56 protein-coding genes and 1 pseudogene are annotated in these 51,793 nt (G+C 69.5%); 24 read left to right on the top strand and 33 right to left on the bottom strand.

The genetic code is table 11. The annotated features are described in order from the left end of the window. The 4 genes and pseudogenes from ACK4S2_RS07530 to def (ACK4S2_RS07515) all read right to left on the bottom strand — a co-directional run. Positions 1–216: pseudogene (locus ACK4S2_RS07530) on the bottom strand (methionyl-tRNA formyltransferase); the annotation flags it as partial. Continuing rightward, entirely contained in the window at positions 216–713 is a 498-nt protein-coding gene (gene def, locus ACK4S2_RS07525; RefSeq protein ID WP_409622378.1) for a peptide deformylase, read from the bottom strand. The gene def (ACK4S2_RS07525) and the pseudogene ACK4S2_RS07530, both read right to left, overlap by 1 nt. Before the next feature lie 79 nt (positions 714–792). Then, positions 793–1,305: a peptide deformylase gene (gene def / locus ACK4S2_RS07520; protein ID WP_409622376.1), complete on the bottom strand. Its 513-nt coding sequence runs from the start codon at positions 1,303–1,305 to the stop codon at positions 793–795. After that, a complete protein-coding gene (gene def / locus ACK4S2_RS07515) occupies positions 1,305–1,826 on the bottom strand; it encodes a peptide deformylase (protein WP_409622373.1) in 522 nt (173 codons plus the stop codon). Before def (ACK4S2_RS07515) ends, def (ACK4S2_RS07520) begins: the two co-directional genes overlap by 1 nt. 202 nt (positions 1,827–2,028) lie before the next feature. Between def (ACK4S2_RS07515) and ACK4S2_RS07510 the strand changes: the two genes are divergently transcribed. After that, positions 2,029–3,201 carry a MalY/PatB family protein gene (locus tag ACK4S2_RS07510; protein ID WP_409622370.1) on the top strand — a complete coding sequence of 391 codons (1,173 nt, stop codon included), beginning with the start codon at positions 2,029–2,031 and terminating at the stop codon, positions 3,199–3,201. Between the two features lie 114 nt (positions 3,202–3,315). On the opposite strand, the gene ACK4S2_RS07505 is transcribed toward ACK4S2_RS07510, so the two are convergent. The 5 genes from ACK4S2_RS07505 to ACK4S2_RS07485 form a co-directional block, all read right to left on the bottom strand. Continuing rightward, a complete protein-coding gene (locus ACK4S2_RS07505) occupies positions 3,316–4,233 on the bottom strand; it encodes a glucokinase (protein ID WP_409622367.1) in 918 nt (305 codons plus the stop codon). A 175-nt stretch (positions 4,234–4,408) separates the two neighbouring features. Further along, positions 4,409–5,491, bottom strand: a complete 1,083-nt coding sequence (locus tag ACK4S2_RS07500; protein WP_409622364.1) for an ABC transporter ATP-binding protein — start codon at positions 5,489–5,491, stop codon at positions 4,409–4,411. Positions 5,492–5,495: 4 nt separating this feature from the next. Next, positions 5,496–6,386 (bottom strand): carbohydrate ABC transporter permease, encoded by an 891-nt coding sequence (locus ACK4S2_RS07495; RefSeq protein WP_409622361.1) that lies wholly within the window; start codon positions 6,384–6,386, stop codon positions 5,496–5,498. Next, positions 6,379–7,248 carry a carbohydrate ABC transporter permease gene (locus ACK4S2_RS07490; protein ID WP_409622358.1) on the bottom strand — a complete coding sequence of 290 codons (870 nt, stop codon included), beginning with the start codon at positions 7,246–7,248 and terminating at the stop codon, positions 6,379–6,381. Before ACK4S2_RS07490 ends, ACK4S2_RS07495 begins: the two co-directional genes overlap by 8 nt. A 91-nt stretch (positions 7,249–7,339) precedes the next feature. After that, on the bottom strand, positions 7,340–8,584 hold the full coding sequence (locus tag ACK4S2_RS07485) for an ABC transporter substrate-binding protein (protein WP_409622355.1): 1,245 nt from the start codon (positions 8,582–8,584) through the stop codon (positions 7,340–7,342). Positions 8,585–8,822: 238 nt separating this feature from the next. Here ACK4S2_RS07485 and ACK4S2_RS07480 point away from each other — a divergent pair, with 238 nt between their 5' ends. Then, a complete protein-coding gene (locus ACK4S2_RS07480) occupies positions 8,823–9,554 on the top strand; it encodes a response regulator transcription factor (protein ID WP_409622352.1) in 732 nt (243 codons plus the stop codon). Continuing rightward, a complete protein-coding gene (locus ACK4S2_RS07475) occupies positions 9,554–10,972 on the top strand; it encodes a sensor histidine kinase (RefSeq protein ID WP_409622350.1) in 1,419 nt (472 codons plus the stop codon). The genes ACK4S2_RS07480 and ACK4S2_RS07475 overlap by 1 nt, the downstream gene beginning before the upstream one ends. Here the strand turns inward: ACK4S2_RS07475 and ACK4S2_RS07470 are convergent. From ACK4S2_RS07470 to ACK4S2_RS07455, 4 genes are all read right to left on the bottom strand, one after another. After that, positions 10,969–12,585 (bottom strand): GMC family oxidoreductase, encoded by a 1,617-nt coding sequence (locus ACK4S2_RS07470; RefSeq protein ID WP_409622347.1) that lies wholly within the window; start codon positions 12,583–12,585, stop codon positions 10,969–10,971. The two genes, ACK4S2_RS07475 and ACK4S2_RS07470, sit on opposite strands and share 4 nt — an antisense overlap. A gap of 234 nt (positions 12,586–12,819) precedes the next feature. Next, entirely contained in the window at positions 12,820–13,926 is a 1,107-nt protein-coding gene (locus ACK4S2_RS07465; protein WP_409622345.1) for a site-specific DNA-methyltransferase, read from the bottom strand. 84 nt (positions 13,927–14,010) lie between these two features. Continuing rightward, a complete protein-coding gene (locus tag ACK4S2_RS07460) occupies positions 14,011–14,649 on the bottom strand; it encodes a ribonuclease HII (protein WP_409622342.1) in 639 nt (212 codons plus the stop codon). A 68-nt stretch (positions 14,650–14,717) separates the two neighbouring features. Then, on the bottom strand, positions 14,718–15,167 hold the full coding sequence (locus ACK4S2_RS07455; protein WP_409622339.1) for a hypothetical protein: 450 nt from the start codon (positions 15,165–15,167) through the stop codon (positions 14,718–14,720). A 237-nt stretch (positions 15,168–15,404) separates the two neighbouring features. Here ACK4S2_RS07455 and ACK4S2_RS07450 point away from each other — a divergent pair, with 237 nt between their 5' ends. Both ACK4S2_RS07450 and ACK4S2_RS07445 read left to right on the top strand, forming a co-directional pair. Next, on the top strand, positions 15,405–15,689 hold the full coding sequence (locus ACK4S2_RS07450; protein WP_409622336.1) for a hypothetical protein: 285 nt from the start codon (positions 15,405–15,407) through the stop codon (positions 15,687–15,689). After that, positions 15,661–16,365 (top strand): transcriptional regulator, encoded by a 705-nt coding sequence (locus ACK4S2_RS07445; RefSeq protein ID WP_409622334.1) that lies wholly within the window; start codon positions 15,661–15,663, stop codon positions 16,363–16,365. The genes ACK4S2_RS07450 and ACK4S2_RS07445 overlap by 29 nt, the downstream gene beginning before the upstream one ends. 16 nt (positions 16,366–16,381) lie before the next feature. Here ACK4S2_RS07445 and ACK4S2_RS07440 read toward each other — a convergent pair whose 3' ends face one another. The 4 genes from ACK4S2_RS07440 to ACK4S2_RS07425 all read right to left on the bottom strand — a co-directional run bounded on the left by ACK4S2_RS07440 (position 16,382) and on the right by ACK4S2_RS07425 (position 21,156). Further along, entirely contained in the window at positions 16,382–17,593 is a 1,212-nt protein-coding gene (locus ACK4S2_RS07440) for an SH3 domain-containing protein (protein WP_409622331.1), read from the bottom strand. A gap of 114 nt (positions 17,594–17,707) precedes the next feature. Next, positions 17,708–18,391, bottom strand: coding sequence for a fumarylacetoacetate hydrolase family protein (locus ACK4S2_RS07435; protein WP_409622328.1), 684 nt, complete (start codon positions 18,389–18,391; stop codon positions 17,708–17,710). Between the two features lie 30 nt (positions 18,392–18,421). After that, on the bottom strand, positions 18,422–20,176 hold the full coding sequence (locus ACK4S2_RS07430; RefSeq protein ID WP_409622325.1) for a D-alanyl-D-alanine carboxypeptidase family protein: 1,755 nt from the start codon (positions 20,174–20,176) through the stop codon (positions 18,422–18,424). A gap of 284 nt (positions 20,177–20,460) precedes the next feature. Further along, positions 20,461–21,156 carry an HAD family hydrolase gene (locus ACK4S2_RS07425; RefSeq protein ID WP_409622322.1) on the bottom strand — a complete coding sequence of 232 codons (696 nt, stop codon included), beginning with the start codon at positions 21,154–21,156 and terminating at the stop codon, positions 20,461–20,463. Positions 21,157–21,242: 86 nt separating this feature from the next. Between ACK4S2_RS07425 and ACK4S2_RS07420 the strand changes: the two genes are divergently transcribed. The 4 genes from ACK4S2_RS07420 to ACK4S2_RS07405 all read left to right on the top strand — a co-directional run bounded on the left by ACK4S2_RS07420 (position 21,243) and on the right by ACK4S2_RS07405 (position 25,061). Next, entirely contained in the window at positions 21,243–21,671 is a 429-nt protein-coding gene (locus tag ACK4S2_RS07420; protein WP_409622319.1) for a hypothetical protein, read from the top strand. Positions 21,672–21,740: 69 nt separating this feature from the next. After that, positions 21,741–22,367 (top strand): DUF1345 domain-containing protein, encoded by a 627-nt coding sequence (locus ACK4S2_RS07415; RefSeq protein ID WP_409622316.1) that lies wholly within the window; start codon positions 21,741–21,743, stop codon positions 22,365–22,367. 195 nt (positions 22,368–22,562) lie between these two features. Continuing rightward, positions 22,563–23,438, top strand: coding sequence for a tRNA 2-thiocytidine(32) synthetase TtcA (gene ttcA / locus ACK4S2_RS07410; RefSeq protein WP_409622313.1), 876 nt, complete (start codon positions 22,563–22,565; stop codon positions 23,436–23,438). Positions 23,439–23,507: 69 nt separating this feature from the next. Then, the gene (locus ACK4S2_RS07405) at positions 23,508–25,061 is read left to right on the top strand and encodes a putative bifunctional diguanylate cyclase/phosphodiesterase (RefSeq protein ID WP_409622310.1); all 1,554 of its coding nucleotides are present in this window, start codon (positions 23,508–23,510) and stop codon (positions 25,059–25,061) included. Positions 25,062–25,065: 4 nt separating this feature from the next. Here ACK4S2_RS07405 and ACK4S2_RS07400 read toward each other — a convergent pair whose 3' ends face one another. Then, positions 25,066–25,857, bottom strand: coding sequence for a tyrosine-protein phosphatase (locus ACK4S2_RS07400; protein ID WP_409622307.1), 792 nt, complete (start codon positions 25,855–25,857; stop codon positions 25,066–25,068). Positions 25,858–26,029: 172 nt separating this feature from the next. Here ACK4S2_RS07400 and map point away from each other — a divergent pair, with 172 nt between their 5' ends. Then, on the top strand, positions 26,030–26,875 hold the full coding sequence (gene map / locus ACK4S2_RS07395; RefSeq protein ID WP_409622304.1) for a type I methionyl aminopeptidase: 846 nt from the start codon (positions 26,030–26,032) through the stop codon (positions 26,873–26,875). On the opposite strand, the gene ACK4S2_RS07390 is transcribed toward map, so the two are convergent. Continuing rightward, positions 26,832–27,764 (bottom strand): DMT family transporter, encoded by a 933-nt coding sequence (locus ACK4S2_RS07390; protein ID WP_409622301.1) that lies wholly within the window; start codon positions 27,762–27,764, stop codon positions 26,832–26,834. The genes map and ACK4S2_RS07390 overlap by 44 nt on opposite strands. Beyond that, entirely contained in the window at positions 27,761–28,666 is a 906-nt protein-coding gene (locus ACK4S2_RS07385) for a LysR family transcriptional regulator (protein WP_409622298.1), read from the bottom strand. The genes ACK4S2_RS07390 and ACK4S2_RS07385 overlap by 4 nt, the downstream gene beginning before the upstream one ends. 128 nt (positions 28,667–28,794) lie before the next feature. Here ACK4S2_RS07385 and deoD point away from each other — a divergent pair, with 128 nt between their 5' ends. Then, positions 28,795–29,499, top strand: a complete 705-nt coding sequence (deoD, locus tag ACK4S2_RS07380) for a purine-nucleoside phosphorylase (protein ID WP_409622295.1) — start codon at positions 28,795–28,797, stop codon at positions 29,497–29,499. 79 nt (positions 29,500–29,578) lie between these two features. Here the strand turns inward: deoD and plsY are convergent, their stop codons facing one another. Genes plsY through ACK4S2_RS07355 form a run of 5 tightly spaced genes read right to left on the bottom strand, consistent with a single transcriptional unit; the run spans position 29,579 to position 33,006 of the window. Beyond that, positions 29,579–30,190 carry a glycerol-3-phosphate 1-O-acyltransferase PlsY gene (gene plsY / locus ACK4S2_RS07375; RefSeq protein ID WP_409622292.1) on the bottom strand — a complete coding sequence of 204 codons (612 nt, stop codon included), beginning with the start codon at positions 30,188–30,190 and terminating at the stop codon, positions 29,579–29,581. Further along, positions 30,183–31,466, bottom strand: coding sequence for a dihydroorotase (pyrC, locus tag ACK4S2_RS07370; protein ID WP_409622289.1), 1,284 nt, complete (start codon positions 31,464–31,466; stop codon positions 30,183–30,185). Before pyrC ends, plsY begins: the two co-directional genes overlap by 8 nt. A gap of 22 nt (positions 31,467–31,488) precedes the next feature. Further along, the gene (locus tag ACK4S2_RS07365; protein ID WP_409622286.1) at positions 31,489–31,611 is read right to left on the bottom strand and encodes a hypothetical protein; all 123 of its coding nucleotides are present in this window, start codon (positions 31,609–31,611) and stop codon (positions 31,489–31,491) included. After that, positions 31,608–32,048, bottom strand: a complete 441-nt coding sequence (locus ACK4S2_RS07360) for a hypothetical protein (RefSeq protein WP_409622283.1) — start codon at positions 32,046–32,048, stop codon at positions 31,608–31,610. The genes ACK4S2_RS07365 and ACK4S2_RS07360 overlap by 4 nt, the downstream gene beginning before the upstream one ends. Further along, positions 32,041–33,006 (bottom strand): aspartate carbamoyltransferase catalytic subunit, encoded by a 966-nt coding sequence (locus tag ACK4S2_RS07355; protein WP_409622280.1) that lies wholly within the window; start codon positions 33,004–33,006, stop codon positions 32,041–32,043. Before ACK4S2_RS07355 ends, ACK4S2_RS07360 begins: the two co-directional genes overlap by 8 nt. A 111-nt stretch (positions 33,007–33,117) precedes the next feature. Here ACK4S2_RS07355 and ACK4S2_RS07350 point away from each other — a divergent pair, with 111 nt between their 5' ends. The 4 genes from ACK4S2_RS07350 (at position 33,118) to ACK4S2_RS07335 (ending at position 39,362) form a co-directional block, all read left to right on the top strand. Next, positions 33,118–33,903, top strand: a complete 786-nt coding sequence (locus ACK4S2_RS07350; protein WP_409622277.1) for a uracil-DNA glycosylase — start codon at positions 33,118–33,120, stop codon at positions 33,901–33,903. Further along, positions 33,900–34,442, top strand: coding sequence for a molybdenum cofactor biosynthesis protein B (gene moaB / locus ACK4S2_RS07345; RefSeq protein WP_409622274.1), 543 nt, complete (start codon positions 33,900–33,902; stop codon positions 34,440–34,442). Before ACK4S2_RS07350 ends, moaB begins: the two co-directional genes overlap by 4 nt. A 75-nt stretch (positions 34,443–34,517) precedes the next feature. Next, the gene (locus ACK4S2_RS07340; protein WP_409622271.1) at positions 34,518–35,978 is read left to right on the top strand and encodes an efflux RND transporter periplasmic adaptor subunit; all 1,461 of its coding nucleotides are present in this window, start codon (positions 34,518–34,520) and stop codon (positions 35,976–35,978) included. 9 nt (positions 35,979–35,987) lie between these two features. Beyond that, positions 35,988–39,362 (top strand): efflux RND transporter permease subunit, encoded by a 3,375-nt coding sequence (locus tag ACK4S2_RS07335; RefSeq protein ID WP_409622268.1) that lies wholly within the window; start codon positions 35,988–35,990, stop codon positions 39,360–39,362. Here the strand turns inward: ACK4S2_RS07335 and ACK4S2_RS07330 are convergent. Then, complete coding sequence (locus ACK4S2_RS07330; protein WP_409622381.1) at positions 39,340–40,143, bottom strand: protein-disulfide reductase DsbD domain-containing protein; 804 nt, start codon at positions 40,141–40,143, stop codon at positions 39,340–39,342. The two genes, ACK4S2_RS07335 and ACK4S2_RS07330, sit on opposite strands and share 23 nt — an antisense overlap. 140 nt (positions 40,144–40,283) lie before the next feature. On the opposite strand from ACK4S2_RS07330, the gene ACK4S2_RS07325 reads away from it, so the two are divergent. Continuing rightward, positions 40,284–40,838 carry a YqgE/AlgH family protein gene (locus ACK4S2_RS07325; RefSeq protein ID WP_409622265.1) on the top strand — a complete coding sequence of 185 codons (555 nt, stop codon included), beginning with the start codon at positions 40,284–40,286 and terminating at the stop codon, positions 40,836–40,838. Here the strand turns inward: ACK4S2_RS07325 and ACK4S2_RS07320 are convergent. Continuing rightward, the gene (locus ACK4S2_RS07320; protein WP_409622262.1) at positions 40,807–41,562 is read right to left on the bottom strand and encodes a double zinc ribbon domain-containing protein; all 756 of its coding nucleotides are present in this window, start codon (positions 41,560–41,562) and stop codon (positions 40,807–40,809) included. The genes ACK4S2_RS07325 and ACK4S2_RS07320 overlap by 32 nt on opposite strands. Before the next feature lie 23 nt (positions 41,563–41,585). On the opposite strand from ACK4S2_RS07320, the gene ACK4S2_RS07315 reads away from it, so the two are divergent. Next, positions 41,586–42,410, top strand: coding sequence for a methyltransferase domain-containing protein (locus ACK4S2_RS07315; protein ID WP_409622260.1), 825 nt, complete (start codon positions 41,586–41,588; stop codon positions 42,408–42,410). An 82-nt stretch (positions 42,411–42,492) separates the two neighbouring features. Further along, the gene (hemH, locus tag ACK4S2_RS07310; protein WP_409622257.1) at positions 42,493–43,554 is read left to right on the top strand and encodes a ferrochelatase; all 1,062 of its coding nucleotides are present in this window, start codon (positions 42,493–42,495) and stop codon (positions 43,552–43,554) included. Between the two features lie 80 nt (positions 43,555–43,634). On the opposite strand, the gene ACK4S2_RS07305 is transcribed toward hemH, so the two are convergent. Then, complete coding sequence (locus ACK4S2_RS07305; RefSeq protein ID WP_409622254.1) at positions 43,635–43,811, bottom strand: hypothetical protein; 177 nt, start codon at positions 43,809–43,811, stop codon at positions 43,635–43,637. A 145-nt stretch (positions 43,812–43,956) separates the two neighbouring features. Continuing rightward, on the bottom strand, positions 43,957–44,550 hold the full coding sequence (locus ACK4S2_RS07300; protein WP_409622251.1) for a L,D-transpeptidase: 594 nt from the start codon (positions 44,548–44,550) through the stop codon (positions 43,957–43,959). Positions 44,551–44,740: 190 nt separating this feature from the next. Between ACK4S2_RS07300 and ACK4S2_RS07295 the strand changes: the two genes are divergently transcribed. After that, positions 44,741–45,256 carry a CAP domain-containing protein gene (locus ACK4S2_RS07295; protein ID WP_409622248.1) on the top strand — a complete coding sequence of 172 codons (516 nt, stop codon included), beginning with the start codon at positions 44,741–44,743 and terminating at the stop codon, positions 45,254–45,256. Between the two features lie 10 nt (positions 45,257–45,266). Here the strand turns inward: ACK4S2_RS07295 and ACK4S2_RS07290 are convergent, their stop codons facing one another. Together ACK4S2_RS07290 and rbfA are read right to left on the bottom strand one after the other, a co-directional pair. Further along, positions 45,267–46,004, bottom strand: coding sequence for a phosphodiester glycosidase family protein (locus ACK4S2_RS07290; protein ID WP_409622245.1), 738 nt, complete (start codon positions 46,002–46,004; stop codon positions 45,267–45,269). Further along, positions 45,988–46,410, bottom strand: a complete 423-nt coding sequence (gene rbfA / locus ACK4S2_RS07285; RefSeq protein WP_409622242.1) for a 30S ribosome-binding factor RbfA — start codon at positions 46,408–46,410, stop codon at positions 45,988–45,990. The genes ACK4S2_RS07290 and rbfA overlap by 17 nt, the downstream gene beginning before the upstream one ends. A gap of 162 nt (positions 46,411–46,572) precedes the next feature. On the opposite strand from rbfA, the gene dapB reads away from it, so the two are divergent. Genes dapB through ACK4S2_RS07270 form a run of 3 tightly spaced genes read left to right on the top strand, consistent with a single transcriptional unit; the run spans position 46,573 to position 48,646 of the window. Beyond that, a complete protein-coding gene (dapB, locus tag ACK4S2_RS07280) occupies positions 46,573–47,382 on the top strand; it encodes a 4-hydroxy-tetrahydrodipicolinate reductase (protein ID WP_409622239.1) in 810 nt (269 codons plus the stop codon). A 2-nt stretch (positions 47,383–47,384) separates the two neighbouring features. Then, positions 47,385–47,606: a WGR domain-containing protein gene (locus ACK4S2_RS07275; RefSeq protein ID WP_409622236.1), complete on the top strand. Its 222-nt coding sequence runs from the start codon at positions 47,385–47,387 to the stop codon at positions 47,604–47,606. After that, positions 47,603–48,646 (top strand): saccharopine dehydrogenase, encoded by a 1,044-nt coding sequence (locus ACK4S2_RS07270; RefSeq protein WP_409622233.1) that lies wholly within the window; start codon positions 47,603–47,605, stop codon positions 48,644–48,646. The genes ACK4S2_RS07275 and ACK4S2_RS07270 overlap by 4 nt, the downstream gene beginning before the upstream one ends. A gap of 54 nt (positions 48,647–48,700) precedes the next feature. Here ACK4S2_RS07270 and ACK4S2_RS07265 read toward each other — a convergent pair whose 3' ends face one another. Beyond that, positions 48,701–49,183, bottom strand: a complete 483-nt coding sequence (locus ACK4S2_RS07265; RefSeq protein ID WP_409622230.1) for a fasciclin domain-containing protein — start codon at positions 49,181–49,183, stop codon at positions 48,701–48,703. Positions 49,184–49,363: 180 nt separating this feature from the next. Beyond that, positions 49,364–49,801 carry a DUF302 domain-containing protein gene (locus ACK4S2_RS07260; protein ID WP_409622227.1) on the bottom strand — a complete coding sequence of 146 codons (438 nt, stop codon included), beginning with the start codon at positions 49,799–49,801 and terminating at the stop codon, positions 49,364–49,366. Positions 49,802–49,962: 161 nt separating this feature from the next. Here ACK4S2_RS07260 and msrP point away from each other — a divergent pair, with 161 nt between their 5' ends. Both msrP and msrQ read left to right on the top strand, forming a co-directional pair. After that, the gene (gene msrP, locus ACK4S2_RS07255; protein WP_409622224.1) at positions 49,963–50,874 is read left to right on the top strand and encodes a protein-methionine-sulfoxide reductase catalytic subunit MsrP; all 912 of its coding nucleotides are present in this window, start codon (positions 49,963–49,965) and stop codon (positions 50,872–50,874) included. Beyond that, positions 50,874–51,491: a protein-methionine-sulfoxide reductase heme-binding subunit MsrQ gene (gene msrQ, locus ACK4S2_RS07250; protein WP_409622221.1), complete on the top strand. Its 618-nt coding sequence runs from the start codon at positions 50,874–50,876 to the stop codon at positions 51,489–51,491. The genes msrP and msrQ overlap by 1 nt, the downstream gene beginning before the upstream one ends. Positions 51,492–51,793 lie beyond the last annotated feature (302 nt).

The following is a 51,793-nucleotide window of genomic DNA, read 5'->3' as shown; positions in this document are numbered from 1 at the left end:
CGCCTGCTCGGCCGCCTCGCGCAGCCGCACCGGGTGGCGCACCGGCAGGCCCAGCCGTTCGGCCTCGGCCTGCACCGGCGACGGGCGCAGCTGCTGGCCGCGCCCCGCCGGCCGCGGCGGCTGGGTATAGACCGCCGCCACCTCGTGCCCGGCCGCGACCAGCGCCTGCAAGGCGGGCACCGAAAACTCGGGCGTGCCCATGAATACCACGCGCATCACGCCGCCCCCAGCTTGGCCGCCCGCCGCAACAGCATGTCGCGCTTGAGCTTCGACAGCCGGTCGAAATACATCCGGCCGTCCAGATGGTCGACCTGGTGCTGCACCGAGGTGGCCCAGAGATGCACGAAATCCCGCTCCTCCGTCACCCCATCGGCATTGAGGAACCGCACCGTGACCGCCCGGGGCCGCGACACCACCGCCGAGACGCCGGGCAGGTTGGGGCTGGCCTCCTCGTGCTGGCGCATCTGGCCCGAGGCGTGCAGGATTTCGGGGTTGGCCATCCGCACCGCCTGCCCGCGCGTCTCGGAACAGTCCACCACCGCCACCCGCAGCATCACCCCGATCTGCGGCGCCGCCAGGCCATAGCCCGGCATGGCGTCCATCGTTTCGATCATGTCGTCCCAAAGGCGGCGGATGTCGTCGGTGATGGCCTCCACCGGCGCGGCGGGGCTGCGCAGGCGCTTGTCGGGCCAGGGAACGAAGGGGCGGATCATGGGGCCTCCGGTGCCGGGGGAAAGGGGCAGGGGTCCGCCGGGGTCCGGTGCCGGCCGGCCCCCCGGGGCGCGGGGGCGGTCAGCCGGGGCCGGCCGCCATAACGCGCAGCGCGGCCGAGGCGGCGACCCGGGCTGGTTCGTCGATCAGGTCGATGCACAGCCGGCCGTGCAGGTGGTCCAGCTCGTGCTGGGCGCAGGTGGCGGCAAAGCCGGTCAGGCGCTCTTCCAGCACCACGCCCGAAAGGTCGGTCCAGCGCAGGGCGATTTCGGCAGGCCGCGTCACCAGGCAGGGCACGCCGGGTATCGACAGGCAGCCTTCCTCGCGCGTTGCGGTTTCGTCGCTGGCCGCGACGATCTCGGGGTTCAGGCAGACCCGGGGGCTGGGCGTGCCCTCCTTCCAGGTCGGGTCCATCACGAACAGCCCCAACAGCGCGCCGACCTGCGGCCCGGCCAGGCCCCGGCCCGGCGCGGCATACATGGTTTCCAGCATGTCGGCGGCCAGTTGGCGCAGGTCGTCGTCGATCCGGGTGACGGGCAGGCAGGGGCGGCGCAACCGCGGGTCGGGAAAGCGCAGGATCGGCAGCAGGGCCATCAGGCGCTCCGCGCCCGGTCGCGTTTGAGCTTTTCCATCTTGCGGGTGATGAGCTGGCGCTTGATCGGGCCGAGATAGTCGATGAACAGCCGGCCGTCGAGGTGGTCGATCTCGTGCTGCACGCAGGTCGCCCACAGGCCGGTGAAGTGTTCCTCCTGCACCGATCCGTCCAGCGCCAGCCAGCGCACGCGCACCTCGGCCGGCCGGGTGACTTCGGCATACTGGTCGGGAATCGACAGGCAGCCTTCCTCGTAGACGCTGGTTTCGGCCGATTTCCAGACGATTTCCGGGTTGATCAGCACCATCGGGCGCGGCGGCTCGGGCGCCTTCATGCAGTCCATCGTCAGGATGCGCTTGAGTACGCCGACCTGCGGCGCCGCCAGCCCGATGCCCGGCGCGTCGTACATGGTGGCCAGCATGTCGTCGGCCAGGGCGCGCACCTCGTCGGTGATGGCGTCCACCGGGGTGCAGGGCTTCTTGAGCCTCGGGTCGGGATGGATCAGGATGGGGCGCAGGGTCATGGCGATGATCTAGAAGAACCCGGGCCTTCGCGCAATGGCATGGGTTTCGGGCATCAACCCGGCAGAGGAGAGGTTGATTTTCCGTAATGCCAAGTTATATCGGGACAACGTTATCTCATGCGGCATGTTTTCAGGATGATTTCCCGCATTGTTTGCATTAATCGGAACAAACCAGCGCAACGCGACAGGCAGGATGCAGCCCATGAACTTCGACGAGATCATCGACCGCCGCGGCACCCATTCGGTGAAATGGGACATGATGGAAAAGCTCTATGGCGTGCCGGCCGACACCGGCCTGTCGATGTGGGTGGCCGACATGGACTTTCGCCCGCCGGCCTGCGTGCAGCGCGCGCTGCAAGGCATGCTCGATCACGGCATCTACGGCTATTTCGGCGATGACCGCGCCTATCTCGACTCGATCCGCTGGTGGATGGCCAACCGCCACGGCTGGGAGGTGGCCCCCGACTGGGTGCTGACCGCGCATGGCCTGGTGAACGGCACCGCGATCTGCGTGCAGGCGCTGACGGCCCCCGGCGATGGCGTGGCGGTGATGGCGCCGGTCTATCATGCGTTCGGAAAGGTGGTGCGCGGCTCGGGCCGCCGGTTGGTGGAACTACCGCTGAAGAACGCCGCCGGGCGGCTGGAGATGGATTTCGCCGCCTGGGACAGCATGATCGACCCCGGCACGAAGATGCTGATCCTGTGTTCGCCGCACAATCCCGGCGGGCGGGTGTGGACGGTGGAGGAGTTGCGCCAGGTCGCCGATTTCTGCCGCCGCCACGACCTGATCCTGCTGTCGGACGAGATCCACCACGATCTGGTGTTCCCCGGCGCGACCCACACGGTCATGGCCAAGGCCGCGCCCGAGGCGCTGGACCGGATGATCCTGCTGACGGCGACGACCAAGACCTTCAACATCGCCGGCGGGCATACCGGCAACATCATCATCCCCGATGCCGCCTTGCGCAAGCGCGTGGGCGATTACGCCTTTGGCCTGGGGATTTCGGGCAATTCCTTCGGGCTCATCATGGCGACGGCGGCCTATTCGCCCGAGGGGGCGGAGTGGGTGGATGCGCTGGTGGCCTATCTGGACGGCAACCGGCAGGTGTTCGACGCCGGGGTGAATGCCATTCCGGGCGTGGCCTCGATGCGGCTGGAATCCACCTATCTGGCCTGGGTGGATTTTGCCGGCACCGGGATGGCGCCGGCCGAGTTCATCGCCCGGGTGGAAAAGGGCGCGGGCATCGCCGCCAACCACGGGTCGAGCTTCGGGCTGAACGGCGAGAGCTTCCTGCGGTTCAACCTTGCCACGCCGCGGGCGCGGGTGGCCCAGGCGGTGGAGCGGTTGCAGGCGGCGTTTTCCGACCTGCAATAGGGGCGCGCGGCTTGGCCCCATCGAGGGGCCGCGCCGCGCCGGGGGGCTGTCTGCCCCCCGCCGGGGCCGTGCCGGCCCCGCCCCCCGAGGATATTTCGCCAAGGTGAAAGGGGATCAGGCCGCGGCAAGGCAGCCCGAAAGTGCCGCCATGTCGTCGGTCAAGAGGCGCACCGGCACGCTTTGCACCAGGTCGGGAAAGCGGTGCGGGCTGGTGAAGGTGCCGAGAAAGGCAGGGGCGAAGCCCGCCTCGATCACGCCGCGGGCGACGGACCCCGCGAGGAACAGCCCGTCGCGCGGCAGATATTGCAAGGCCACGTCCTTGACCCAGGCGCCCATGAGCCGGGCGAACAGATCGAGCGTGGCGGTGGCCTGCGGGTTGCCGGCGGCATGGGCGGCGATGATCGTGGCGCCGTCCTGCGGGGTGCCGTGCAGGAGGCCGTGCAACCGGGCCAGGCCGCGGCCGGCGAACAGTTCCTCGGTCGAGGGGAAGGGGGCGCCCGGATCGGGGACATGCGGGGCGAGCAGCCGCGCGACCGACAGGGGCAGGCTCTGGTGCCCGGCCTCGGCTTCCAGCACCACGGGGGTGCTGCCGGTGGTGGCGACGAGACTGGCGTTGACCCCGGTGCCGAGCCCCAGCACCAGCCTCTGCCCGTTGGGGTTGGCGATGGCGGCAGGCGGGGTCCAGACCGCAAGGCTGGCCGAAGGGCCAAGCTGCGGCAGCGCATGGCCCAGCGCTGCCAGATCGTTGATGAGCCGCACGGGTGCGCCAAGCTGCGCCGACAGTGTTGCGGTGTCGAAATGCCAGCCGCGGTTGGTCAGCGCCGCCTTGCCTTGCGTCACCGGCCCGGCCACGGCAAAGCAGGCGGCCGACAGCGCCGGGTGGCCCTGGGCGGCAAGGTAGCTGCCGAGCGCCGCGGCGAAATCGGCATGCGCATCGTTCGCCAGCCGGGCCAGCGCCCGGAGGCCCCGACCCCTCTCGCCCAGGGCAAAGCGGCAGTTGGTGCCGCCGACATCGGCGACGAGGATGGTCATGGTTTCGTCCCTTGCGTCATGGCCCGGCCGGGGCGCATCGGGCAGGCCCCGGGGCGCTGCCCCGGACCCCGGGATACTTATGGACAGAAAATGCAGCCTTGGCGAGAGGCCGGCGAAGCCGGAAACCCGCCCCGGCCTTGCGCCGGGGCCTCCTCGGGGCAGGCGGGTCTTCGGCTCAGTTCAGCCGTTCGCCGGTGTCGGGGCGGAAGTAGCTGACCTTGGCCAGATCGAAGCCGAAGGCCAGCGGCTGGCCGGCGCGCGCGCGGGTATCCGCCGCAAGGCGCGCGGTCACCGCCTTGCCGCCCAGTTTCGCCACCACGAAGGTATCCGCGCCGGCCGGTTCCACCACGTCCACCCGCGCCTCGCCGGTCTGGACATGCGGGCCGGTGCGGGTGCCGGCCTCGGTGATGTCTTCGGGGCGCAGGCCCAGCAGGATGTCGCCTTGCAGCGACACGCGCGGGTCGGTCAGCACCAGCGGGGCATCGCCCGCGCGGTCGATCTCGATCCGGCCGCTGCTGGCGCGGGCGGGGATGAGGTTCATCGCCGGGCTGCCCATGAAATCGGCGACGAAGGTGTTGGCGGGGCGGGAATAGATTTCGGCCGGGGTGCCGACCTGCTGGATCACGCCGCCCTTCATCACCACGATCTTGGTGGCCAGCGTCATCGCCTCGATCTGGTCGTGGGTGACATAGACCATGCTGGCGCCCAGATCCTGATGCAGGCGCTTGATTTCGGTGCGCATTTCCACCCGCAGCTTGGCATCGAGGTTCGACAGCGGTTCGTCGAACAGGAACAGCGCCGGGTCGCGCACCAGTGCGCGGCCCATTGCCACCCGCTGACGCTGGCCGCCCGACAGTTGCCCGGGGCGGCGGTTCAGCAGATGGTCGATCTGCAGCTGTTTCGCCACTTCGGCCAGCTTGGCGGCTTGCGTGGCCTTGTCGACCCCGCGGACCTGCATGCCGAAGGTGATGTTCCTGGCCACCGTCATCGTGGGGTAGAGCGCGTAGCTCTGGAACACCATGGCGATGTTGCGGTCCTTGGGGCTGACATGGGTCATGTCCTGGCCGGCGATGCGGATGGTGCCGCCCGAAATGGGCTCCAGCCCCGCGATGCAGTTCAAGAGCGTGGATTTGCCGCAGCCCGAAGGCCCGACCAGCACCAGGAAGTCGCCCTTGTCGATACTGACGTTGATGTCCTTGAGGATCTCGGTGCTGCCGTAGTTCTTGAACAGGCCGTCGATTTCCAGAATGCGGGCCATGGGACTATCCTTTCACGGAACCCGCGGTCAGGCCGCGGATGAAGTATTTTCCGGCAACGACATAGACCAGCAGCGTCGGTGCGGCGGCGATGATCGCGGCGGCCATGTCGACGTTGTATTCCTTCACGCCGGTGGTGGAGTTGACGATGTTGTTCAGCGCCACGGTGACAGGCTGGGTGCCGGCCTGGCTGAACGACACCCCGAACAGGAAGTCGTTCCAGATCTGGGTGAACTGCCAGATCACCGTGACCACCACGATGGGCAGGCTCAGCGGCAGGAAGATCGACCAGAAGATGCGGAAGAACCCCGCGCCGTCGATCTTGGCGGCCTTCACCAGCTCGGCCGGGATGGTGACATAGTAGTTGCGGAAGAACAGCGTGGTGAAGCCGATGCCATAGACCACATGCACGAAGATCAGCCCCGGAATGGTGCCGGCCATGTTCAGGATGCCCAGCATCCGCGCCATCGGCAGCAGCACCACCTGAAACGGGATGAAGCAGCCGAACAGCATCAGCGAAAAGATCAGGTTCGCCCCCCGGAACCGCCATTGCGCGATGACATAGCCGTTCATCGCCCCGATCAGCGTCGAAAGCAGCACCGCCGGCACCGCCATCGTGACCGAGTTCCAGAAGAACGGCCGCAGCCCTTCGCACTGGATGCCGGTGCAGGCGGATGACCAGGCGGTGATCCAGGGCTGGAACGTCACCTCGCGCGGCAAGGCGACCAGGCTGCCGGTGCGGATTTCCTCCAGGCTTTTCAGGCTGGTGGTCAGCATCACGAACAGCGGCATCAGATACCAGGCCGCAAACAGGGCCAGCATCGCGTAAAGCCCCCAGCGCAGGGCCAGCCGCGAAAGCGGGGCGCGCGGGCGCGCGGGCGCGGAAACGTCAGTCATGCTTCGCCCTCAGTTCGGAATAGAGGTAGGGAACCACGATGGCGAACACGACAGCCATCATCACCATTGCACTGGAGGCCGCCTGCCCGATGTCGCCGCGCGAAAAGGCCATGGCATACATGTAGGTCGCCGGCAGGTCGGTGGCGTATCCGGGGCCGCCCCCGGTGAGCGCGATCACCAGGTCGAAGGACTTGATCGCCAGATGCGCCAGCACGATGAAGGCCGACAGGAAGATCGGCGCCATGCTGGGAATGATGATCGCCGAATAGATGCGGTGGGTGGGGATGCCATCGACCTGCGCGGCCTTGATGATTTCGCCATCGACCGAGCGCAGGCCGGCCAGGAACAGCGCCATCACGAAACCCGATGCCTGCCAGACCCCCGCGATGACCACGGTGTAGATCGCCATGTCCGGGTCGATCAGCCAGCCGAAGGTGAACGATTCGAACCCCCAGCCGCGGACCATCGCCTCGATCCCCAGACCGGGGTTGAGGATCCATTTCCACGCCGTGCCGGTCACGATCAGCGACAGCGCCATCGGGTAAAGGTAGATGGTGCGCAGCACCCCTTCGGTGCGGATCTTCTGGTCCAGAAAGATCGCCAGCAACAGCCCCAGCACCATGGAAATCAGGATGAACAGCGTGCCGAAGACGAACAGGTTGCTCATCGCGGTGTCCCAGCGCGGGCTGGCGAACAGGCGTTCGTATTGGATCGGGCCGACGATCTCGTAGTTCGGCATCAGCCGCGAACGGGTGAACGAAACCCAGGCCGTCCAGCCGATGAAGGCATAGACGAAGATCAGCACGGCGGCAAAGCTGGGGGCAAGCACGAGCTTGGGCACATGGCGTTCGAGCCATTGCATGGCGGGTTTCCTTCCGCGGCAGGGGGCGGCGTCGCCCGGAAAACGGCAAGGTGGCCCGGGCAGGCCGAGGACCAGCCCGGGCCGGAGCGGATCACATCGAGTTGGCGACCGCGTCGGCCAGCATCCTGACGGCCTCCGCCGAGGACATGTCCGAGTTGAAATGCGCCGTCACCACATCGGTGACGGCCCCCGCCTGCGCCCCGCGCAGCGCCATGCCATGCGCATAGCTGGGCAACAGCGACCCGCCGGCGGACGAGGCGTTCATGTCGGCGGCCGACAGCTTGGCGCACATGTCGAAGTCGTCCAGCGCCACATCGGTGCGCGCCGGGATCGACCCCTTGTTCATGTTGAACACCTTCTGGAAGTTCGGCCCGACGATCAGTTCGGCCAGCAGGTTCTGGCCCGCCACCTTGTCGTCGCCCGCCACCTTGAACATGGCAAAGCTGTCCACGTTGTAAAGGTAGCCGTCGCCGGGGGTCGAGGCGCAGAGGAAATCCTCGCCCGGCTTCTTGCCGGCGGCCAGGAATTCGCCCTTGGCCCAGTCGCCCATGATCTGGAAGGCGGCCTCGCCGTTCATCACCATCGCCGTGGCCAGGTTCCAGTCGCGGCCCGAGAAGTTGGCATCGACATAGCCGCGCAGCTTGCGCATCTGGTCGAAGACCTTGACCATCGTGTCCGAGGTCAGCGCGTCCTTGTCCAGCTCGACCAGCGCCTTGTGGTAGAAGGCCGGGCCGCCCAGGCCAAGCACCACGGTTTCGAACACGGTGGCATCCTGCCAGGCCTGCCCGCCATGCGCCAGCGGGGTGACGCCCGCGGCCTTCAGCTTGTCGGCGGCGGCGTTGAACTCGTCCCAGGTGGTCGGCATGGCGATGCCGTGCTTGTCCAGCAGCGCCTTGTTGGCCCAGATCCAGTCCACGCGGTGCACGTTCACCGGCGCGGCGCACCAGATGTCGCCGCATTTCATGTGGTTTGCGATCGAGGCGGGCAGCACCTTGGCCCAGCCTTGCGCATCGGCCACGGCCGAGATGTCGGCCAGAACGCCTTCCTCGAACCATTCCTGGATGGCGGGGCCTTTCAGCTGCACCGCGGTGGGGGCGTTGCCGGCCAGCACGCGGGCGCGCAGCGCGGTCATCGCGGCATCGCCGCCGCCGCCGGCCACCGGCATGTCGGTCCACTTGCCGCCGCGGCCGGCGAATTCCTGCTGCAGCACGGCGACGGATTTCGCCTCGCCGCCGCTGGTCCACCAGTGCATGACTTCGGCCTGCGGTTCGGCATGAGCAAGCGGTGCAAAGGCAAGCGCGGCCACACCGGCCGCGAGAACGGATTTCAGACGCATGGTATCCTCCCAAGGGTCGGCGGTGCGGTCCGCCTGACTGGCGCATTCTAGCGGCAGGCAGGGGGCATCGGGCAACAGGCATGGCGGGCGCGGGCGCGCGATTCCGGGGCGGTCTGTTACAGGCTGTTACCTTGGGCGGCGCGCCTGTGCTAAGGGCAGGGCCGGGGGCGCTGCCCCCGGACCCCCGGGATATTTTCGGACAGAAAATGGGGGCTGGGTCGGGGAGGGTGCAGGCGGCATGGCGATACCGCGGGTGTTGGTGGTGGACGACGATCCCGAGATGCGGGGCATGATGGTGGCCTGGATGCAGCGCAACGGGTTTGCCGCCGTCGGGGCGGCGACCGGTGCCGAGGTTGCGGCGCAGATGGGCGCGGGCCGGGTGGACCTGATCCTGCTGGATGTGATGCTGGGCGACGAAAGCGGGGTGGAGATCTGTCGCCGGTTGCGGGCCGAGCAGGAGGTGCCCATCGTCATGGTGTCCGCCCTGTCGGCCGATCATCAGCGGATGGAAGGCTACCGGGCGGGCGCGGACGATTATGTGGCCAAGCCCTTCAACCCCGACCTGCTGGTGGAGCGGGTGCGCGCGGTGCTGCGGCGCACGCGGCGGGCGGCGTCGCTGGCCTATCGGCGGCGCCGTGCGGTGTGGCGCTTTGCCGGCTGGGTCTATGACGGGCGCTCGGGCGAGGTGCGGGCGCCGGGGGGCTATCAGGTGGCGCTGTCGGCGCGCGAGGGGCTGCTGTTGCAGGTGTTCCTGGCCAACCCGGAAATCCCGCTGACGCGCGAGGAGATTGCCGAGGGGCTGGACGTGACCGGCGAAGGCGGCGCCGAGGTGGCCGACGGGCGCGCCATCGACGTGCTGGTGGGGCGGCTGCGCGCCAAGATCGAGGAAGATCCCAAGGCCCCGGCCCTGATCCGCACCGCGCGCGGGGTGGGCTATGTGCTGGCCGTGCCGGTGACGGTGGAGGGCTGATGCGCCTGCGCACGCAAGGCGTGGTCTGGGTGGTGGGGGCGGCGCTGGCCGCCGGGCTGGCGGTGGCCGCCTGGGCCTGGAGCCGGGCCGCCTGGCGCGCGCATCTGGATGCCGCCTGGCTGGCCGGCTTTCGCCTGCACGGGGCGGTGGTGCGGGGGCAGGCGCCGCCCGATGGCATCAGCCTGCACCCCTTGCCCCCCGATGACCCGGCCAACCGCCCCGGCGGCGTGCCCGAGGCCGCGGCCGGCGTGTTCGTCACCCAGGTTTCGCTGCTCGACCCCGTGCCGGGGGGCGGGCCGGGCCGCGCGGCGGTGCTGGTGCGGGTGCATTCGCCCGATCTGGCCTATCCCGTGGCCGATGTCGCCGGCGCCGAGGGGCCCGAAGCCGCCTTCGGCAATGTGGCCCGCCTGCTGGCCGGCTATTGCAGCGAACCGCAGGTGTTCGTACGCGCCGGGCCCGGGCCCTGGGTGCGGGTCGAGGCGCCGGCCGTCTGGTCTTGTGCCGCGCAACCGCGCGACCTGCGCGTGTGGGCGGCGCTGGGGCTGGCGCTGGTGCTGGCGGTGCTGCTCAGCCAGGTGGTCGAGGTGTCGGCGGCCTTCTCCGGCTTTGCCGCCACCCTCGCCGCGCGCCGCCCGGGCAGCGGTGCCTTTCCGCTGGAAGGCCCGGACGAGTTGCGCGGGCTGGTCGCTGCCGTCAACGACTATCTGGCCGAGGAACGCGCGCGCCTCGAAACCCGCGCCCTGGTGCTTTCCGGCGTCAGCCACGATCTGGGCACGCCGGCCACCAGGCTGCGCCTGCGCACCGCGCTGATCGGCGACGACTCCTTGCGCGCCCGGTTCGAGGCCGACATCGGCGCCATGACCGGGATGATCGAACAGGTGCTGACCTATACCCGCGCCGAGATCGGCGCCGAGCCGGTGCGCGAGCTGTCCTTGACCGCGCTGGTCGAATCGGTGGTGGCCGACTGGCAGGACATGGGCCGCCCCGTGGCCTTCGAGCCCCCCGCCCCGCCGCAGCTCGAAACCCGCCCCGGCCTGTTCGGCGCCGGCGGGCCCTCGCGCGTGCCCGTCGAGGCGGCGCGCCGGGTGCTGATCCGCGGCCGCCCGATGGCCTTGCAGCGCGCCTTGTCCAACCTCATCGACAACGCGCTGAAATACGGGCGCCGCGCCACCGTCCGGGTGCTGGCCACCTCGGACCGGGCGGTGATCGAGGTGCAGGACGAAGGCCATGCCCTGACACCCGAGGATCTGGCCCGCCTGACCGATCCCTTCACCCGCGGTGCCAATGCCGGGCTGGCACCCGGCGTCGGCCTCGGGCTGACCATCGTCACCACCATCGCCGCCCAGCACGGCGGTGCGCTGGAGTTCGAGCCGCGCCCCCAGGGCCTCTGCGCCCGGCTGGTGCTGGCGCGCGGCTAGGCGGCCCGGTTCCCGCGGATGATCCGCCCGCCGATCCAGCCCATCAGGATCGCCGGCGCATTGGTGTTGCCGCCGATCAGCGTGGGAAAGGCCGCGGCATCGCACACGCGCAAGCCATCCAGCCCGTGCACCCGCAAGGCCGGGTCCACGACCGAGGTCGCCGGGTCCGTCCCCATCCGGGCCGTGCAGGAGGGGTGGAACACCGTGCCCGACCGGGCGCGGAAATCGGCGATCAGGTCTTCGTCGGTCTGCACGGCAGGCCCCGGGCGCAACTCCTCGGCGATCAGCCGGGCCAGCGGGGGCTGCGCGGCAATGGTGCGCAGCATCTTCACCGCCGCCAGCATCTCGGCCACGTCCTGCTCGGTCGAAAAGGCGTTGGCGATGATCCGCGGCGACGCGAACGGGTCGGGGCTGGCCAGCTCCACCCGCCCCCGGCTGGTCGGCCGGCAGTTCGACAGGCCCAGCGACATGCCCGAAAACGGGTCGGGCGACAGCACGGGGCGCTCCCCCTCGCGCGGGATCAGCGTGGAAAACGCCTGCATGTAGAGCTGCATGTTCGGCCGCGGCAGGTCGGGCGCGGTGCGAAAGAACCCGCCCCCGTGGTTGATCGACACCGCCAAGGGCCCCTTGCCCTGCAACAGCCACTTCGCTCCGACCAGCACCTTGCCCCACCAGGGGCGCAGCACGTCGTTCAGCGTCGGCACCGTCATCCGCCAGGTGTAGTTGATGCCCTGATGGTCGTTCAGGTTCGCCCCCACATTGGGCTGGTCCAGCACCACCGCAATCCCCATCGCCTGCAAGGCCGCCGCCGGCCCCACCCCCGACAGCATCAGCAGTTGCGGCGTGTTGATCGCCCCCCCCGCCAGAATCACCTCGCGCGCCTTCAGCACCTTGAACGCGCCGGCTTGCCGGTATTCCACCCCCACCGCGCGGCGCCCCTCGAACAGCACCCGCGTCACATGGGCGCCGGTGTGCAACGCCACATTCCCCCGCTTCAGCGCCGGCCGCAGGAACGCCCGCGCCGCCGAATTGCGCCGCCCCCCCTTGATCGTCAGCTGATAGCTGCCCGCGCCTTCCTGCTCGGCCCCGTTGAAATCGGGGTTGAACGGAATGCCCGCCGCCGCACAGGCCGCGACAAAGGGCTGCACCAGTGGGTGCTGCTCGCGGTTGGCGGAAATGAACAGCGGCCCGCCGGTGCCGCGCCAGGCATCGCCCCCCGCTTCGTTGTCCTCCAGCTCCCGGTAGCCCGCCAGCGCCGCCTCCCAGCCCCAGGCCGGGCCCGCCGCCGCCTGCCAGTCGTCGTAATCGCTGCGATGCCCGCGGATCCACACCATTGCGTTGATCGACGACGACCCCCCCACCACCTTGCCGCGCGGCCAGTAGTCCGATTGCCCGGCCAGCCCCGGGTCCGGCTCGGTCCGGTAACACCAGTTCACCGCCGGGTCGTAGAACAGCTTGCCATAGCCCGAGGGCAGGGTCACATAGAACCGCCGGTCGCTTCCCCCGGCCTCCAGCACCACCACCTTCGCCCTGCCATCTGCCGACAGCCGGTCGGCCAGCACCGACCCGGCCGAGCCGGACCCCACGATGATGTAATCGACCTCGCCGTCCATGCTGCCCCCCGCCTCTTTCACCTTGCCCAAATATCCCGGGGGTGCGGGGGCTGGCCCCCGCTCCGCCGGCACGGCTGGCGCGACATTACACCCGTCATCTGCGGTCATCCGTGCAGATCCGACCTATACTGCCGGTTTTGGCCAAGGCAAAAAGGCCGCGCCCGGTCAAGGCGCGGCAAGTGTGCCCGTGGCGGCTGAAGCCCGGGCACCGGCGGAAGCCGTTTCGGCGGCGCCTCAGCCCGCACCCAGCTCGGCGCGGATCTGCTGGCGCAACAGGTCGATGGGCACCATCTGGCCATCGCGGCGGAAATGCCAGTAGGTCCAGCCGTTGCAGCTCGGCGCACCTTCGTAATGCGCCCCCACCTGATGGATGGATCCGGTCAGGCTGTCGCCGGCCAGCGTGCCGTCGGCGCGCACCTTGGCGGCCTTGCCGCGCGGGGATACCAGCATCTCGCCGGGCCGCAGCAACCCGCGCTCCACCAGCTGCCCGAAGGGCACCCGCGGTTCGGCCCGCTTCGACCCGGTGGTTTCCAGCGCCGAGGCATCATAGGCCCGCACCCGCGCGATCCGCTCGGCCGCGGCGGTGCGATAGGCCTCCTCGCGCTCGATCCCGATGAACTGGCGGCCCAGCATCTTGGCCACCGCGCCGGTGGTGCCGGTGCCGAAAAACGGGTCCAGCACCACATCGCCGGGGTTGGTCGTGCCCACCAGCACCCGGTGCAGCAAGCCTTCGGGCTTCTGCGTCGGGTGGGCCTTGTCGCCCTGCGCGTCCTTCAGCCGCTCGTGCCCGGTGCAGATCGGCAGCACCCAGTCCGACCGCATCTGCACCCCTTCGTTCAGCGCCTTCAAGGCATCGTAGTTGAAGGTGTATTTCGCCGCTTCCGATTTCGAGGCCCAGATCAGCGTCTCGTGCGCATTGGTCAGCCGCTTGCCGCGGAAATTGGGCATCGGGTTCGACTTGCGCCAGACCACATCGTTCAGAATCCAGTAGCCCGCATCCTGCAAGGCCGCGCCGACGCGAAAGATGTTGTGATAGCTGCCGATCACCCAGATCGCGCCATTGGGCTTCAGCAGCCTTCGCGCCGCCGCCAGCCAGTCGCGGGTAAAGCGGTCGTAGGCGGCAAAGCTGGAAAACTGGTCCCAATGGTCGTCCACTGCATCGACGCGGCTGTTGTCGGGGCGGTGCAGCTCGCCTTTCAGTTGCAGGTTGTAAGGGGGGTCGGCAAAGATCAGGTCGATCGACGCTTCGGGCAAGGATCGCATCACCTCGATGCAATCGCCCGGCAATATCTGGTTCAGCGGAAGCGTCGGCGCCTCCGGTATCCTGGTTTTCACAGCCATGTTCTGCCTCTGTCCCGCGCTATTCCGCGCTGTTGTGGGCCAGAGTCTGATTCAAACGCGAATCGCCGTCAAACTCTTTTTGAATCAAGGGGTTACAGAAAATTCTTGATACAATATCTTGTGGACGGGCGCGAAGGAACGCCTATGCCAAGGGGTCACCCCCAAATCTAGAAGCGCCTGCAGGTGGTCCCTTGTGGGGTAACCGGCGTTGCGTTCCCAGCCATAGCCGGGGAACTGTTGCGCCAGATCCACCATGATCGCATCGCGCGCCACCTTGGCCACGATCGAGGCCGCCGCGATCGACAGCACCTGCGCATCGCCCTTGACCACCGCTTCGGCCGGGCAGCACAGGTCGCGCGGCAGGCGGTTGCCGTCGATCAGCGCGAAATCCGGGCGGCGCGGCAGCCCCTCCAGCGCGCGGCGCATGGCCAGGTGGCTGGCGTTCAGGATGTTCAGCCGGTCGATCTCCTCGACGCTGGCATGGGCGATGCTGACCGTGGCGGCGGCGTGTATCGCCGCGGCCAGCGCGGCGCGGCGGGCAGGGCCCAGGGCCTTGCTGTCGGCCAGCCCCGGCGGAATGCGGGCCGGGTCCAGCACCACCGCCGCCGCCGTCACCGGCCCGCACAAGGGCCCGCGGCCGACCTCGTCCACCCCGGCCACGCAAGCCAGACCCTGCGCCTGCGCGCGGGCTTCGCGGGAAAAGTCGGGCACGGGTCTGGTCATGCGAGCCGTGATGCCGGTTTTCCGCGCCCGGGGCAATGCCCCCCGGGCGCGTGCGCCCCGGCACCCGTTCAGCGCGACGGATGATAGGGCGCCTGCCAGCCGTAACGCGGGTCGTGCGGGTGCGGCGGGCGGTATTCCGGCCCGCCCCGGCAATCGCGGCTCGACCGCACATAGCGCTGCCCGTTGATCCAGACCGCGCAGGTCTGCGGCGGCGGCGGCGGGGGCGGGGTCCAGCGCGGCCGGGGCTGCGGCTGGTGCCAGCCGCCGCGCCGGTCGTGGTGCCAGCCATGCGCCGGCTCCCAGGGCCGTTCGCGCGACACGTCGGGGCCATACCCCCGGTTGGCGTTGTTCAGGGCCGAGCCGATGGCCACGATGGCCGCGGTGCCGATCAGCACCCGTGCCAGATCGTCGCCATTGGCGCGGGCGGGCAGCGCGGTGGCGGTCATCGCCCCCAGCGCCAGGGCAGCCGCGCCCAGGGCGGCGGTGATCTTGCGGGCGGCAGGCGACAGGTTGAACATGGGTTTCCCTTCCTTGGTCGCAGCGGCGGGGCGGTCCCGCCAGCCATGCCGCCAACCTGCCCCGGCCTGCCCCGTCAGGCAAAAACACCGCCCCGTCAGGCGATAACCGCCCCCTGCGGCCCCGCTTGTCATCCGATAACACGCCTGCCCCCGGCCCGGTCATTGCATATCGCCGCCGCCCGCCCCATCCTCGGCGCGAACCGCACCCCGGTGACCCGCTGTCAAGAGAGGCCCCCCATGCCCCGCATCCTGGCCCTTGCCGCCACGCTCGCCTTGCTGGCCCTGCCGGCACAGGCGGCCTGCTACGCCGATTACAAGGCCAAGCAGGACAACCCCCTGCGCCTTGCCTATGGCGTGATCGAACTGCCCGACACCGCCTGCACCCCCGCCGCCGCCCAGGCCGAGGCCGCCCGCCGCCTTGCCGCCCAGGGCTGGACGCTCTTGAACATCGTGTCGGTGTTCGGCCCCGAAGGACTGGAGGGAAGGAAGGCCAATGCCGGCGCCCATTTCCTCCGCTACTGAGGCGCTGCGCCGCGGGTCGCGCACCGTCACGCTCGGCGTGGGCGCCGTTGTCGTCATCCTGCTGGCGGCGGCGGTGTTCCTGTTCCTGAACCTGCCCGATGCCAACGCCTTCAACGCCCGCATCGAGCGACTGTTCATCGAGAACGACCAGCTGCGCGGCGCCACCGAAATCAAGCTGCTCGAAATCCTCGCCCAGTCCGGCACCGCCTTTTCCGAGGTGCTGGTCAGCTACCGCATGGTCATCTTCGTGCTGCTGGTGTTTTCGGCCGCGCTGCTGGTGGCGGCGCTGGTGTTCCTTGTCACCATCATGGCGCTGAACCGCCGCATCCGCGAAATGCGCCAGGCCGGCATCCAGGTGGCTTCGCTGACGATCAGCCGGGCAGAAAACACCGTCACGCTCAACAGCATGGAGTTCCCGCTGACCGCGGCCGCCATCGAAACCCTCGCCGTGCTGGCCGAGGCGCGGATGGACGACGAGGTGCTGAACGGCAGCCAGATCGAGGCGATGATCTCCGGCCGCAACCCCGCCGATTGCGAGGAGGCCGCCGGCGCCACCCGCATCAAGCGGCTGCGCGACGCGCTGGGCAACCAGCTGGTCAGCGAACTGCTCATCAAGACCATCGCCCGCAAGGGCTACATGCTGGCCATCGACAAGGCCGCCATCCGCATGGACTGACCGCGCCCCGGCCCGCTCAGGGCCGAAAGAACCTCGGGGCCGCGCCCGACGCGGCGCCGGTGCCTTCGGGCTCCAGCCCGCTGCGCAACACCCAGCCTTCGCGCCCGTCCGACAGGATGCGGCACCACACCCCGCCGCCGGTCTGGTCGCCCAGGCGGCAATTCATCACCGCCACCGGCACCCCGGCATTCACGGTGAACCGCACCGGGTGGTTCACCCCGGCGCCCGCGCGCACATTCATGTAGCCGACCTGCGCGTTGTGAATCACCTGCCAGCTGCCGGGCAGCATCTCGGGCACCTGCGTGGTGCCCAACGGCTCCAGCCCCACCCGCGAAATCCAGCCCGAACCGCTGCTTCCGGCCAGGATCAGGCACCACCGCCCGGTGCCGCCGCCGGGGTCGGCCTGCCGGCAACCCGTCACCCTGACCGGCTGCGACGGCAACAGGGTGAACAGCACCGGATGCTGCGTGCCCGGCCCGGCGCGCACGTTCATGTAGCCGGCCGGGGCATGGTGCACCACCTGCCATCCGTCGCCGGCAGGCTCGGCCCCCGGCCCGCTGGCGGGGTCAGTCGCCGGTGGCCGGACAGGGGGCACAGGCGGGGCGGTCTGCGGCGCGGGCTGCGGCGGGGGGGCGGGTTGGCGTTGCGGCTGGGGCGCGGCCGCCGCCATCCGGCGCACGGCAATGCCCACATCCTCGGCATCGTCGGGGTTCAGCCAGGCCATGTCGGCCGGCGCCGCCCCGGTGATGTATAACACCGCCCGGTCCGACAGGCCCAGCTGATTCAGGTAGGCGCCGATCAGCGCGTTGCCTTGCCCGGTTTCCAGCTTGCGGCCGCTGTCATCGACGTAATAGGCGGCATGAAAGCCCACCCGGGCGCGTTCGCCCATCATGCGCCGTTCGCCGCCCAGCCAGGCCAGCCCGCAGGCCGAGGCGCAGGTGGCCCCGTCCGCCACCGCCGTGGTGGCGCCGATGGTGCGCAACGCCCGGCCCATTTCCAGCCCGGCAATCAGGCTGCCGCCGGGGCTGTCGAACAGCACCGTCACGCTGCCCTCGGCCTCCAGCAGCGCGCGCTTCAGCTTGCGGGCATCGTCCTTGTGAAACTCGCCCGTCACCCGCACCAGCGTGCCGGTGGCCAGCGGCGTGCTCGTCACCTCGGCGGCGCGCAAGGCGGGCGCTGCGGCCAGGCCCAGGCCCAGGGCAAGCATCACGGCAATCGTCGCGCGCATCGGCTCCTCGCTTCGGGGCATCCGCACCCACAGTGGCCGCAGCCCGGTCGATTCGGCAATGGCCGGTCGCGGCCCAACCTGGCCCGGGCGCCGGTGTCGGCGCCGGCACCCGCCTCAGCCGATGCGGGTTTCCACCGCGCCCAGGCCCGCAATTTCCACCCGCACGGTCTGGCCGCGCGCCACCGGCCCCACGCCCGCCGGCGTGCCGGTAAAGATCAGGTCGCCCGGCGCCAGCCGCACCAGCCGCGACAGATGCGCGATGATGTGCGGCACGTCCCAGATCATGTCGGCGATGTCGGCATCCTGCGTCACCTTGCCGTCCACCGTGCAGGTGATGCGCGCCCGCGCCGGGTGCCCGCAGGCCGCCACCGGCACCAGCGCCCCGCAAGGCGCCGAGTGGTCGAAGGCCTTGCCCATGTCCCAGGGGCGCCGCGCCGCCTTGGCCGCGGCCTGCAGGTCGCGCCGCGTCAGGTCGTTGCCCGGCGCATAGCCCCAGACCAGCGCCCGCGCGTCCTCGGGCGCGATGTCGCTGCCGCCCGCGCCCAGCGCCACCACCAGCTCGGCCTCGTGGTGCAGGTCGTGCGTCGCGGGGGGAAAGGGAATCGCGGCATTGCCCGTCACCAGCGCATCGGCTGGCTTGGTGAAGAAAAAGGGCGGTTCGCGCGTGTCGGCGCCCATTTCGCGGGCGTGTTCCTCGTAGTTGCGCCCGACGCAAAAGATGCGGCGCACCGGAAAGCGCGCATCGCTGCCCTGCACGGGCAAGGCCACCACCGGCGGCGGATCGAGGACATACGGCATGGCATCACGCCCTTTCGCGTTTGGCGGCCGTCACGGCCCGAGGGTAAAGCATCCGATCGCCCGCGCCTGCAGGCGGCGGCAGGCCAGGTCGGCCTGGTCCTGCGTCAGCCCGGCAAAGGTTGCCTCCCAGGCGCTGCCGCGCTGCACGACCTTGCGCAAGGCGCCTTCCAGCGCCCGGGTTTCCGACAAGGCGGTCTGCAACAGCGCCCGCTCCGCCGTGCCGCGGCTGGAAAACCTGCCCAGCGTCACCGCCCAGTGCCGCCCGCCCGAGGTGGACACCCGCGACACCACCTCCCCCGTCGCAGTGGCTTCCTCGGTGGCCAGGGCGGCGGTGCGTTCCACCCGCTGCGGCCGGGCGTCGGTGTTGGCGGCGGGGGGGGCGGCGGCGCTGGCCACGGTCATCACGATCTCGCCCGGACGGGCGCGCGGGCGGCGCGTCTCGTGCGGCTGCACCTGCACCAGCGCCGGCACCACCAGCGCCGCCGAGGCGCGCACCGTGCCCGGCAGCGCGTCGGCATCGTCGGCCACCGGCACCGGCAGGTCGTCGGGCAGGTCGGCTTCGGCCAGCGCATCGGGCATCGGGTCGCCCGGTTCGGCCAGCGTCTGGCCGGCCGCATCGACCACCTGGAACGGCACCGGCGCCGGCGCGACCGCCTCGGCCGGGGCCGGTTCGGGTGCCGCAGGTGCCGCCGGGGCGGGCAGCGCCGCGGCCGACTCGGGCCGGGGCGGCGGCGGGGCCACCGCGGCCACCGCGGCCGGTGCGGCAGGGGCCGGCGCAACCGGCGCCGCTTCGGGCGCCTGCAGCGCCGCCAGCACATCGGCCACGCCCGAGGTCACCTGCGCCACCGCTTCGGGCGGCGGTGCGGCCAGGTCGGGCCGGCGCATCGGCCGCGGGCTGGTTTCCCGCGCCGTCACCAGCCTGATCGTCTTGCCCGCACCGCCCGGCGTCGCCGCCTGCGGGGCCTGCGCCACCTCGTCCAGCGCCACGGGCGGCGGCGGGGCCAGCCGCACGCTGGCCGGCGCATTGCCGAAACCGATGTCCAGGATCTCGGTCATCCGCGCGTTGCGCTGCGCGGTCGAGGTGCCGCCGAACACCGTGGCCACCAGCCGCTTGTTGCCCCGCTCGGCCGAGGCGGTCAGGTTGAACCCCGCCGGGTTGGTGTAACCCGTCTTGATGCCATCCGCGCCGCGATAGCTTTCCAGGAAGCGGCGGTTGGTATTGGCCACCTTGGCCACGCCGGCATCTTCGGTCAGCCGGGAAAACAGCCCGTAATATTCCGGGAAATCGTAGAACAGCCGCCGCCCCAGCAGCGTCATGTCGCGCGCGGTGGAAAGGTGCCCCTCGGCCGTCAGCCCATGCGCGTTGCGAAAGGTCGACCGCGTCATCCCCAGCGCCTTGGCGGTGCGGTTCATCCGCTGGGCAAAGGCCGCCTCGGACCCGCTCAGGTGTTCGCCGATCGCCGTGGCCGCATCGTTGGCCGACTTGATCGCCGCCGCCCGGATCAGATGGCGCAGGCTGATGCGCTGCCCCTTGCGCAGCCCCAGCCGCGACGGCGGCTCGGACGCCGCCTTGGCCGAAACCGTCACCATGTCGTCCAGCGACACCTCGCCGCGCTTCACCGCGTCGAAGGCGATGTAAAGCGTCAGCATCTTGGTCAACGAGGCCGGGTGCAACCGGGTATCCGCGTTGTGTTCCCACAGCACCTTGCCGGTGCGCGCATCCATCACGATTCCGGCAAAAGGGGCCGCCTTGGCCAGCACCGGGGCCAGCAAAAGCAACGCCATGCACAAAGCCGAAAGCGCAAGCCTGCGGGCACTGCCGCCCGGGCGCATTGTCCCTGACCCGATCACGGTTCTTGTCCTTGTTTCTGCCTCGACCCCGGTCTTTTCGCCGGATGACACCGTCAGGCTAACACAAGGCTTTCAACGGGAAAACCCTCAAAGATCAATGCGTTTCAGGAAAATCCATCCACAGGCGCACCGCAGGTCTTGTGGCTTTGGGCGCGCGGGCCACAACCCCTGCGCCGCCGCCACGCCGGCGCCGCAGGGCTGCCACAATCTTGCCGCAATCAGCCCAGATCGGCGACCAGTCCGGGCAACTGCCCCAGGTCGGGCAAGGCGCGGAACCGCGGGTGGCCGGCCGGTGGCTCGGCGCGCTCCAGCTCCCACTCCAGCCCGTGCGGCACATGCACGCCCCAGCCGCCGGCGGCAATCGCGGGCAGCACGTCGGATTTCATCGAATTGCCCACCATCAGCGCGCGGTCGGCGCCGTTGCCGTGGCGGCCAAAGGCGCGGGCATAGGTTTCGGGCGTCTTTTCCGATACGATCTCCACGCCGTGAAACCACGCGCCCAGGCCCGATTGCGCCAGCTTGCGTTCCTGGTGCAGCAGGTCGCCCTTGGTAATCAGCACCAGCCGGTGGCTGGCCGACAGCGCCTCCACCGCCTCGCGCGCATGGGGCAGCAGGTCCAGCGGATGCGCCAGCAACTCGCGCCCCGCAGCCACGATCTCGGCGATCACCGCCGCCGGCACCCGGCCTTCGGTCACCTCGATCGCGGTTTCGATCATCGACAGCGTGAATCCCTTTACCCCGTAACCGTAATGGCCCAAGTTGCGCCGCTCGGCCGCCAGCAGCCGGTCTTCCAGGTGGTCGGGGGCGGCATGGTCGGCCAGCAGGTCCAGAAACCGCGCCTGGGTCAGGCGAAAGAAGCTTTCGTTGTGCCAAAGCGTGTCGTCGGCATCGAAGCCGATGGTGGTGATGCGCATGTCCCGATCCTCCGGGGGTCTGCGCCTGTCTTGACCCAAAGCCGCCGCTGGGGCAAGCCGGCGCCGGAACGACTCGGGGAACAGGCATGGCAGGTTTGCGCGAAGGCATCCTTGCGCTGGGGCTGGCGCTGGCCGGCCCGGCGCAGGCCTCCACCGTGGTGGCGGTGGATCCGGGCTTTGCCCCGGTGGCCCGGGCGCTGCTGGGGCTGTTCGCCGACCGCACCGGCCACGCCGATGTGGTGCTGGCCGTGGCGCCGCCGGCGGCGCTGGCCACCCTGCCGGCCGCTGTGCTTCTGGCCGCCGATGCCGACCTGCCCGCGCAACTGGCCGAAACCGGCCTCGCGGCCGCCGACACGCTGATGACCTATGCCACCGACCCGGTGGCGGCCGGCCCGCGCGATGCCGTGCTGCTCCGCCCCGGCCTGGCCGACCCGGTGGCCCGCGCCTTTCTGGCCTTTCTGCTGACGCCCGAGGCCTGGGATGTGATCGTGGCGCACGGCTTCGGCGCGCACTGAGCCGCCCGCGGCCCTTGCCTGCGGCGCGCCCGCACCGCAGCCTGAACGAAAAGCAGTTCCAGAGGCCCGATGATTCGCCTGCCGCATCCGCGCTTTCTCGGGTTTCTTGCGCTGTTCGCCCTCGGCGCCGCGGCGGGCTGGCCGTGGCTGGCGCCCGAATCGGCCGCGATCCTCGGGTTCGACCTGGCGGCGGCGGCGTTTCTGGTGGCCTCGCTGCCGCTCTGGGTGGCCGATCGGGCCGACCGTGCCCGGGCCCGGTCGCTGCGCGACGATGGCGGGCGGGTGCTGCTGCTTCTGGTGATGGTGCTGGTGCTGGCGGCCATCGTGCTGGCGCTCTGGCGGGTGTCGGCGGCGCGGGCGGCCCCTTCGGCGCTGCTGGTGCTGGCCGATCTGGGCACGCTGCTGCTGGCCTGGCTGTTTGCCAACACCGTGCTGGCCTTTCACTACGCCCATGTCTACTACGACCAGTTCGAAGGCCAGGATCAGGGCGGCATCGCCTTTCCGGGGCCCGAACCGCCGGTCTTTGCCGATTTCGTCTATTTTTCCTTCGTCATCGGCATGACGGCGCAAACCGCCGACCTCGTCATCACCTCGCGCCGCCTGCGCCGGGCGGCCACGCTGCACGGGCTGTTCGGCTTCGTGTTCAACCTGATGGTGCTGGCCTTCTGCATCAACACCCTGTCCGGCCGGCTTTGAAACGGCACCGGCTGCCCGGCCGGGCAAAGTGTTGACGATTCGTTAAAATGGAATCGCAAGTGCTTGAAATTGCTGGCGTGGTCGGGTGTCCCTCGCAGGGACACGGGCCGGGGCTGGCCAGCGGCGCCGGTTTCTGGCATACCCGCCCCCGATCCCCGCCGCCAATCCGCCCCCCTGCCGCCCCGAGGGCCCCCCATGCTGGACGAAGCCGAAGACATCCACCCCCTGTTCCACGGCGCCCCCAGGACGACCGAGTTCCGCAAGCTGCGCAAGCGGCTGGTCCAGCAGGTGCGCGAGGCGGTGGAAACATGGGGCATGATCCGCCCCGGCGACCGCTGGCTGGTCTGCCTTTCGGGCGGGAAAGACAGCTACACCCTGCTGGCCGTGCTGACCGAGTTGAAGTGGCGCGGCCTGCTGCCGGTGGACCTGCTGGCCTGCAACCTCGATCAGGGCCAGCCCGGCTTTCCCGCCACCGTGCTGCCCGAGTTCCTGACCCGCATGGGCGTGCCGCACCGGATCGAATATCAGGACACCTATTCGGTGGTCACCTCCAGGATCAAGCCGGGCGGCACGATGTGCAGCCTCTGTTCCCGCCTGCGCCGCGGCAACCTCTATCGCATCGCCCGCGAGGAAGGCTGCTCGACCGTGGTGCTGGGCCATCACCGGGACGACATCCTCGAAACCTTCTTCATGAACCTGTTTCACGGCGGCCGTCTGGCCACCATGCCGCCCCGCCTGCTGAACGAGGAAGGCGACCTGTTCGTGGCGCGCCCGCTGGCCCTGGTGGCCGAGGCCGACTGCGACCGTTTTGCCCGCGCGATGGGCTATCCCATCATCCCGTGCGACCTCTGCGGCAGCCAGGAGGGGCTGCAGCGCGCCCAGGTCAAGGCGCTGCTCGACGAATGGGAACGCCGCACCCCCGGCCGGCGCAACGTGATGTTCAAGGCCCTGCTCAACGTGCGCCCCTCGCACCTGCCGGACCCGTCGTTGTTCGACTTCGCCGGGCTGACGCTGGCCCCCCGTCGCGGCGCGGTTGATGAAAATGTTCCCGATTTGCGCAGCGCGGATTAAGGAATCGGTCAGCAGGCTCGCCTAACCTTTCCCGTGCCGGGTGTGCCGGTGCCGACAGGACAGGTTCCGATGCTGCATGCCCCGCTTGCCCTTGCCCGACGCCTGCCCCTGCTGGCGCAGGCCGTTGCGCCGCAGCTGCTGCTGGCGGGGCCGCTGCTTTGTCTTGCGGCCTACTGGGTCTGGGGCGAACGGGCGCTGGTCGCCGCCGTGCTGGGGGTATCGCTGCTCTCCCTCGCTGCCGCCTGCCTGCGCCGCCTGCCGGATCGTGCCGCCGGCCCCGCCGACCCGGGCGCACGCCGGCAGTTTCTGGCCGATCTCGACCATGCGCTGGCGCGGGTCGACGGCGACGAAACCGGCACAGGCTGCATCGTGCTGCAGTTCGACAACGCCGCCACCCTGCTGGATCGCCACGGCCGCGCCGTGCAGACCGAGGTGATCCGCGGCATCGGCGACCGTCTGGTTGCTCACCTGCGGCCCGGCGACCGTCTGTTGCGGCTGGAAGGCGGCGGGTTTGCGGTGGCACTGGCGCCGACCTTGCGGCTCGACCTCGCCCGCATCACGCAACTGGCCGCTCGCCTGCAGGCCACGGTCGCCGAACCCGTGACGGCGGGCGGCGCCCGCTACTTCGTCACCTGTTCCGCCGGTGTCAGCCTGGGCGTGCCGGCCGCGGGTCAGGGCGGCGCCGCGCTGCTCGATGCCGCGCAGATCGCGGCGGACGAGGCATTGCGCCAAGGCCCCGGTGGCTTGCGCGCCTTTGCCCCCGACATGGCGCGCAAGCGGGCCGACCGCGATGCCCGCCGCGCCGCGCTGGAACTGGCGCTGGACACCGGCCAGATCTGCGCCTGGTTCCAGCCCCAGGTTTCCGCCGACACCGGCGAGGTGACCGGGTTCGAAGCGCTGGCGCGGTGGAACCACCCGTCGCGCGGGCTGGTGGCGCCGGCCGAGTTCCTGCCGCACATCGCCGAGGCCGGGCTTTCCGAACGGTTGTCCGAGGTGATGCTGTCGAACGCGCTGGTGGCGCTGACCCGCTGGGACAAGGCCGGGTTCCGGGTGCCGACCGTCGGCGTCAACTTCAGCAGCGACGAGCTGCGCAACCCTCGGCTGGCCGACAAGCTGAAGTGGGAGCTCGACCGCTTCGACCTTTCGCCCGAGCGGTTGTCGGTCGAGGTGCTGGAAACCGTGATGGCCACCGACGACCACGCCGTGATCGAGCGCAACATCACCGCGCTGGCCCGGCTGGGATGCCGGATCGACCTCGACGACTTCGGCACCGGCCACACCTCGATCACCAACATCCGGCGCTTTGCCGTGCACCGACTGAAGATCGACCGTTCGTTCGTGACCCGCGTGGACCAGGACCGCGACCAGCAGCGCATGATCGCGGCCATCCTTTCGATGGCCGAGCGACTGGATCTGGATACACTTGCCGAAGGCGTGGAAACCGGCCCGGAGCTTGCCACGCTGGCGCAACTGGGCTGCGGGCATGTGCAAGGCTTCGGCATCGGGCGGCCGATGCCGTTTGCGGCGACGCTGGAGTGGCTGGCGGCCCACAAGGCGCACCCCCGCCTTGTCTGGCAACCCGACCAGACCGGCGCCCGGCGCGGCGGCGGGGCAAAGGCCTGACCGATCAGTCCAGCAAACGCGCGCGCAAGCTGCCGATGGCGTCGGCGCCCAGCCCGAGCGCACCCAGCATGTAGCCTTCCGGCCCGCCCCAGTCGGTGTCGAGCCGGTCCCAGAACGCGCCCAGATAGCCCGGGTCGGCCGCCAGCAAGGGCGCCAGCATCGGTTCGGGCGGGGGCTTCCGGTCGGCGTTGCGCGCCGCCAGCGCGGCAAAGATCGCCGGTCGCGCCGCGTTCGAGGCGACATAATCTGCCTGGATCGCCGCCCGCGGCACCCCAAGGGCGGCCAGCAGCAGCGCGACGGCGACCCCGGTGCGGTCCTTGCCGATGGCGCATTGCACCATCAGCCCGCCGCGGCAGGCCAGCGCGGCCTGAAACACCCCGCTGAGCGCCGGCGCAAAGCTTTCGGGCATGGCCGCATAGGTCGACAGCATCGCGGCGCGCACATCCTGCGGCCGCGCGGCCGGATCGCCCACCACGCGCAAGGCCAGCGTCGGGTCGCCTTCGGGCGCGGGCAGGGCCGGGGCAAAGCCGGCCGCCACAAGGGCCGAAGGCTCGCGCGCCTGTTCCTCGGCGCTGCGCAGGTCGCAGACCGAAACAAGGCCCAGCAGGCGCAGGGTTTCGGCGGTGTCGGGCGCAAGGCCGGGTGAGTGGCCGGCCCGGAACAGCCGGCCCGGACGCAGGCGGCGGCCACCATCGCCCGGCAAGCCGGCCAGCGACCGGAAGTTCAGCAACCCGGTGCCGGAACCGGGGGTGGTTTGCCGCAGACCTTCGGGCAAGGCAGAAAAGGATTGGTTCACGATGCGCCTGTTGGCAGTGTAAATCCCGAACAGCATTTCCCTGAATTGCAGATAAATCAACCGATTCGCGCTATGCGTGTATTTCTGCGCAGCAGCATCGGCGCGGCCCGGGTCTGGCCAAGCCCGGCAAAGCCGATTATCAAGGGCCATTCGACCAGGACAGGACCGACGGATGAACGAGGCGCGCGGCCGGGTGACGAAAGACGGCATCCGCATCTACGAACCGGCAGATTTCGCAGGCATGCGCGCCGCAGGGCGCATTGCCGCCGAAATCCTGGACGAGGTCGGGCCGCTGGTGCGCCCCGGGGTGACGACCGCCGAGCTGGATGCCTTCATCGCCGAACGGGTGACGGCGAAAGGCGCGATCAGCGCGACGGTGGGCTATACCCCGCCCGGACGCGACCCCTACAAGCATGCCTCGTGCATTTCGGTGAACGATGTGGTGTGCCACGGCGTGCCCGGCGGCAAGATTCCGCGCCGCAAGGACAACGTGCTGCTGGACGGCGACATCCTGAACATCGACGTGACGGTGATTCTGGACGGCTGGTTCGGCGATACCAGCCGGATGTATGTCGCCGGCACGGCCAAGCCCTATGCCCGCCGGCTGATCCAGGTGACGCATGACGGGCTGATGCGCGGCATCGCGGCGGTCAAGCCGGGCAACACCTTCGGCGACATCGGCGCGGCAATCCAGGCCTATGTGGAGCTGGCGCGGATGAGCGTCGTGCGCGACTTTTGCGGGCACGGCCTGGGGCGGGTGTTCCATGCGCCGCCGAACGTGCTGCACTATGGCCGCCCCGGCACGGGCGCCGTGCTGGAACCGGGAATGTTCTTTACCATCGAACCGATGGTCAACCTCGGCCGTCCCGAAACCCGGGAACTGTCCGACGGCTGGACGGCCGTGACCCGCGACGGCAAGCTTTCGGCGCAATACGAACATTCGGTCGGGGTGACCGAAGACGGGGTGGAGATCTTTACCCTGTCTCCGGCGGGGCTTTTTGCGCAGGCGCTGGCCTGATGCTTTCGTCCTTGAGCAGCATCAGCAAGGCAAGGATCGTCAGCCCGATGCCCCCCAGCACCATCGCCGGCGGCGGGTTGCCCCCCAGCGCCAGTTCCCAGCCGATCACCCAGCTGGGCACCAGGTAGGTATAGGCCATGACCTTGGCGCCCGGCAACCGCTGGCTGGCGAAGGCCAGCAGAAAGGCCGTGGCCCCCGAGGCAATGAAGGCGACGTAGAGGATGGTGACCCAGACCAGCGGGCCAAGCGCCGACCAGTCGGTGTGCAGGGCCGGCCCGAGACCCCAGGGCAAGAGCGTGACGAACCCCCCCGCCAGCAGCAGCGTGGTGGCGACCAGCTGCGGCTCGCCCCGGTTGGTCAGCTTCATCGCGGCCGGCAGTGCGGCGTGCACGATGCATCCGAGGAAATAGATCGCCTCGCCCCGGCCGACCTCGAACCGCAGGAATGCGGTCAGATCGGCGCGGAAGATGACCCAGAGCGCCCCCGCGGCCCCCACTGCCAGCGCCAGCGCCATGCGCGGCGTGGTGACCTGGCGCAGCAGCAGCCAGCCGAAACCGGCCGAGAGCAGCGGCGAAAGCGTGAAAACCGCCGCGGTGGAGACCGACGAGGCGGTCTTGAGCCCTTCGAACATCAGCACGAAGTAGATGGCGTAGATGCCGCCCAGCAGCCCCCAGCGCCAGGGCGCGGCCAGATGCGCGCGGCGAAAGCCGGGGCCGATCTGCGCCACCGCCGCCATGCCCGCCACCGCCAGCGCAAAGCGCACCAGCGTCAGCGCGGCGGGGTCGATCTGGTTGGCCACCCTTGCCCCGAGCGAGAACGACCCGGCAACCAGCGCCGAAAAGGCCAGCATCGCAAGGTGACCCTGCGCCGGCAGCGACAGCGATTTCATGCCGCAACCCCGGCCGAGGGGCCGGCCCCCACCCAGGACTTCGCCTCGGACTTCAGATGCGCGAGGAAGGCCTGGACCTTGGGGGTGCGGTGCAGGTCCACGTGGGTGACGAGCCACAGCGGCGCCTCCCATTCGGGTTGTGGGGGCATCGCCTGGACCAGATCAGGGCAGGTGGCCGCCTCGTGCAACGAGACGAAGCCGATGCCGACGCCGCTGCGGATGGCCGCCGTCAGGGCCGCGGCCTCGGTCGCGCGAAACACGATCAGGTCTTGCGGCACGTGTTGCGCCAGCCAGCGGTTGAAGGGCGCGCGGGCATGGTCGCCTTCGGTGCCGACGAAGCGGTGGCGGGCAAAGCCTTCGGGGCCCTGGGGCAACCCTTGCGATTCGGCATAGGCCCGCGAGGCGTAAAGCGCGGTCTGGATGACGCCGAAGGGTTGCACGACGTTGTCGGGGTCTTCGGGCACGCTGCCGGCGCGCAAGGCGACATGCGCTTCGCCGTATTCCAGCCGGAACAGCCGCGAATCGGTGAGGAAACGCACGGTCACCTGCGGATGGCGGGCCTGAAAGCCGGCCAGCACCGGCACCAGCAGCGGCGACATGCCGGTGATCGAGGTGACCACGAGGTCGCCGGCCACGTCCGAGCCCTGGCCGCGGATGCGCCCGGCCAGCTGGCCGAACTGGTCGGCGGCGCTTTCGGCGACCTTGAGCAGGTCGCGCCCGGCCTCGGTCGGGGTGTAGCCGCGCGAATGGCGCTGGAACAGTTTTGCGCCGAGGCGGCGTTCCAGCGCGTCGATGTGGCGAATCACGGTGGCGTGGTGAACGCCCAGCACCTCGGCCGCCCCGGAAACCGTGCCCAGCCTTGCGACCTGCCATGCGGTGCGCACTTCATCCCAGCTGTCCAAATCGCTTGTCCTGTTGTGATCGGAGCCGGTGGCAGGGTGGCCTTGTCGGGCGGCGGCTGCAAGGGGGCAGGGGCTTGCAGCGCCCGGCCAACCGCCTAACCTGCGCCAATCGTGAAGGGAGAGGTGCGATGACCATTCATATCGGGGCAAGTCCGGGCCAGATCGCGGAAACCGTGCTGATGCCGGGCGACCCCTATCGGGCGCGCTGGGCGGCGCAGACGTTCCTGCAAGGCGCGGAATGCGTGAACGAGGTGCGCGGGATGCTGGGCTATACCGGCACCTGGCGCGGGCACCGGGTGACGATCCAGGCGCATGGCATGGGGATGCCCTCGGTTTCGATCTATGCCAACGAGTTGATCCGCGATTACGGCGCGCAGACGCTGATCCGCATCGGCAGCGCCGGGGCGATGCAGCCGCATGTCGGCCTGCGCGACATCGTGCTGGCGCAGGGGTGCAGCACGCTGGGCAGCCCGTCGCGCAGCATCTTGCGCGAGTTGAGCTTTGCCCCGATGGCGGATTTCGGCTTGCTGGCGGCGGCCCATGCCGCAGCGCTGCGGCGCGGGGCGGCGGTGCATGTGGGGGGGATCTATTCCTCGGACACGTTCTATGACGAACGCAAGGATCTGTGGGAGCAGTTGCAGCGCCACGGCTGCCTGTGCGTGGAAATGGAGGCGGCCGAGCTTTACACCCTGGCGGCGCGCCACGGGCGGCGCGCGCTGGCGGTGCTGACGATGTCGGACCACATCCTGACCGGCGAGGCCATGACCTCGGCCGAGCGGGAAACCGGGTTCGGTGCGATGGTGGAACTGGCGCTGGAGGCGGCCTTTGGCTGATGGCGCGGGGCGGAGGCCCCGGGGAGGGCTGTCTGCCCTCCCCGGACCCCACCCGAGGATATTTCGGTCAAGGTGAAGATCAGCCTTTCTTGCGGCTGATCCTTGGTTCTTCGCCGCGCAGCAGGCGGCGGATGTTGGCGTCGTGGCGCACGAAGATGAGGGCGGCGAGCAGGATGGTCAGCGCCGAAAGGTCCGGGCGGCCCAGAAGGACCGCGGCCACGGGCGACAGTGCCGCGGCAACCAGCGCCGACAGCGAGGAGATGCGGGTGAGGGCTGCGGTCATGAGCCAGAGCGCGCAGGCGGCAAGCCCGACCGGCCAGAACAGCGCGAGCAGCGTGCCGAGGCAGGTCGCAACGCCCTTGCCGCCCTTGAACCCCAGCCAGATCGGGAACAGGTGGCCGAAGAACGCCGCGGCACCGGCGATCTGGGCCGCATCCTCGGCCGCCAGCCAGCGCGCCAGCAACACGGCGATGCCGCCCTTGCCGGCGTCGAGCACGAGGGTAAGGAAGGCGGCCGGCTTGTTGCCGGTGCGCAGCACGTTGGTGGCGCCGATGTTGCCCGAGCCGATCTTGCGCAGATCGCCAAGACCGAACAGTCGGGCCATGACGATGCCGAAGGGCACCGAGCCGAGCAGGTAGCCGAACACGGCGGCCGCCGCCAGAAGCGGCAGGGAGGAGGTGATGTCAGGCATGGGAACCCTCGTGTCGGAAAACGCGCGTGCCGCCGACCCAGGTGCCCAGCACGCGGCCTTGCAGGCGGGCGCCGTCGAACGGCGTGTTCTTGGATTTCGAGCGCAGCTTGAAACGGTCGAGCACGAAGGGCGTGTCGGGATCGAACAGCACCAGGTCGGCCGGGGCGCCCGCCGCCAGGGTGCCGCCCGGCAGGCCGAGGCGCCGGGCCGGATTGAGCGACATGGCCCGCCAGAGGCCCGGCAGGTCCATCGCGCCGGCGTGGTAAAGCCGCAGCGCCGCCGGCAGGAAGGTTTCCAGCGCCACGGCACCGGGGGCGGCTTCCTCGAACGGGAGGCGCTTGGATTCCTCGTCGGCGGGGGTGTGCATGGAGCAGAGCACGTCGATCAGGCCCGAGGCCAGCGCCTGAACCACCGCGTTGCGGTCGTCTTCGGAGCGCAACGGCGGGGTGAGCTTGAAGAAGGTGCGGTAATCGCCGACGTCGTATTCGTTCAGCGTGACGTGGTGGATGGAGACGCCCGCGGTCACGTCGAAGCCGTTGGCCTTGGCGCGTTCCAGGGCCGGCAGGCTGCGGGCCGAGGTGATCTGGTCGGCGTGGTAGCGGGCGCCGGTCATTTCCACCAGGGCGATGTCGCGGTCGAGGCCCATGCGTTCGGCCAGGGGCGGCACGCCGGGCAAGCCGCGGAGCGAGGCGAACTTGCCCGAGGTGGCGGCGGCGCCGCGCGACAGGCCCGGTTCCTGCGGGTGGCCCACCACCAGCGCGCCGAGGCTGCGGGCATAGGTCAGGGCGCGCGACAGGACCTTGGTGTCGGTGGTGACGTGGTCGGCATCCGAAAACGCGACGGCGCCGGCATCCATGAGAAAGCCGATCTCGGTCATCTCGCGGCCCTGGCGGCCCTTGGTCAGCGCGGCCATGTGGCGGATGCGCACGGGGGCGGCCTCGGCGGCGCGGCGGGTGACGAACTCCAGCAGTTCGGGCGTGTCGATGGCGGGCAGGGTATCGGGGCGCGCGATGAGGGTGGTGACGCCGCCGGCAGCCGCGGCAAGGCCGGCCGAGCGGAACGATTCGCGGTGGCGTTCGCCGGGTTCGCCGATCTTGACGCCCCAGTCGACGATCCCGGGCGCCAGGCAGCGGCCGCCGCAGTCGATCACCTCGGCGCCGTCGGGCGGGGCGGCATCGCGCGCGACGATGCGGCCGGCGGCGACCGTGAGGCTGCCGGGTTCGTCGGTGCCGGTTTCGGGGCAGATCAGGCGGGCGTTGGCGAAGTGGGTGGTCATGGGTTGGGATCCTTGGGGCCGCTCAGCCCGCCATCAGCACGAAGGCCACGGTGAACAGGGCGATGAACACCAGCACCGCCAGCGCCACCATGCCGCCGGCGCGCATGTCCGATTTCGAGGGCTTGCGGTCAGGGTCGGGGGTCATGCGCGGGCGCCTCGGGCACGGTCTATGGCGGCAACGGTCGCGGTGGGGTCGGCGGGGTATTTCACCAGGTGCTTGTCGCCTTGCCGGGTGACGAGCTGCACATCGCCGAAGAACGGCTGCACCGTGACGAGATCGGGCAAGGCAAAGGCGCGCCCGCCGGGCAGGATCAGGCGCCGGTCGGTCAGTTGCCAGCGCAGCGCCAGAACCTCGGACGCAAGATACCAGCCGCGCAGCCCCACGGCCAGCGCAGCCCCCACCGGGCCGGCCCAGGGCGCCGGGTTGCCGATGAACCACAGCACCGCCCCGGCGCCGAACCCCAGCACCACCGCCATCACCAGATGCCCGCGCCAGTAGGTGGCGCGGTCGGCGCGGAATTCGGCCAGCAGCCTTTCGCCCGGCAGCCTGTCCAGCCCGCCCTGGGGCACGAATTCAGGCATGGGTTTCCCCCACGATCTGCCGCCCGCGTTCCGACCGCAGGTTGCGCGCCAGCAGGTCCATGCAGGCCATGCGCACCGCGACGCCCATTTCCACCTGTTCCTGGATGACCGAGCGGTTGATGTCGTCGGCGATTTCGCCGTCGATCTCCACGCCGCGGTTCATCGGGCCGGGGTGCATGACGATGGCGTCGGGGCGGGCATGGGCCAGCTTTTCGGCATCGAGCCCGTAGCGGTGGTAGTATTCGCGTTCCGACGGGATGAAGCCGCCGTCCATGCGTTCTTTCTGCAGGCGCAGCATCATCACCACATCGGCGCCGGCAAGCCCCTTGCGCATGTCGTCGTAAAGCTCGCAGCCGAAGTCCTGCACGCCGGCGGGCATCAAGGTGGGCGGTGCGATAAGGCGGATGCGGTTTTCCATCTTGCCCAGCAGGATCAGGTTGCTGCGCGCCACGCGGCTGTGGGCGATGTCGCCGCAGATGGCGACGGTCAGCCGCTGGATGCGGCCCTTGGCGCGGCGGATGGTCAGCGCATCGAGCAAGGCTTGCGTCGGGTGTTCGTGCCGCCCGTCGCCGGCGTTCAGCACCGCGCAGTTGACCTTGGAGGCCAGAAGGTTGACCGCGCCGGAACTCGGGTGGCGCACCACCAGCAGGTCGGGGTGCATGGCGTTCAGCGTCAGCGCGGTGTCGATCAGGGTTTCGCCCTTTTTCACCGAGGATTGCGCCACGGCCATGTTCATCACATCGGCGCCCAGCCGCTTGCCGGCCAGCTCGAAACTGGCCTGGGTGCGGGTCGATGCCTCGAAGAACATGTTGATCTGCGTCAGCCCGGCCAGCGCGTCGGACTGCTTGACCATGCGGCGGTTGAGATCGACGTAGCGGTCGGCCAGATCGAGAATGGTGACGATTTCGGCGGGCGACAGATGCTCGATGCCCAGAAGGTGGCGTTGGCGGAAGGGCATCGGCGGGCCTCCTGACTGGGGATTGCGGTGCTTATAGGGGGCAGGGGGGCGCCGGGCAACCGGCCAAAACGCCCCATTCCCCCGGCCGCGGCTTTGGCTTAGGCTGGCGGCATGACCCTGGCCCTGGACCCCCGCCTGATTGCCGCCTTGCTGGAATGGCAAGCCGAACTCGGCGCCGACGAGTGTATCGGCGACGCTGGCGTGGACCGTTTTGCCGCCAGCGCCCCCCCGGCCCCGGCGGCCGTGGCGCCGTTGGCGCAAGCGGCCGCCCCGGTTGCCCCGATGGCGGCGGCAGACCCGGTGGCCGAAGCGCAGGCGCTGGCCGCGCGCGCGGGCACGCTGGCCGAGCTTGCAGCGTTGCAGGCCGCGTATCCGCATTGCGAATTGCGCAAGGGGGCGCGCAACTTCGTGTTTTCCGACGGCAATCCGGCGGCCCGGGTGATGCTGCTGGGCGAGGCGCCGGGCGACAACGAGGACCGGCAAGGCAAGCCCTTTGTCGGCCCCGCCGGGCAGCTGCTGGACCGGATGCTGGCCGCGATCGGGCTGGACAGGGCCGCCCCCGACCCGGCCCGCGCCGTCTACATCGCCAATGTCCTGCCCTGGCGGCCGCCTGGCAACCGCGACCCCGAGCCCGCCGAGGTGGCGATGATGCTGCCCTTCGTGCGCCGGCATATCGAATTGGTCGGGCCGCGGGTGCTGGTGCTGATGGGCAACCACGCCTGCCAGGCGATTCTGGGCCAGCGCGGCATCACGCGGCTGCGCGGGCAATGGTCCGAGGCGATGGGGCTGCCGGTCTTGCCGATGCTGCATCCGGCCTATCTGTTGCGCAACCCCTATGCCAAGCGCGACGCCTGGGCCGACTTGCTGGAGTTGCAGGAAAGACTGGAGGCAACATGAGCCGCATCGACGAAACGCGCGACTTCATTCCGGTGCGGATTGCCGTGCTGACGGTATCCGACACGCGCAGCCCGGCCGACGACCGTTCGGGCGATACGCTGGTCGAGCGGCTGACCGCCGCCGGGCATGTGCTGGCCGCGCGCGACATCGTGCGCGACGACCGGGCCGCGATTGCGGCGCAGTTGCGTGCCTGGGTGGCCGACCCGGGCATCGACGTGATCCTTTCGACCGGGGGCACCGGGCTGACCGGGCGCGATGTCAGCGTCGAGGCGCACCGCGACGTCTACGAAAAGGAAATCGAAGCCTTTGCCACGGTGTTCACGATGGTTTCGATGCAAAAGATCGGCACCAGCGCTGTGCAAAGCCGGGCCACCGGCGGGGTGGCGGGCGGCACCTATCTGTTTGCGCTGCCCGGCAGCCCCGGCGCCTGCCGCGACGCCTGGGACGAGATCCTGCGCTGGCAACTGGATTACCGGCACCGCCCGTGCAACTTCGTCGAGATTTTCCCGCGGCTGGAAGAACATCGCCGGCGCAAATAGCGACGGAAGCGGCGGGCCGCGGCGTTCGATGGCAAGGCTGCCCGGTGCGACGGGTGGCGCAGGAGCAAGGCAGGCATGCGGTTCGTGATGCGTTCGGTGGTGGCCATCGGTCTGCTGGCCGTGACGCTGGCGGTGCTGGCGCTGGCCGGGCATACGGTGCTGACGGCCTTGCAGGCCCGTCAGGCCGAAAAGGCCGCACCGCGCGCGGCGCGCGAAAGGGTGTATGCGGCCACCGTGCTGCCGGTGCAGCCCGGCCGCGTGACGCCCGAGATGCAGGTCTATGGCCAGGTCCGGTCGCGCCGGACGCTGGATCTTCGTGCCCCGCGCGCCGGGCGCATCGTCTGGCTGGCCGACGGGTTCGAGGACGGGGCCGAGGTGGCCGCCGGCCAGCCCCTGTTGCGGCTCGACCCGGCCGATGCGCTGGCCGCCCGCGATCTGGCGCTGGCCGACCGCGCCCGGGCCGAGGCCGATGCCCGCGATGCCGCCCGGGCGCTGGACCTGGCGCGCGCCGAACAGGCGCTGGCCGCAACGCAGGCCGACCTGCGCCGCGCCGCCGTGGCCCGCCAGCGCACCTTGCGCGACCGCGGCGTTGGGTCGGATGCGGCGCTGGAAACCGCCGAACTGGCGTTGCAGCAGGCCGAGCAGGCCGTGCTGACCCGCCGGCAGGCGGTGGCGGCCGCCGAATCGCGGGTGGATCAGGCCGCCGTGGCCTTGCAGCGGCTGGCGATCACCCTGGCCGAGGCGGAACGCGCCTTGGCCGAAACCGAGGTCGTGGCCGGCTTTGCCGGGCGGCTGTCCGGGGTGGCGGCGGTTGCGGGCGGCCTTGTCGGGCAGAACGAGCGGTTGGGCCAGATCATCGACCCGGCGCAGCTCGAGGTGGCGGCGCGGGTCTCGACGGCGCAATACGCGCGGTTGCTGGACACCACGGGCAACTTGCGCCCCGAGGCGGTGACCGTGTCGCTCGAGGTGGCAGGCGCTGAGATCTCCGGGACCGGCCGGTTGTCGCGTAGCGCGGCCACGGTGGGCGAAGGGCAATCGGGCCGCATGATCTATGCCACGCTGGACAGCGCCCCCGGCCTGCGCCCGGGCGATTTCGTGACGCTGCGCGTGGCCGAACCGCCGCTGGACGGCGTGGTCGGCCTGCCGGCCTCGGCGCTTGGCGCGGATGGCACGGTGCTGGTGCTGGGGCCCGAGGACAGGTTGCAGGCCGTGCCCGTCGTGCTGGAACGCCGGCAAGGCGACCGGGTGATCTTGCGCGCCGATGGGTTGGCCGGGCGCGAGGTGGTGGCCGAACGCTCGCCCCTGCTGGGGGCGGGCATCCGGGTGCGCCCGGTGCGGCCCGAGGCGGCGGCGCCTGCTGCGGCCGTGCCCGATCTGGTCGACCTGACGCCGGAACGGCGGGCCGCGCTGATTTCCCTGGTCGAGCGCAACACGCGGATGCCGCCCGAGGCGCGGACCCGTCTGCTGGAACAACTGGCGCAAGACCGCGTGCCGGCGCAGCTGATCGCGCGGATCGAAGCGCGGATGGGGGGCTAGGCGGTGGCGATGCGCAGCCTGCCGCAGGCGCGAGGCGTGTTGTCGCATTTCGTGCGGCACCGGACCCTGGCGAACCTGCTGCTGGTGCTGATGGTGGTGGCTGGCCTCGCTGCCGGCACGCGGATACGGGCGCAGTTCTTTCCCGATACGGTGGTGGGCGATGTCGTGGTCACGGTGGCCTGGCCCGGTGCCGGCCCCGAGGAGGTGGACCGCGCCATCGTGCAGGTGCTGGAGCCGACCTTTCTGACCGTGGAAGGCGTCACCGAAACGGCCTCACGCTCGCGCGAGGGGCAGGCGGTGGTCACCGTCAGCTTCGAACCGGGGTGGGACATGGCCCGCGCCACCGACGATGTGCAGGCCGCGGTCGATGCCGTGCGGACCCTGCCGGCCGAGGCCGAACGGCCCGAGGTCCGGCGCAGCGTCTGGCGCGACCAGGTGACGGATGTGGTCATCAGCGGCCCGTTGCCGCCCGCCCAGCTGGCGCAACTGACCGACGAGTTCACCGCGCGGCTCTTTGCCGCCGGCGTTACCCGCACCACCATCCGTGGCATCGCCGCGCCGCAGACCGTGGTGACGGTGCCGACGACGGCGCTGATGCGCCACGACGTGACGCTGCGCCAGATCGCCGATGCCATCGCCGCCGAGGTGCGCGCCAATCCCGCCGGCGACGTGACCGGCGGTGCCGCCCGGGTGCGCAGCGGGGCCGAACGCCGCAGCCCCGACCAGATCGCGGCCATCGTGCTGCGCCGCGGCCCGGATGGCAGCACCCTGACCATCGGCGATGTTGCCGGCATCGAGGTGCTGGGGCCGGATCGGCGGGTGGCGTTTTTCGTCGGCGACGACCCGGCGATCACCGTGCGGGTCGACCGGGCCGATTCCGGCGATGCGATCGCGATGCAGGCGCAGGTGCAGGCGGTGGCCGATGCGATGCAGCTGACCGTGCCGCAAGGCGTGCAGGTCCAGCTTGTCCGCACCCGGGCCGAGGCGATTTCCGACCGCCTGAAGCTGTTGCTGGACAATGGCCTGATCGGCCTGGCGCTGGTGCTGGTGTTGCTGTTCCTGTTTCTGAACGCGCGCACCGCGTTCTGGGTGGCGGCGGGCATTCCGGTGGCTATGGCTGCCGCGGTGGCGATCATGTATGCGGGCGGCCAGACCATCAACATGATGTCGCTGTTCGCACTCATCATCATGCTGGGAGTGGTGGTCGACGATGCCATCGTGGTGGGCGAACATGCCGATTTCCGCGCCCGCACCCTGGGCGAACCCGCCGTCGCGGCGGCGGAAAACGCCGCGATCCGCATGGCGGCGCCGGTCTTTGCCTCGACCCTGACCACGGTGATCGCCTTTGCCGGGTTGCTGGCGGTGTCGGGCAACTTCGGCAGCCTGGTTGCGGCGATTCCGTTCACGGTGATTGCGGTGCTGCTGGCCTCGTTGGTCGAGTGTTTTCTGATCCTGCCCAATCACATGGCGCATGCGCTGGCCGCGCAGGCGCGCGCGCGGTGGTACGACTGGCCGTCGCGGGTGTTCAACCGCGGGTTCGAGCGGGTGCGCGCCGCGCTGTTCCGGCCGCTGATCGCGCTGGTGGTGCGGGCGCGCTACCCGGTGCTGGCGCTGGCCGTGCTGGCGCTGGCCTCTCAGGTGGCGCTGTTCGTTTCGGGCGAGGTGAAATGGCGGTTCTTCAACGCGCCTGAACAGGGCTCGGTCACCGGCAATTTCACGATGGTGCATGGCGCCTCGCGCAGCGACACGCTGGCAATGATGCGCGAGTTGCAGCGCGCGACCGAGGCGGCCGCCGCGCAGCTGGAGGCCGAGCACGGCGTCTGGCCGTTGCGCCACGTCATCGCCCAGACCGGCGGCAACGCGGGGCGCGGCTTGCCCGGGGCCGAGGTCAAGGACGAAGACCTGCTCGGGTCGATCTCGATCGAGCTGGTCGACCCCGACCTGCGCCCCTTCAGCAGCTTCGAGTTCATCGCGGCAGTCGAAGCCGAGGTGCAGCGATTGCCGGGGCTGGAGGAGCTGAGCTTTCGCGGCGCCCGGTTCGGGCCGGCAGGCGATGCGCTGTCGGTGCAGCTGACCGGGGCCGAGGCGCCGGCGCTGAAGGCCGCGGCCGAGGCGCTGAAGACGGCGCTTGCGGTTTACCCCATCGTTTCGGCGCTGGAAGACAACCTGAGCTACGACAAGTCGGACCTTGTGCTGCGTCTGACCCCGCAAGGCGAAGCGCTGGGGTTCAGCGCCGATGCCCTGGGGCGAGCGTTGCGCGAACGGCTGAACGGGATCGAGGCTGCAACCTACCCCGACGGCGCGCGGTCTGCCGCGATCCGGGTGGAACTGCCCGATGCCGAACGCGCGGCAGACTTTCTGGAGCGTAGTCATCTGCGCGCCCCGGGCGGCGGCTGGGTGCCGCTGGCCGATGTGGTCTCGGTCGAGGCGCGCGCCGGGTTTTCGACCGTTCGCCGCGCGAACGGGTTGCGGCTGGTCACCGTGACCGGCGACCTGAGCGAAGACGACCCGGCCGCCGCCGCCGAGGTGCAGCGGTTGCTGACCGCCGAAATCCTGCCCCGCATCGCCGAGGAACACGGCGTCGGCTGGCGGTTGACCGGCCTGGCAGAGCAGGAGGGCAATTTCCTGTCGGATGCGGCGCTGGGGCTGATGCTGTGCCTGACCGGCATTTACCTGTGCCTCGCCTGGATCTTTGCCAGCTGGTCGCGGCCGTTGGTGGTGATGTCGGTCATCCCCTTCGGGTTGGTGGGTGCGATCTGGGGGCATTACCTGTGGGACGTGCCGCTGAGCATGTTTTCGGTGGTGGGCCTGATCGGCATGGCGGGAATCATCATCAACGATTCCATCGTGCTGGTTTCGGCGGTGGACGAACATGCCCGGACGCGGCCGTTGCACCGGGCGATCGTCGAGGGCGCGTCGGATCGCCTGCGTGCCGTGACCCTGACCACGCTGACCACGGTGCTGGGGTTGGCGCCGCTGCTTTATGAAACGTCGTCGCAGGCGCAGTTCCTGAAACCCACGGTCATCACCCTGGCCTATGGCCTGGGGTTCGGCATGGTTCTGGTGCTGCTGGTGGTGCCGGCGCTGATGGCGGTGCAGGCCGATGCGGGCCGGGCGTTCCGGTCGTGGCGCCGGGGGTTGCGCGCGGGGCGACGGCTGGGCGGGCTGGCAAGCGGCCTGACGGTGGGCGTGCTTGGGCTGTTTGCCGCGACGATGGGGTGGGTTCTGGCCACCGGCGGCTTGCCGCGCGGCTTGCAGGGTGCGCTGCCCGCATGGCCCCCGATGCAGGTGGCCGCGGCGCTGTTCCTGGGCGGCGTCGCGCTGCTGCTGGCGGCAGGTTTGCTGGTAGCAGCCGTCCGGCTCAGGGTGAAGGGCAACCGCTGATTTCCACCGCGCGGCCCTGGGCCAGAACCGAAATCGTCAGCCCGCCACGATCCAGCGCGAAGGGTTGCCGCGCCGGCCCGACCAGATCGGTTTCCGCCACCAGGCGGCGGCCTTCGCGGTGGCTCGTCGCCTCGGAGACCCAGACGGCAGGGTCGGCGGTTTCGATCACCACCACCTCGTCGGGGCCAAGCGGCGGCATGTCCAGTTCCGCGCGCAGACGCAAGCCGTCGGCCGAAGGCGCCACCGTGCAGCGGTGCGACCGCACCCCGGCTTCGCGCGCGGTGGCCGGGCGGGCCTTGAGTGCGCCGCGGATGGCGGCATCGTCCGGCCGGGCCGCCGCGCGCAGGTCGCCCGAAAGGGCAAGGCTGGCCGGCACGCAGATGTCGCGGCACACGCCCAGATCGACCTCGGTTTCCAGCCGCACGGGCTGGCCGGGCCGGTCGGGCCAGATCTCGACCGGCAGGACCAGTTCGCGCGCATAGCCGATGGTCTGCATGCCGTTGAACTGGAAGACCTGCGGTGTCGGCCAATGCAGCCGCACCGCCCGGATGTTTTCCGAACCCGACCAGTCGAATTCCGGAGGTATGCCGGCCTCGCCCGGGCTGCGCCAGTAGGTTTTCCAACCGGGCGACAGGCTAAGCCGGATCGCGGCCATGTGGGTGCCTTCGGCGGTGGTCCAGCCGGGCAGCAGTTCGGCCGACAGGATGTCGGCGACCGATTGCGCACGGGCCGGCACGGCGGCGCAGAGCGCAAGGGCGGCAAGGGCAAGGGGGCGGAGCATGTTGGGCAGCATGAGTATGCTTCTGGGTCTTGCGGACGCGGAATCAAAGTCACATTCCGGCGATGCCCGCGCGAGGGTGGCTTGCGTGCAACGCCCCGAGGGGCCACCCTGCACGCAACCCGCAGCCGGAGCGCCATGACATGAACCTGAGCGGCAAGATCCTGATCGCCATGCCGGGGATGGGCGATCCGCGATTCGAGAAAAGCGTGGTGCTGCTGTGCAGCCATTCGGCCGAGGGCGCGCTGGGCTTGATCGTGAACAAACCCATGCCCGATCTGGGGTTTCCGGCGCTGTTGGATCAGATCGGCATTGCGACGGGCCCCGCGGTGCGAGAGGTGCCGGTGCATTTCGGCGGCCCGGTCGAACCGGGCCGCGGCTTTGTGCTGCATGGGGCCGACTGGCGGGCCGCGGCGGGCACGATGGAGGTGCCCGGCGGGCTGGCGATGACCGCGACGCAGGAGGTTCTGGTAGCCCTGGCGCAGGGGCAAGGGCCCGCGCAGGCGCTGCTGGCGCTGGGCTATGCCGGTTGGGGGCCTGGCCAACTGGAATCCGAGATTGCACGAAACGACTGGCTGACCTCGGATGCGGCGGCGGACCTGATCTTTGCCAGGGACAATGCCGCCAAATGGTCGGGCGCGCTGGCGCGGATGCGAATCGACCCGCTTACCCTGTCGGCAGCGGCCGGTCGGGCGTGACCCAGCGCTCGTGCGGCACCCGGGCCAGCACCAGCACCGACACATCGGCAACCCCCGCCCCCCGCAAGGCATCGGCCGCAGCGGCCAGCGTGGCGCCCGAGGTCATCACATCGTCCACCAGCAGCACATGCCGGCCCCGGGCCTGCGCGATGCGGCGGGGGTGCGGGCGCAGGGCGCCGGCCAGGTTGGCAAAGCGGGCGTCGCGGCCCCTGCCCTCCTGGCTGGGGGTGGCGCGGTCGCGGACCAGCAGATCCGGCACATGCGGCAAGCCCGTCACCCGGGCTACCCGCGCCGCCAGCAGCGCCGACTGATTCGCCCGCCGCTTGAGCAGCCGCAACCAGTGCAGCGGGATCGGCGCCACCACCATGCCCGGTTGCAGGATCGGCGCGGCGGCGCGGGCCAGCCAATCGCCCAGCGGGCGCGCAAGGTCCAGCCGGTCGCCATGCTTGAACTGCAGGATCATCCGCCGGGCGTTGCCGCCATAGACCAGGGCCGCCCGGCCGCGCGCCCAGGGCCGGGCGATGCGCAGGCAATCGTCGCACTGGACAAGGCCGGACTCCTCTTGCCCCGGCAGCGGTTGGCCGCAGGTGTCGCACACCAGCCCGGCCACGAACGGCGTGTCGCGCCAGCAAGGGCCGCACAAGGCGAAGTCCTGTTCGACCGGCGCTTCGCAGCACAGGCATCGCGGCGGGTAGATCGCCCGAACCAAGTCTTGCAATCGCATGTCGCCCCCCTATGGTCCGGCGCATGACCGCACCGCCGCTGACCGATACCGCCGCCCTTGCCCGCCAACGCGCCCGCGCCGCCCGCGCGCCGGCGTTGTTCCTGCACGAGATGATCGCCGACGAGCTGCAGGATCGCCTTGCCGAGGTTAACAGGACGTTTACGGAACCGGCGATCGTTACCGCCTTTCCGCAGGTCTGGCAGGGTCGGATGCCGCAGGTGCGGATGGTGGCGGAGGCCGAGGTGCTGGATCTGGCGCCCGAATCGCACGACCTGGTGCTGCATGTGCTGGGGCTGCACTGGGCCAACGACCCGGTCGGGCAGATCATCCAGTGCGCCCGCGCGCTGCGCCCGGACGGGTTGTTCATCGCGGCGCTGTTCGGCGGCCAGACCCTGCACGAGTTGCGTGCAGCCCTGGCGCAGGCCGAATCGGACGTGACCGGCGGCCTGTCGCCGCGCGTGCTGCCGATGGGGGAAATCCGCGACCTGGGCGGGTTGTTGCAACGCGCCGGCCTCGCGCTGCCGGTGGCCGACAGCCAGACCCAGCGCGTCAGCTACCGCGATGCCTTTCACCTGATGCGCGACCTGCGGGCGATGGGCGAAACCAATGCCCTTTCGGCGCGGCTGCGCCGGTTTACCGGGCGCGCGGTTATGGGCCGGGCGGCCGCCCTTTACGCCGACCACTTCCCCGAGCCCGAAGGCCGGATTCGCGCCACGTTCGAGACCGTGTTCCTGACCGGCTGGAAACCGCACGACAGCCAGCAGAAGCCGCTGCGCCCCGGCTCGGCGGCTGCGCGGCTGGCCGATGCGCTGAACGCACGCGAAGGCATCCTGCCGCAGGGTGATTGACCCCGGCGCAAATGGCCTTATCTGACGTGCGAGTCACGCGCCGTTCGGCGCCCGTTCCGCCTGTTCGCCAGAAGGATCCGCCATGCTCGATGCCAAGGCCAGCGACCTGGGCCGCCTTGCCCATGCCCCCGCCGATCATCCCGCCGTGCCGCGGGCGCGGATCGGCGTGTTGCTGGCCAATCTCGGCACGCCCGACAACTACGATTACTGGTCGATGCGGCGCTATCTGAACGAGTTTCTGTCGGACAAGCGGGTGATCGATTTTCCGGCCTGGAAATGGCAGCCGCTGCTGCAACTGGTGATCCTGACCAAGCGGCCCTTCACCAGCGGCGCGAACTACAAGCAGATCTGGAACCACGACAAGGGCGAAAGCCCGCTGATGACCATTACCAAGGCCCAGACGGCGCGCATCGCCGAAGCCTTGAACGCGCGGCACGGCGATACGCTGATGGTCGATTTCTGCATGCGCTACGGCAACCCTTCGACCCGGTCCAAGGTGCGGCAGATGGTGGCAGCCGGCTGCGAAAAGATCGTGTTCTTTCCGCTGTATCCGCAATACGCCGGGGCCACGACCGGAACCGCGAACGACGAGTTCTTTCGCGCGCTGATGGCCGAAAAGGCACAGCCCGCAGCCCGTACCGTGCCGGAATACTTCGAGCATCCCGCCTATATCGAGGCGCTGGCACAATCGGTCGAGCGCGCCTATGCCGGGCTGGAGCGGCGCCCCGATGTTCTGGTGGCCAGCTATCACGGCATGCCGAAGCGGTATCTGATGGAAGGCGACCCCTACCATTGCAAGTGCCAGAAAACCTCGCGCCTGCTGCGCGAGCGTCTGGGCTGGGACAAGGGCGAGATCGTGACCACCTTCCAGTCCGTTTTCGGACGCGAGGAATGGTTGCGGCCCTATACGGTGGATCATGTCGCCGAACTGGCGAAACAGGGCAAGAAGAACATCGCGGTGATCGCGCCGGCGTTCTCGGCCGACTGCATCGAAACGCTGGAGGAAATCCAGGGCGAGATCTGCGAGGCGTTCGAGCACGCGGGCGGCGAAACCTTCACCTATATCCCCTGTCTGAACGACGATGCCGCACATGTCGCGGCGTTGGTGCAGGTGATCGAGGACAACCTCAAGGGCTGGCTCTGAGCCGGCCCGGCCACACCGCCAGATGCCGGAATGCAAAAAGGGCGCCCGAAAGGCGCCCTTTTCACATGACTTGCGTCAGATCACTTCGCAGCGGCAGCAGCGATGATGACCAGCAGCAGCAGCGGGACCAGGATGCCCGACGACGACGAGGTCGCAGCGGCAACGACCGGCGGCTCGACCTGGGGCTGAGCCAGACCGCCAGCGAAAGCGGACGAAGCGGCCAGCGACAGGGCAGCAGCGAGAGCGAGTTTCTTCATGGTAACCTCCAGATAGACCCGCCACCTGTTGAATGAGGGCAGCAGCGGGCGCGAACAAGATGCCTCGTGAGCCCATTCCTAACCATCGCTTACCGCAAAACGCAACGGGGGAAAGCGCTTGGCTTGTGGCATTCGGGCAACGTTGTCAAATCAGCAACACCTGCGTCCCGACCTTGGCCATTTCGTAGAGTTCCTCGATGTGTTCATTGAAAAGACCGACGCAGCCGTTCGACGAACGGCGGCCGATCTTGCGCGTATCGTGCGTGCCGTGGATTCGGTAATAGGTCCAGCTCAGGTGCAGCGCGCGTGTGCCCAGCGGGTTGTCGGGGCCGGGTCCGATGAAATCGGGCCATTCGGGGTTGCGCTGTTTCATGGCGGGTGTGGGGCGCCAGCTGGGCCGCGGATCCTTCAGCACCACGCTGGTTCGGCCGCGGCGGGTCAGATCCTCGCTCAGCGGAACCGAGGTGGGATAGAGGCGGTAGATCGTCTGGTCTTCGGACCAGAAGTGCAGCGCGCGCGACGTCAGGTCCACCAGAATCGCGCCGTTCTTGAGGTTGTCGAAGTAGGGTTGCCATTGCAGCGTGCGGAAGCTGGACATGTTCCGACGCACGGCGCTGCCGGCGATGCCCTCCATTTCCGTGGTGCCCGAGGTCTGGGCCAGGGCGGGGGCGGCCAACGTGGCAGCGGCGGTGCCAAGGAACAGGCGACGGCTGATGCGGGTGGCGCTGTCGTTCGACATGCAGCGTTCCTTCCGGTTTACAGGTGAACAGGATTTTGCCGCTGTTTACGCCTGCCCGGGCCGAACAGCAAATCAAACACCTGTAAGCGTCGCAGCCGGCAGCACACAGGGTCGTGTGCCCGCCTGCATTTGCCCCCGGTGCAAGGTTCATGTATGCCAGCGTCGCGAACCGTTCAAAGGTGGGTTGTCCATGCTGCGTCGTCCTGTGGTGCTTGCGCTGTGCGCGTCCCTCGTGCTGTCTGCCTGTGCCGCGGGTGGTGGCGGGCGGCTGGGGCCCGATGGCAAGCCGCTGCCGCAGGTCTACAAGATCGGTCCGGGCGATGTCGGGCGCCTGCAGCTGCGCATGAACGACTCGGTGAATGCGTTGCGGCAGGCGCGCGGGCTGGTGCCCTTGCAGTTGAATGCCAACCTGAACGCGGCCGCGGCCACGCATGCGCGCGACATGTCGGTGCAGAACCGGCCCTGGCACTTCGGGTCGGACGGGTCGTCGCCCATTCAGCGGGCGCAGCGGGTCGGGTATACCGGGCAGCTTCTGGGCGAGCTGATTTCGGAAACCTACGAAACCGAGCTGGAAACCCTGGCCGCCTGGATGGAAAACCCCGATACCCGGGCCATCCTGTTGCAACCCGAGGCGCGCGACATGGGCTTTGGCCTGTTCCAGGAGCAGAACGGCAAGATCTGGTGGACGCTGAACACCGGCGCCTGAGCCGGAGCGCCTATTCCGTGACGAGACCGACGACCGGGCCCATCGGAAAGCCGAAATCGTTGCGGCCCAGGTCCGGCGCGTAAAGCCGGGAAATGTTGCCATCGAAATACAGCGCCTGCGCAAGCCCCAGCCCGTCGCGGAACAGCCGTGCGAATTCGTGAAAGCTGACGCGACCGCGCGACATTGCGAACATCGCCCGGGTTCCGTCGGCGCTGACACCCACGCCGTTGCGCACATAGCGCGAGGCCGAATCGGGCAGGAAACGCGGGTGCAGCGCGCCGTCGATCACCAGCATTGGCCCGGATTGCGTGGCGTAGCGGCACCCTTGCGCCGCTTCTGCCCAGGCCCGCGATTCCTGAATCGTGAAGCGGCCGTCGTTGCGGATGCAGAACACCCCGTTCGGACGCATGCCGAAATTGCCCGGACCCGCGGCGGTGACCAGAGGCGCGATTTGCTGGCCGTTTTCGATGAACAGGCCAACCGGCCTGCGGTCGCGGTGATACATGCCCGCGTTCATCGCAAAGGCCAGCTTGCGGCCTTCGGCGGCCAGCATGGCGTCGATCCGGCCGAAACTGCCCAGCAGCGCGCCATCCGGGCCGTTCAGGAACAGCCGGACATCCTGGCCGGCCGTAACCTCGCAGACGATATGGGCTTGCCTGTCATGCGTGACCTCGCGACATGCCGCGTGGCCTGTGCCGGGACTCAGCACCGCCAGCAGCGCCAGCGCCAGCCTAGCGCGCGTCGTCATCGGGGTTGTCTGGGGCCGCCAGATCGCGCTGCACCTTTTCGTCGGCGAACAGGCGGCGGGTCTCGTCGAGCCGGTCGAAGGTTTCGTCGATGCGAAAGCGCAGGTCGGGCGCGAACTTCAGCGTCATCGCCTTGGCGACGTGGTGGCGCAACTCGCCCTTGTTGCGCGCCAGCGCGGCGATGGCGGCCTGCGCATCGCCACCGCCCAGCGGCATGACATAGCAGGTCGCGACCTTGAGATCGGGCGAGACCGACACCTCGCCGACCGTGATCGAGTGGCGGTTGAGGTCGGGGTCATGCACCTCGGCACGGTTCAGCACGTCGGACAACGCGCGGCGGATGAGTTCGCCGACGCGAAGCTGGCGTTGCGAAGGGCCGGAGCCTGTGGGGAAACGGTTTTGTGCCATGCGTTCCAGATAGGCGTTTCGGCGCCCCGCCGCAACGGGCCGCTTTGCATGTCGCGGCCCTGGACGCTATGACACCTCTGTGTGCGTGCGGCGCCAGCCGCCGGCACCTGCTACCCCGCGCGATCGCGGGTGGCGTCGCGCGGTAAGAACACAGGAGCGGACATGAGCGAACGGCCGGGTGTGGTGGTCACGGGGGCCTCGGGCCGCATGGGTCAGATGCTGGTCCGCCTGTTGCGGCAATCCGACAAGGCGCGCCTGATCGCCTGTGTCGAGCGCGCGGGGCACCCGTGGGTCGGGCAGGATATCGGCGCCTGTCTGGGCGGCGCCGACCTGGGCCTGCGTGTGACCGACGATGCGCTGGAGGCGTTTTCCCGCGCGCAGGCGGTGATCGACTTTACCGTGCCAGCCGCCACGGTCGAATTCGCGGCGCTGGCGGCACAGGCGCGGGCGGTGCATGTCATCGGCACCACGGGGCTCGAGGCGGCGCATCTGGCGCGGATTTCGGCGGCCGCACGGCATGCGGTGATCGTGCGGGCCGGCAACATGAGCCTGGGCGTGAACCTGCTGGTTCAGTTGACGCGCAAGGTGGCGCAGGCGCTGGATGCCGACTGGGACATCGAGGTGGTCGAGGCGCATCACCGGATGAAGGTCGATGCCCCTTCGGGAACGGCGCTGATGTTGGGGCAGGCGGCGGCCGACGGGCGCGGCGTGGTGCTGGACGAGGTGTCGGACCGCGGGCGCGACGGAATTACCGGGGCGCGCGGGCGCGGGATGATCGGCTTTTCCGCCATTCGCGGCGGCGACATCGTGGGCGAGCATGACGTGATCTTTGCCGCCGATGGCGAGAGGGTGGTGCTGCGCCATATCGCGACCGACCGGGCGATCTTTGCGCGCGGTGCGATCCGGGCTGCGCTGTGGGGTCAGGGGCGCAAGCCCGGCGAATACGACATGATCGACGTGTTGGGGCTGTGAGCATGCTGGCCTTGGTTCTGGTGCGGCCGGGGCGGTTCTATCGCGTCGAAGTGGCCGAGAACCTGTTCGGAGAATATTCGGTGCTGCGCGAATGGGGCCGGTCGGGGCGCAGGGCGCGGCCGTTGGTCGTGTGGTTTGCCAACCTGCGCGATGCGGTGGTGGCCGCCGAACGCTGGTGCCGGGGCGCCGAGCGGCGCGGTTTCGTCAAGGGAGAGGTGGCATGAGCGTGCATCTGTGGGTTCGGGCCGAACAGCGCCCCAACGAAGAGCGCGTGGGCCTGATGCCCGATGGCGCCGCGGCGCTGATTGCCGCGGGGTTCAGGGTCACCATCGAGGAAAGCCGCTCCCGCGCGGTGCCCCTGGCGGGCTATGTTGCGGCCGGCTGTGCCGTGGCGCCCGAGGGCAGCTGGCCCGATGCGCCGGCCGAGGCCATCGTCTTCGGGTTGAAGGAACTGCCCGAGGACGGCACGCCGCTGCGCCATCGTCACATCCTGTTCGGTCATGCCTACAAGGGGCAACCGGCGGGGCGGGTGCTGCTGGAGCGGTTCCGGGCCGGCGGGGGGGTGCTTTATGACCTCGAATCGCTGGTCGACGAGAACGGGCGGCGCCTGGCGGCCTTTGGCTACTGGGCCGGGTTCGCGGGGGCTGCCGTTGCGCTGAAGTGCCTTGCGGCGCAGCGGCGCGGCGGCATTTGCGGCCCGGTGGCGCGCTATGCGGGCCGGGCGGCGATGGTGGCGGATGTGGCGGCGGACCTTGCCGGGGCGCGCCCGCGGGCGATCGTGATCGGGGCGCTTGGCCGGGTGGGGACCGGGGCGGCAGACCTGTGCGAACAGGTCGGCCTGGCGGTGACGCGATGGGACATGGCCGAAACGGCGCATGGCGGCCCCTTCCCCGAGGTGCTGGCGCACGAGGTGTTTCTCAACTGCATTCTGGCGCGGCCCGGTTGCCCGGTGTTCGTGCCGGCGGATGCCGGCGCCGCACCGCGCGCCTTGCGGGTGATCGGCGACATCGCCTGCGACCCGACCAGCGACTTTTCCCCGATCAAGGTCTATGACCGCGTGACCGACTGGGCCGCGCCGGCCTTGCGGGTGCACGATGCCCCGCCGCTGGACGTGATGGCCATCGACAACCTGCCATCGCTGTTGCCGGTGGAGGCCAGCGAAGATTACGCCGCCCAGTTGCTGCCGGTGTTGCGCGGTCTGGACCGGATCGGGACCGGCGCCTGGGGGCGGGCGCGGGACGAATTCCTGCGCCACATGGGCTGAAACGGAACCGGGGGGCCGAAGCCCCCCGGAAAGCATGGCGTACGCCGGGCCGGATCACATCGGCGGCAGGATCACCGCGTCGATCACGTGGATCACGCCGTTGCTCGCTTCGATATCGGGCGTCACGACGTTGGCGGCATCCACCTTCACGCCGCCTTCGGTCATGATCGTCACTTCGGCACCCTGGACGGTTGCCGCCTTCATGCCGTTGCTCAGATCGGTGGACATCACCTTGCCGGGGACGACGTGATAGGTCAGCACGGCCACCAGCTTTTCCTTGTTCTCGGGCTTCAGCAGGTCTTCGACGGTGCCGGCCGGCAGGGCGGCGAAGGCTTCGTCGGTCGGTGCGAACACCGTGAACGGGCCCGCGCCCTTCAGGGTGTCGACCAGGCCCGCGGCCTGAACGGCGGCCACCAGCGTGGTGAAGCTGCCGGCGCCAACGGCGGTATCCACGATGTCCTTCGCGTGGTTGTCGGCCAGCGCGGGGGCAGCCAGGAAGGTCGAGGCGGTCAGCGCGAGGAAGGTTCTGCGGAACATGGGTATCTCCGTTTCCAGTCGATGCCATCAGGTGGCAACGGTGGGGTTACGGGCGATTTCTGCCGGCAGATCAGGCACAAAACCCTGTGAGGCGGCCTTGACCCAACCGTGCGGCGCGGCTTGGTGCGCGCGCGCCGCAGGTCAAGTCAGAGTTTTGTCAGCGCTTGTGAACGGGCGTTATCAATCGCCCGCAGCTTCGGCGACGATTTCGGCCAGCAGGGCCTGAACTTCCTGCATCGGGCCTTCGGGCAGGGCATCGAAGCCCAGCGTGATCTTGCCGGGGGCATCCGGCTGCTCCATCACCACGATGCCATAGGGGCAGAAGCGGATGTTGGCCGGGTCGGCCTCCATCATCTTGCGGCTCAGGGTGGCAGAACAGAACTGATAGACATTGGCAGCTGTAAACAGCGTGACGCTGCCGCCGACGTCGGCCCGGGTGCGTTCCAGCATGTCGCCGACGTGGCTGACATAGTCGATGACCAGTCCGCGCCCCACGATGGCGTTTTCCAGCGCGAAGGCGACATCGGCAAAGGACCCCTCGACGGTTCGGCTGATGAACTCTGCATGGGCGGGGGCCGCGAGGGCAAGCGAAGCGGCCAGCAAGGCGGATCGAAACATGGTGGGCCTCCGTCATAGACACGGAGTTGCACGATATGCTTTTTTCTGAATATGACCAGACCGGATTTTTCGGGTCACGTCCGCGTGACAGCGTGCAACGCATGGAAACTCGTGGAACGATCCTGGCGTAACATGCACGGATGCAAAGCGGAGACATGCCCATGCGACAGCCAAGCCCGACCGATCCGAAATGGTCCGATGTCACGCCTCGGTCCCTGTTTCTCGACCGACGCTCGCTCATGCTGGGCGCAGGGGCACTGGCGATGGCCGGCCCGGCCTTTGCCGCCGCCCCGTCGCGGTATTCGGTGACCGAACCGCCGACCGACCGCGAGGCGGTGACGAGCTACAACAACTTCTACGAATTCGGCTTCGACAAGGGCGACCCCAAGAAGCACGCCGGCAAGATGGCCGTCGATCCGTGGTCGATTCGCATCGATGGTCTGGTGGACCGGCCCGGCACCTACGATCTGGCCGACGTTATTAAGGACCAGCCGCTGGAAGAACGCATCTACCGGCTGCGCTGCGTCGAGGCCTGGTCGATGATCGTTCCCTGGATCGGGTTCGAGCTTTCGGGGCTGCTCGACCGGGTCGGCGTGCAATCCGGGGCCCGGTATGTGGCGTTTCAAACGTTGGCGGATCCGGCCGTGATGCCGGGGGTGCGGGCGCAGAACCTGAACTATCCCTATGTCGAAGGCCTGCGGCTGGACGAGGCCATGCACCCGCTGACGATTCTGGCAACCGGGCTCTACGGCGACCCGATGCCCAACCAGAACGGCGCGCCGATCCGGCTGGTCGTGCCGTGGAAATACGGCTTCAAGTCGATCAAGTCGATCGTGGCCATCCGCCTTGTGGCCGACGAACCCCCGACGACCTGGAGCCAGGCCCAGCCATCGGAATACGGGTTTTATGCGAATGTGAACCCGCAGGTCGATCATCCGCGCTGGAGCCAGGCCAGCGAACGGCGCGTGGGCGACGGGCTGTTTGCCAGGCGCCGCGATACGCTGATGTTCAACGGCTATGCCGACGAGGTGGCACAGCTTTACAGCGGCATGGACCTCGCGCGGTTCTACTGATGCCGCCTGTTGCGATGGTGCCGGCGGCACAGCGCCTGAACCGGGTGTTGCGCCGTGTGCCGACCGCGGTCGTGTGGCTGGGCGGGCTGCTGCCGGGGGCCTGGCTGGTCTGGCAGCTGGTCGAGGGGCGGCTTGGGCCCGACCCGTTGAAGCCTCTGGAGCACGGGCTTGGGTTGCACGGGCTTCAGTTCCTGATTGCGGCCCTGTGTATCACGCCGATTCTGCGCGCGACGGGGCTCAACCTGCTCCGGTTTCGCCGCGCGCTGGGGGTGACCGGGTTTGCCTATGCGCTGGCGCATCTGCTGGTCTGGCTGCTGCTCGACATGCAGTTGCGCTGGGACGAGATCCTGCGCGATCTGACCCGGCGCCCTTACATCATGATCGGGATGTTGGCCTTTGTGCTGCTGGTGCCGTTGGCCGCAACCAGCACCGATTCCGCCTTGCGCCGCATGGGGGCTGCAGCTTGGCGCAGGCTGCATCTTCTGGCGTGGCCGGCAACTCTGGCGGCGGCGATTCACTACATGATGGTGGTCAAGGCCTGGCCTCTACAGCCGATGGTTTACCTGGCGCTGGTTCTGGGGCTTCTGGGCGCAAGATTCGCCCGCATGTGGCGCTAGCGGGCCGGCACCGTAGCGGGGGCTGGCAAATCGTTGCCGCCAAGGTGCCGGAAAGGTTCGGAAATTTCACGAAGCACCAACCGCCGCGCAATTTTCGGGCTTTCTGCAGAAAAATGACTGTCTGATGAAATTTCCCTCTTGCGGCCCCCGAACGCTGTGGCTAAACACCCCCTCACCGAAGCGGCGGGGACGCAAGAAACCGCTGGGACGGGACGCGGAAGCGCGGTTGCATCTGGGGAAGGCGGTCGGGTTGGCCCATGGGTTTTGGGTCGGTTCGGTTGTTTTTGTTTTGGTGCGTGCTC

The organism is Gemmobacter sp., assembly GCF_046292685.1.
Classification (GTDB): Bacteria; Pseudomonadota; Alphaproteobacteria; order Rhodobacterales; family Rhodobacteraceae; genus Wagnerdoeblera.
Note: the sequence above shows the minus strand (reverse complement) of the source record. Positions and strands in the feature narration are given on the sequence as shown.

What these genes read in the sequence shown, in the direction of transcription:
- def (WP_409622378.1), bottom strand. Translation starts at nt 713, where the DNA reads ATGATCCGCCCCTTCGTTCCCTGGCCCGACAAGCGCCTGCGCAGCCCC.
- def (WP_409622376.1), bottom strand. Translation starts at nt 1,305, where the DNA reads ATGGCCCTGCTGCCGATCCTGCGCTTTCCCGACCCGCGGTTGCGCCGC.
- def (WP_409622373.1), bottom strand. Translation starts at nt 1,826, where the DNA reads ATGACCCTGCGCCCCATCCTGATCCATCCCGACCCGAGGCTCAAGAAG.
- ACK4S2_RS07510 (WP_409622370.1), top strand. Translation starts at nt 2,029, where the DNA reads ATGAACTTCGACGAGATCATCGACCGCCGCGGCACCCATTCGGTGAAA.
- ACK4S2_RS07505 (WP_409622367.1), bottom strand. Translation starts at nt 4,233, where the DNA reads ATGACCATCCTCGTCGCCGATGTCGGCGGCACCAACTGCCGCTTTGCC.
- ACK4S2_RS07500 (WP_409622364.1), bottom strand. Translation starts at nt 5,491, where the DNA reads ATGGCCCGCATTCTGGAAATCGACGGCCTGTTCAAGAACTACGGCAGC.
- ACK4S2_RS07495 (WP_409622361.1), bottom strand. Translation starts at nt 6,386, where the DNA reads ATGACTGACGTTTCCGCGCCCGCGCGCCCGCGCGCCCCGCTTTCGCGG.
- ACK4S2_RS07490 (WP_409622358.1), bottom strand. Translation starts at nt 7,248, where the DNA reads ATGCAATGGCTCGAACGCCATGTGCCCAAGCTCGTGCTTGCCCCCAGC.
- ACK4S2_RS07485 (WP_409622355.1), bottom strand. Translation starts at nt 8,584, where the DNA reads ATGCGTCTGAAATCCGTTCTCGCGGCCGGTGTGGCCGCGCTTGCCTTT.
- ACK4S2_RS07480 (WP_409622352.1), top strand. Translation starts at nt 8,823, where the DNA reads ATGGCGATACCGCGGGTGTTGGTGGTGGACGACGATCCCGAGATGCGG.
- ACK4S2_RS07475 (WP_409622350.1), top strand. Translation starts at nt 9,554, where the DNA reads ATGCGCCTGCGCACGCAAGGCGTGGTCTGGGTGGTGGGGGCGGCGCTG.
- ACK4S2_RS07470 (WP_409622347.1), bottom strand. Translation starts at nt 12,585, where the DNA reads ATGGACGGCGAGGTCGATTACATCATCGTGGGGTCCGGCTCGGCCGGG.
- ACK4S2_RS07465 (WP_409622345.1), bottom strand. Translation starts at nt 13,926, where the DNA reads ATGGCTGTGAAAACCAGGATACCGGAGGCGCCGACGCTTCCGCTGAAC.
- ACK4S2_RS07460 (WP_409622342.1), bottom strand. Translation starts at nt 14,649, where the DNA reads ATGACCAGACCCGTGCCCGACTTTTCCCGCGAAGCCCGCGCGCAGGCG.
- ACK4S2_RS07455 (WP_409622339.1), bottom strand. Translation starts at nt 15,167, where the DNA reads ATGTTCAACCTGTCGCCTGCCGCCCGCAAGATCACCGCCGCCCTGGGC.
- ACK4S2_RS07450 (WP_409622336.1), top strand. Translation starts at nt 15,405, where the DNA reads ATGCCCCGCATCCTGGCCCTTGCCGCCACGCTCGCCTTGCTGGCCCTG.
- ACK4S2_RS07445 (WP_409622334.1), top strand. Translation starts at nt 15,661, where the DNA reads ATGCCGGCGCCCATTTCCTCCGCTACTGAGGCGCTGCGCCGCGGGTCG.
- ACK4S2_RS07440 (WP_409622331.1), bottom strand. Translation starts at nt 17,593, where the DNA reads ATGCGCGCGACGATTGCCGTGATGCTTGCCCTGGGCCTGGGCCTGGCC.
- ACK4S2_RS07435 (WP_409622328.1), bottom strand. Translation starts at nt 18,391, where the DNA reads ATGCCGTATGTCCTCGATCCGCCGCCGGTGGTGGCCTTGCCCGTGCAG.
- ACK4S2_RS07430 (WP_409622325.1), bottom strand. Translation starts at nt 20,176, where the DNA reads ATGGCGTTGCTTTTGCTGGCCCCGGTGCTGGCCAAGGCGGCCCCTTTT.
- ACK4S2_RS07425 (WP_409622322.1), bottom strand. Translation starts at nt 21,156, where the DNA reads ATGCGCATCACCACCATCGGCTTCGATGCCGACGACACGCTTTGGCAC.
- ACK4S2_RS07420 (WP_409622319.1), top strand. Translation starts at nt 21,243, where the DNA reads ATGGCAGGTTTGCGCGAAGGCATCCTTGCGCTGGGGCTGGCGCTGGCC.
- ACK4S2_RS07415 (WP_409622316.1), top strand. Translation starts at nt 21,741, where the DNA reads ATGATTCGCCTGCCGCATCCGCGCTTTCTCGGGTTTCTTGCGCTGTTC.
- ttcA (WP_409622313.1), top strand. Translation starts at nt 22,563, where the DNA reads ATGCTGGACGAAGCCGAAGACATCCACCCCCTGTTCCACGGCGCCCCC.
- ACK4S2_RS07405 (WP_409622310.1), top strand. Translation starts at nt 23,508, where the DNA reads ATGCTGCATGCCCCGCTTGCCCTTGCCCGACGCCTGCCCCTGCTGGCG.
- map (WP_409622304.1), top strand. Translation starts at nt 26,030, where the DNA reads ATGAACGAGGCGCGCGGCCGGGTGACGAAAGACGGCATCCGCATCTAC.
- ACK4S2_RS07390 (WP_409622301.1), bottom strand. Translation starts at nt 27,764, where the DNA reads ATGAAATCGCTGTCGCTGCCGGCGCAGGGTCACCTTGCGATGCTGGCC.
- deoD (WP_409622295.1), top strand. Translation starts at nt 28,795, where the DNA reads ATGACCATTCATATCGGGGCAAGTCCGGGCCAGATCGCGGAAACCGTG.
- plsY (WP_409622292.1), bottom strand. Translation starts at nt 30,190, where the DNA reads ATGCCTGACATCACCTCCTCCCTGCCGCTTCTGGCGGCGGCCGCCGTG.
- pyrC (WP_409622289.1), bottom strand. Translation starts at nt 31,466, where the DNA reads ATGACCACCCACTTCGCCAACGCCCGCCTGATCTGCCCCGAAACCGGC.
- ACK4S2_RS07365 (WP_409622286.1), bottom strand. Translation starts at nt 31,611, where the DNA reads ATGACCCCCGACCCTGACCGCAAGCCCTCGAAATCGGACATGCGCGCC.
- ACK4S2_RS07360 (WP_409622283.1), bottom strand. Translation starts at nt 32,048, where the DNA reads ATGCCTGAATTCGTGCCCCAGGGCGGGCTGGACAGGCTGCCGGGCGAA.
- ACK4S2_RS07355 (WP_409622280.1), bottom strand. Translation starts at nt 33,006, where the DNA reads ATGCCCTTCCGCCAACGCCACCTTCTGGGCATCGAGCATCTGTCGCCC.
- ACK4S2_RS07350 (WP_409622277.1), top strand. Translation starts at nt 33,118, where the DNA reads ATGACCCTGGCCCTGGACCCCCGCCTGATTGCCGCCTTGCTGGAATGG.
- moaB (WP_409622274.1), top strand. Translation starts at nt 33,900, where the DNA reads ATGAGCCGCATCGACGAAACGCGCGACTTCATTCCGGTGCGGATTGCC.
- ACK4S2_RS07340 (WP_409622271.1), top strand. Translation starts at nt 34,518, where the DNA reads ATGCGGTTCGTGATGCGTTCGGTGGTGGCCATCGGTCTGCTGGCCGTG.
- ACK4S2_RS07335 (WP_409622268.1), top strand. Translation starts at nt 35,988, where the DNA reads ATGCGCAGCCTGCCGCAGGCGCGAGGCGTGTTGTCGCATTTCGTGCGG.
- ACK4S2_RS07330 (WP_409622381.1), bottom strand. Translation starts at nt 40,143, where the DNA reads ATGCTCCGCCCCCTTGCCCTTGCCGCCCTTGCGCTCTGCGCCGCCGTG.
- ACK4S2_RS07325 (WP_409622265.1), top strand. Translation starts at nt 40,284, where the DNA reads ATGAACCTGAGCGGCAAGATCCTGATCGCCATGCCGGGGATGGGCGAT.
- ACK4S2_RS07320 (WP_409622262.1), bottom strand. Translation starts at nt 41,562, where the DNA reads ATGCGATTGCAAGACTTGGTTCGGGCGATCTACCCGCCGCGATGCCTG.
- ACK4S2_RS07315 (WP_409622260.1), top strand. Translation starts at nt 41,586, where the DNA reads ATGACCGCACCGCCGCTGACCGATACCGCCGCCCTTGCCCGCCAACGC.
- hemH (WP_409622257.1), top strand. Translation starts at nt 42,493, where the DNA reads ATGCTCGATGCCAAGGCCAGCGACCTGGGCCGCCTTGCCCATGCCCCC.
- ACK4S2_RS07305 (WP_409622254.1), bottom strand. Translation starts at nt 43,811, where the DNA reads ATGAAGAAACTCGCTCTCGCTGCTGCCCTGTCGCTGGCCGCTTCGTCC.
- ACK4S2_RS07300 (WP_409622251.1), bottom strand. Translation starts at nt 44,550, where the DNA reads ATGTCGAACGACAGCGCCACCCGCATCAGCCGTCGCCTGTTCCTTGGC.
- ACK4S2_RS07295 (WP_409622248.1), top strand. Translation starts at nt 44,741, where the DNA reads ATGCTGCGTCGTCCTGTGGTGCTTGCGCTGTGCGCGTCCCTCGTGCTG.
- ACK4S2_RS07290 (WP_409622245.1), bottom strand. Translation starts at nt 46,004, where the DNA reads ATGACGACGCGCGCTAGGCTGGCGCTGGCGCTGCTGGCGGTGCTGAGT.
- rbfA (WP_409622242.1), bottom strand. Translation starts at nt 46,410, where the DNA reads ATGGCACAAAACCGTTTCCCCACAGGCTCCGGCCCTTCGCAACGCCAG.
- dapB (WP_409622239.1), top strand. Translation starts at nt 46,573, where the DNA reads ATGAGCGAACGGCCGGGTGTGGTGGTCACGGGGGCCTCGGGCCGCATG.
- ACK4S2_RS07275 (WP_409622236.1), top strand. Translation starts at nt 47,385, where the DNA reads ATGCTGGCCTTGGTTCTGGTGCGGCCGGGGCGGTTCTATCGCGTCGAA.
- ACK4S2_RS07270 (WP_409622233.1), top strand. Translation starts at nt 47,603, where the DNA reads ATGAGCGTGCATCTGTGGGTTCGGGCCGAACAGCGCCCCAACGAAGAG.
- ACK4S2_RS07265 (WP_409622230.1), bottom strand. Translation starts at nt 49,183, where the DNA reads ATGTTCCGCAGAACCTTCCTCGCGCTGACCGCCTCGACCTTCCTGGCT.
- ACK4S2_RS07260 (WP_409622227.1), bottom strand. Translation starts at nt 49,801, where the DNA reads ATGTTTCGATCCGCCTTGCTGGCCGCTTCGCTTGCCCTCGCGGCCCCC.
- msrP (WP_409622224.1), top strand. Translation starts at nt 49,963, where the DNA reads ATGCGACAGCCAAGCCCGACCGATCCGAAATGGTCCGATGTCACGCCT.
- msrQ (WP_409622221.1), top strand. Translation starts at nt 50,874, where the DNA reads ATGCCGCCTGTTGCGATGGTGCCGGCGGCACAGCGCCTGAACCGGGTG.